This window comes from Rhizobium sp. PK7-22 (assembly GCF_056530405.1).
The window spans coordinates 392,088-448,031 of the sequence record NZ_CP096514.1 but is presented as its reverse complement, the minus strand read 5'-3'; the positions used below and the strand labels follow the sequence as shown (position 1 = coordinate 448,031).

Sequence of the window (55,944 nt, the reverse complement as noted above, 5' to 3'; positions counted from 1 at the left end):
AGCGGGAGCACGGAAAAGGCGAAGGTGATGAGGAAACCGAAGAGTGCTGCGAGTGCCAGCGCACCGGGATAGAAGACGATCCCTCTTGGAACCGGCAGCACGCCGTCCAGGAAGCGGATGGCGATGAAGGGCGCGATGGCGCCGATGATCAGGCCGATCAGAATGCCGACGGCGGCCAGGACCAGGATCTGGATCAGGTAGATCGTCGTGACGACGCCGGCCGGCGCGCCGAGGCATTTGAAGGTGGCGATGGTCGTGCGCTTGGAGTCCAAGAAGGCGCGGACCGCATTGGCGACGCCGACGCCGCCGACGATCAGCGCCGTCAGTCCGACCAGGGTCAGGAACTGGGAAAAGCGTTCGACATTCTCCGTCAACGACGGCGCGGCGCGATCGCTGGTGCGGATCGACCAGCCTGCATTCGGGAACTCCGCCGAAGCGCGGTCCTGCACGGCGTTGCGCTGGCCGGGGTTGTCGAGACGGATCTTGTAGGCGTGCTCCACCAGGCTGCCGGTCTGGACCAGACCCGAGGCGGTCAGCGCTTCGCGGCTCATCAGCAGCCGCGGCGCAAAGCCAAAGCCTTCGGAGGCGGTGTCCGGTTCCGCCTGAACGGTGCCGGTGAGCCGCAGGCGGGCATTGCCGACAAGAAGCTCATCGCCCGGCTGCAGGCCGAGGCGGTCGAGGAGAAGGGGTGCTGCGACGGCGCCGAAGGTGTTGCCGTCGCGCTGCAGCAGCTCTGTGAGCGGCCGGTCCGGCTCCGCCCGGAAGGTGCCGTAGAGCGGATAGGCGTCGTCGACTGCCTTCACCTCCACCAGTCCCTGCTCGGAGCCATCCGCCACACGGGCCATGGACCGCAGACCCGTCGAGACGGAGATCTCGCCGAGGCTTTCGAGGAACTGGAACTCTTGCGCAGAAGCCTCGCGATTGTCGAGTTCGAACCGCAGGTCGCCGGCAAGGATCTCCTGCCCCTGGCCGGCAATGGCGCCTGTGATGGCCTGGGATACAGAGTTGACGCCCGCAATCGCCGCCGTGCCGAGGGCGATACAGGCGAGGAAGATGTAGAAGCCCGAAAATCCTCCGCGCATTTCACGCAGGGCCAGTTTCCACGAGATTGCCAGGCGGGAGCTGAAGGCGCTCATGCCCCGACAGCCTCGGCGGGCAGGACGCTCGAGGAGTCGCCGACGATTTCTCCGGAGCGGACGCGGATCTGGCGCGAGCATCGGCCTGCCAGAGAACTGTCATGGGTGACAAGCAGCATGGTCATGCCGCGTTCGGCCTGCTTGGCAAACAGGAGATCGGCGATCTGGCGGCCGGTTTCCGCATCCAGGTTGCCGGTCGGCTCATCGGCGATCAGCACCAGTGGCGAGGGCGCGAGGGCGCGCGCGATCGCCACCCGCTGCTGCTCTCCGCCCGACAGCTGTCCCGGATAGTGGTTCAGGCGCTCGCCAAGCCCGACGGCGGCGAGTTCCTGGCGGGCGATCTCGAAGGCATTCGCCGTATTTGCCAGCTCGAGCGGCACGGCAACGTTCTCCAAGGCGGTCATGTTGGCGATCAGGTGGAAGGACTGGAAGACGATGCCGATGTTGCGGCCGCGGAAATCCGCCAGCGCATCCTCCGAGAACGCGTGAAGGGGTTCGCCGGCGATGTGGATTTCCCCACCGTCCAGCTGCTCGAGCCCGGCCAGTACCATCAGAAGGGTCGACTTGCCGGAACCGGAGGGGCCGACGATGCCGACGGCCTCACCCTTGTTCACCTGAAGATCAATCTGCTTGAGGACATGCACGGAGGCTGCCGCACTGCCGAGGGTCAGATCGGCCCGCTTCAGCTCGATGATGGTTTCAGTCAAAGGAAAGCTTCCTATATTGGCTTTAAGCAAGAATCGAAGCCGCGCTACGGCAGTGCAACATTTAGGAGCCAGGCCTTGAGATTTAAAGCAATCTTCCTTCACTTCCTCGTCATGGCGGGGCTCTCCGCGTCTCCGGCCGCCTCCCAGCAAGAGGCGGTCGAGCTGGTCGGCTTCGGCGACAGCCTGATGGCCGGTTACCAGTTGGCGCCGACCGAATCCTATACCGCGCAGCTCGAGGCAGCGCTGAAGGCCAAGGGGCGCTCCGTCACCGTCGCGAACGCGGGCGTGTCCGGCGACACCACGTCAGGCGGTCTTTCGCGGGTCGACTGGTCGGTTCCGGATGGCACCGACGGCGTGATCCTGGAACTCGGCGCCAACGACGCGCTTCGTGGTGTGCCGCCAGAACAGACTGAAAAGAACCTCGATGCGATCATCACACGACTGAAGGAACGAGGCATCCCGGTGCTGCTCGCGGGGATGATTGCGCCCCCCAACATGGGCGGCAATTATTCGACGCGCTACAACGAGATCTATCCACGGCTCGCCGAGAAGCATAACCTGCCGCTCTATCCGTTCTTCCTCGATGGGGTAGTGGCCGTCTCTGGCACGCAGCTCGAGGACGGCATGCATCCGAATGCGCGCGGCGTCGCGATCATGGTGGAACGCTCGCTGCCGGCGGTCGAACAGTTCGTCGAGCAGATTCAGTCCAGCGGAAATTAACGCTTGCGAACGGCCGGCGCCCGTGATTCGCTATGCCTGATCGCAAGAGATTCGAGGAGGTTCGCAATGCCGAGACTTTTCACCGCCCTCGAAATCCCGCGCAATGTCGCCATGAGTCTGTCCCTCCTGCGGGGAGGGCTCCCCGGCGCGCGGTGGATTGACGTGGAAAACTACCACATCACGCTGCGGTTCATCGGTGATGTGGACGGGCGCACCGCCGACGAGATCGTCGATCGTCTCGACCGGGTAGACCGGCCGGAGTTTCAGGTCAGTCTGAACGGGATAGGGTCATTCGGATCGAAGAAGCCGCACTCCGTCTGGGCGGGTGTTTCCCCTTCGCAGGAGATGACCGCGCTTCAGGCGGAGATGGAGCGGATCTGCCAGCGTGTCGGCCTGCCGCCGGATCCCCGCAAGTTCATGCCGCATGTCTCGCTCGCCCGGCTGAAGGCCTGTCGCCTCGACGATGTGGTTCGTTACCTGGCGGGGCGCGGCGACTTTCACACGCTGCCGTTCAAGGTTTCGCGTTTCGTGCTGATGTCCTCGAAGGACTCGGTCGGGGGCGGACCCTATCTCACCGAGGAAGGCTTCCCGCTGAACGAGGTCCGCACCGGCACCAACCGCTCTTCCGTCGAACCGATGAAGAGCTTCGTGTGACGGACAAGCCCGCAGCCTACGACCGTCTTTCGACCGCCGATGTCGAACAAGGTCTCTCGGAGCTGGCGGGCTGGGCTCTGCGTGACGATCACATGGCGATCACAAGGACGTTCAAGTTTCGCAATTTCGCCGAGGCCTTCGGCTTCATGACAGAATGTGCGCTGGTGGCGGAGCGGATGAACCACCACCCGGAATGGTTCAACGTCTATTCGCGCGTCGAGGTGGTGCTCACCACGCATCACGTGTCGGGGCTGACGTCTCTGGATCTCAAGCTGGCGAAAGCCATGGATCGTGCCGCCGCACGGCGGGGCGATTGAAGTCTCTGGGCATCTGCCCCACATTCACCGACGACGTGAATGGACGAGGACTGTCTATGGAAGACGTGAAGATCGGCGAGATCCTGCTGCCGGGGGACGAGGAAACACAGGACAGGCGCGAAAAGCAGGTGCGGGCCCGGTTCTGGCCGAAGCTCAAGCGGGTCGCCGGATATGTGCCCTTCAGCCGAGACCTCGTCGCGGCCTATTATTGCGCTCTCGATCCGAAGACGCCAACCCGGGTGCGCGGGGTGCTGCTGGCAGCTCTCGCCTATTTCATCCTCCCGTTCGACCTGCTTCCGGACGTCTTTGCCGTCGTCGGCTTCACCGATGACATGGCGGTGTTCGCCGCGGCTCTAAGGATGATCCAGGGCCACATCGGCGACCGTCACTACCAGGCGGCCGACAAGGCACTGGCAGGTGACGAAGAGCCTGCGCCCGCGAGATAGGCCGAGACAGTCGCTTCCTGGTTTGATCGGACCTGCCCTTGCAAGGCGTCGCGCCCCCGCATGGGGACAAACTCTTGCCCTAATCCTTGTGTCTGTGACTGCCGGAGCAGTTCCCTTGGCTACAGTCAGTCGGTCGAGGCATAGGGGATGACGGGTGATGATCTCATATGCCTACCGTTGACGGTTTGGTAACCGCAATTAAGTCAAATTAAACCGAATCGTGATGATGCCTGACCAGGCTTGCCTTATCGGCGCAATCGAAGAAGCGGCAGGAGACCATGTCTGTAAAAACCGTAGCAACCGCATTGGCCCTCGTGCTGGCAACCGCCGGCATTGCATCGGCGCAATCGCCCACCCGTATCCAGCAGTTCAAGGCATGGGGTGCCTATTCCTACAATTCGTCGGGCAGCACCGTCTGCTATGTGCTGTCGGTCCCGACCGCCAAGGAGCCGGCGAGCGTCGATCACGGCGACATCTTCTTCATCGTGTCGCAGCGTCCGGGCCAGAACATTTCCTACGAGCCGCAGGCGATGATGGGCTATCCGCTGCAGGCAAGCTCGAAGGTCAACGTCACCATCGACGGCAAGACCTTCGTGATGTTCACGAAGGACAAGGCTGCCTGGGTTGAGAACGCGGCTGAAGAGCCCGCTCTCGTCGCGGCCATGAAGGGCGGCACCGCGATGACGGTGAGTGCCACGTCAGGTCGCGGCACGGCCACCTCCTATTCCTACTCGCTCTCGGGCATCTCGGCGGCGCTCAAGCAGATCGAAACCTGCAAGTAGCCGCCCCATAGTCACGCCTTCCGCAAAGGGCCGGTCCGCAGACCGGCCCTTTGCGCGTCTTGAAGACTGGTGACGCCGTCCCGATTTGATGGTATGTGCCGCGCCAAAGTTGATCGTTCGGCCTTTGCCGACGCGAAGTGCTCAAGCCACAAACATGCCCGACCAGCCGCCGCCCGCGATGGCGCATGCGTTTGAACAGGACAAGATGATGTCAGTTTCCGAAGCCGTTCTCGATCCTGCGGTCAAAGCCCCGCTTGTCGCAAGACCCGAGCTTGCCGGCACAAAGCCGTCGCTGATCGGACTGACGCGCGAGGAGATGGGTGCAGCGCTCCGGGAACAGGGCGTGCCGGAAAAGCAGGTGCGCATGCGCGTCAGCCAGCTCTGGCACTGGCTCTACATCCGCGGCGTCTCCGATTTCGACGCGATGACCAATGTCGCCAAGGACATGCGGGAAATGCTGAAGAGGCATTTCACGATCGCCCGTCCGGAGGTGGTGGAGGAGCAGGTTTCCGCTGACGGCACCCGCAAGTGGCTGTTGCGGTTTCCGCCGCGCGGCGCCGGTCGCCCGGTCGAAATCGAGACCGTCTACATTCCAGAGGAAGGCCGCGGGACGCTCTGCATCTCCAGCCAGGTCGGCTGTTCGCTCACCTGTTCCTTCTGCCACACGGGCACGCAGAAGCTGGTGCGCAACCTGACGGCCGAGGAAATCCTGGCGCAGCTGCTGCTGGCCCGCGATCGTCTCGGCGACTTTCCGGACCTCGATGTGCCGCAGGGGTCGATGATCCCGTCGAGCGACCGCAAGGTGACCAACATCGTGATGATGGGCATGGGCGAGCCGCTCTACAATTTCGAGGCGGTCAAGACGGCGCTGCTGATTGCCACCGACGGCGACGGGCTGTCGCTCTCCAAGCGCCGCGTGACGCTGTCGACCTCCGGCGTCGTTCCGGAAATCTACCGGACGGGCGAGGAGATCGGCGTGATGCTGGCGATCTCGCTGCACGCGGTGCGTGACGAACTGCGCGACATGCTGGTGCCGATCAACAAGAAATACCCGCTGAAGGAGCTGATGGAAGCCTGCCGCGCCTATCCGAGCCTCTCGAACGCGCGCCGCATCACCTTCGAATACGTGATGCTGAAGGATGTGAACGACAGCCTCGAAGATGCCAAGGAACTGGTGAAGCTCCTGAAGGGCGTGCCGGCCAAGATCAACCTGATCCCCTTCAATCCCTGGCCGGGCACGAACTACCAGTGCTCCGACTGGGCGACGATCGAGCGGTTCGCCGACTTCGTCAACCAGGCGGGCTTTGCCTCGCCGATCCGCACGCCGCGTGGTCGCGACATCCTGGCGGCCTGTGGGCAGCTGAAGTCGGAATCGGAGCGGATGCGCAAGACCGAACGCATGGCCTTCGAGGCGATGATGATCGCCGGCCACGGCGAAGACGACGACTGATCCCGTGACGACGCCGTTCGAGAGCCTGAAGGCGCGCAATGCCACCGACTGGCAGGCCTATCGCGAGCATCGTTTCGTGCGGGACCTGGCAGCGGGCACGCTGCCGGAGGCGGCCTTCCAGCACTACCTGAAGCAGGACTATCTGTTCCTCGTGCAGTTCGCCCGGGCATGGGGGCTTGCGGTCTACAAGAGCCGCGACCTCTCCGAGATCCGGCAGGGGCTCGACAGCCTCAAGGCGATCGTCGACGTCGAGATCGGCCTGCATGTGAACTACTGCGCTTCCTGGGGCATTGATGAGGCGGCGCTCTCGAAGCTGACGGCGTCGCGGGCGACGCTTGCCTATACCCGCTATGTTCTTGACGCCGGCATGAGCGGCGATCTGCTCGACCTGCATGTGGCGCTGGCACCCTGCATCATCGGCTATGGCGAGATTGCCAACTGGATCCTGCGTCAGCCGTTCACCCGGCACGACGGCAACCTCTATGCGGAGTGGATCGCGATGTATGGCGGCGACGAATACCAGGCGCTGGTCGCCTCCGAGCTCGAATGGCTGAACCGGCGGCTCGCGGGCGTCGACGCGCAGCGCATGGACCAGTTGTCGATGGTTTTTGGCGATGCCACCCGCCTGGAGGCGGACTTCTGGCAGATGGGTCTCGATCTCGCCTGAACGGAACTAGGCTTCAGCGCGACTGGGTGAGGAAGATCTTCATCGCAAAGACCGAGAATACGCCCGCGAAGGTGTAGTCGATGCCGCGCAAGACCTTCGGGTTTGCCTGCAGCCAGCCCGCCAGGCGGTCGGCCAGCAGGATGACGATGACGTTGACCGGCGAACACACCACGATGAAGTAGACGCCGAGGAAAATCAGCTTTTCGGTGACGGCCGGGTCGCCCGCCGTCACGAACTGCGGCAGGAAGGTCATGAAGAAGATGATGACCTTGGGGTTGAGCAGGTTGACCCAGAGCCCCGTCGACATGTTGGCCAGCGCTGAGCTCTTCGCGCCCTCGACCCTTTCGATGGAGAGGTTGGACCCGAAGCGGATGGCCTGGATGGCGAGCCACAGAAGATAGGCGGCGCCACCAGTTTTCAGGATGAAGAAGGCGGTGGGCGAGGCGGTGATCAGCGCCGAAATTCCGAACGCCACGAGCAGCGTGTGGATCAGGATGCCGGTGGATGTGCCGACGACGACATAAAGCGCCTGGCCGCGCCCCTGCGCCAGCGCCCGGCTGATCGAGAGCGTCATGTCGGGGCCGGGCGTTACGGCGAGCAGCAGGCTGGCCGCCGTGAATGCGAGAAGCGTGGGCAGGTTCGGCAGGAGGTCCATGGATCCCTCAACAGGCTGGTCTGGCCCGCATTCTTATCCGGCTTTTCTGCCCCTGCCAATCAGCCGCGGCTGGCGATGAAGGCCTTGGACGCTTCCGCGTGATCCGGGTGCCAGCGCGACAGGGGCGGCCGGTTCTCGACCACGTCGCCTGCTGCCCACAGGATACGCCGTTCGTCGGTGGCGCGATCGACCTCATTGTCGGGGCAGAGGATGTAGAAGTCGCCGCGGGCGATGCCGTCCAGCATGAAGTCGACCGTCTGTTCCGGGGTCCAGGCGCCGTCCGGCTTTTCCACCCGTCCGCGCGCGGTCAGTCCGGTGAAGACGAAGCCCGGGATCAGAAGGTGGGCGGTGACGGCGCAGTTCGACGTGCTGCGCAGTTCATGCTGCAGCGCTTCGGTGAAGGCCTTCACGCCGGCCTTGGAGACGTTGTAGGCGGGGTCTCCCGGCGGCGTGGTGATGCCCTGTTTGGAGCCGGTGTTGATGATCAGCGAAGGCTCGCCATGGGCCATCATGCCGGGCCCGAAGATGCGGCTGCCGTTGATCACGCCCATCAGATTGACGCCCAGCACCCTGTCCCAGTTCGCCTGCGGTCCGAAGAGTGCGCTGCCCGGCTGGATGCCGGCATTGTTCATCAGGACATGCACGCGGCCGTATTTCTGCAGGACGGCGCGCTCCAGGGATTCCAGCTGGTCCGGCTGCGAGACGTCGGTGCCGATCGGCGTGACGTCCGCTTCGCCACCTTCGGCGATTGCAGCAACCTCACGGCAGGCGTCTGCCAGGGCATCGCCCTCCAGGTCGGCCAGCACGATGGAGAGGCCAAGCGCGGCAAAGCGCTTGGCGGCTGCGAGGCCAATTCCGGACGCCGCACCGGTGATGACGGCGACATTGCCTTTGATCAGGGCAGGATGAATATCGGCCATGCTAGGCTCCTTTGGTCGCTAGGGGGCAAGCCATCAATGTGGTGCTGCATCCGGGAGCGTCAACACTGGGACTGCGGTACATCTTGCACCTCTTGGCAAACTCGCTAAAAGTGCCGGCATTCCAAGCTTGTGGCACCAGCCCATCATCATTGCGGACGGACGAAACCAACATGGTACTTCCCAAAGACGTGAAGAAAGTCGTTCTCGCCTATTCCGGCGGACTCGATACCTCGATCATTCTCAAGTGGCTGCAGACGGAACTCGGCGCCGAAGTCGTGACCTTCACGGCCGACCTCGGCCAGGGCGAGGAGCTCGAGCCGGCGCGCAAGAAGGCGGAGATGATGGGGATCAAGGAGATCTTCATCGAGGACGTGCGCGAGGAGTTTGTCCGCGATTTCGTGTTCCCGATGTTCCGCGCCAATGCCGTCTACGAGGGCGTCTACCTGCTCGGCACCTCGATCGCCCGTCCGCTGATTTCCAAGCACCTTATCGATATCGCCAAGAAGACCGGCGCCGATGCCATCGCCCATGGCGCGACCGGCAAGGGCAACGACCAGGTCCGCTTCGAGCTTTCCGCCTATGCGCTGAACCCGGACATCAAGATCATCGCACCCTGGCGCGACTGGTCGTTCAAGAGCCGCACGGATCTCCTGAACTTCGCCGAACAGCACCAGATCCCTGTCGCCAAGGACAAAAAGGGCGAGGCTCCCTTCTCGGTCGATGCAAACCTGCTGCACTCCTCGTCCGAGGGCAAGGTGCTGGAAGATCCGTCTGTCGAGGCCCCGGAATATGTGCATATGCGCACAATCTCGCCGGAAGCGGCTCCCGACAAGGCAACCGTCATCAAGGTCGGCTTCGAAAAGGGCGATGCCGTCTCCATCAACGGCGTGCGCATGAGCCCGGCCACGCTGCTGGCGGCTCTCAACGACTACGGCCGTGACAATGGCATCGGCCGTCTCGATCTCGTCGAGAACCGCTTCGTCGGCATGAAGTCGCGCGGCGTCTACGAGACGCCGGGCGGCACGATCCTCTTGTCGGCGCATCGGGCCATCGAGTCGATCACGCTCGACCGCGGCGCGGCCCATCTCAAGGACGAGCTGATGCCGCGGTACGCGGAGTTGATCTATTACGGCTTCTGGTTCTCGCCGGAGCGCGAGATGCTGCAGGCCGCCATCGACCGCAGCCAGGAGCATGTCGAGGGCGAAGTGACGCTGAAGCTCTACAAGGGCAATGTCATGGTCATCGGCCGCGAGTCGCCGAAGTCGCTCTATTCGGACCAGCTGGTCACCTTCGAGGACGACCAGGGGGCCTACGATCAGAAGGATGCGGCCGGCTTCATCAAGCTCAACGCGCTGCGTCTGCGCACGCTGGCCAAGCGCAATCTGAAGGGTTGAGCCTTTCGGACTACTGACCCGACGAGCCCGCCGTCGCACGCCGCGACGGTGGGCTTTTTCATGTCCGGCGCTTGCGGACGTTGAGAAAACCAAAATAGGCCAGAATCGCTATGAGGTTCATCAGCGGTATCACGGTGCCAAAGGCCATCAGCGGGTCGCCGATGAGGGCTGCGGCAACGCCACCGAGGAAGCCCGCGCCCATCTGGATGAAACCGAGAAGGGCTGCCGCCGATCCGGCGATCCTGGGATGGGGCGCCAACCCCGCTGTCGTGATATCGGGAATGACAAAGGCCATGCCGAAGGCGCAGAACGCCACCGGTACCATGATGGACAGGAAGCTAGGCTCGACCAGGTGGACCGAGAGAGCGATCATCGTGCCGCCGAGACCTGCGAGGGTCAGCCCGGTGCGCAGGGCGCCGTTCTCGCCGAGGCGTTTTGCCAAGAACCGTAGACTGACGGAGCCCAGAAAGAAGAAGCCCGATTGCATCAGCATGCCGAGGCCGAACTGGCCGGGGGTCAGCCCCACCTTGTTGATCAGCACGAAGGGCAGCATGGTCGCCTGCGCATAGAGCGCGCCAACCGTGCCGGCCAGCACGAGGGCGGAGAGGAGTACCTGCGGGTCGGCGATCAGCGTTCGGTAGGAGCCAATCAGGCGTGACGGGCGGATGAGGGCACGATCGGGGATCGTGGTTTCCTTCATCAGCAGGCCGACCACAATGCAACTGACCAGCCCGAAGCCGACCATCAGGAAAAACACCGCCTGCCAGTTGAAGAACGTCAGGGCGAGGCCGCCCAGCGTCGGGCCTGCTGCCGGGCCGATGGCCAACATGATGCCAATCATGTTGAGGATGCGAGAGGCTTCAGCGCCGGTAAACTGGTCGCGCACGATGGCACGCGACACGGTGATGCCGACGGAGGCGCCAATGCCCTGGATCAGGCGGCCGGCCAGCAGCCAGTCGACCGTCGGGGCGAAGGCGGCCACCAGGCTGCCGATCAGGTAGATCATCAGGAAGCCGAGGGTCGCCTTGCGGCGGCCGAAGGCGTCCGATGTCGGGCCGGACAACAGCTGGGTGACGGCAAAGCCACCGAAATAGACCGAGAGGCTGAGCTTGATGGCCGCATCCGTGGTGCCGAAGGCGCGGACCAGTTCCGGCATGGCAGGCGTGTAAATGGCCATGGAAACAGGGCCGAGCGCCGCCAGAAGGGCGCCCAGCAGCGAGGTGCGGCGCGCGGACATGGTCGGGATGGGGAGCTGATGATCGGCTTTCATTCTTCGCCATGGAGGGCAAAGTCGAACCTTGCCGAATAAGCTGCATTGCATCCGGCCTGCTCAGCAGCGGACGGCCGGGGTTGGGGAAGACTTACGCCCTTTCCTCTCGCAGGCAAGGCTTTGCACGAAGACTTTGTGCCGCGGGCGAATTACCGTGTGCTTTATGGCTTGGCTGGTTGCATGGATCGGCTAACGTCCCAGATAGAGATGGTACCGCCTCCTTCCCATCGCCAGATGGCGACAGAACAAAGGGTTTCGCATGCCGCAGCTTCACATCAATCCCGCGCTCATCGACTGGAACGGACATCAGGGGCTCCCGCGCTTTGATCTGGTGAAGGACGAGGATTTCGCCGCCGCCTTCGATGCGGCGATGGAGAAGCACGACGCAGAGATCGACGCCATTGCCGACAACCCCGAAGCGCCGACGATGGAAAACACCATCGTCGCACTGGAGATTGCCGGTGACGAGCTGTCACGCATCTCGGCCCTGTTCTGGAACAAGGCGGGCGCCCATACCAACGACGTGATCCAGGCGCTGGAGCGGGATATTGCGCCGAAGATGTCGCGCCATTATTCGCGGTTCTCCATGAACGAGGTGTTGTTCAAGCGCATCGACGATCTCTGGGCGGCGCGCGAAACCCTTGAGCTTTCCGTCGAGGAGGGGCGGGTCCTCGAACGGCACTGGAAGGGCTTTGTCCGCAGCGGGTCGAAGCTTGCCAAGCCGGATCAGGAAAGACTGGCAGCCATCAGCGAACGGCTGGCGAGCCTTGGCGCAAAATTCGGCCAGAACGTGCTTGCGGACGAGAAGGCCTGGGATCTGGTCCTGACGGACGAGGCCGATCTGGCCGGACTGCCGCCCTTCCTGCGCGAGGCCATGGTTTCGGCCGCCCGGGATCGTGGGCACGAGGCCGGCTATGCCGTGACCCTCTCGCGGTCGATCATCGAGCCGTTCCTGACGTTCTCCGAGCGGCGTGACCTGCGGGAGCAGGCCTTCCGCGCCTGGACCGCGCGCGGCGCCAACGGCGGCGAGACGGACAATCTCGCCATCGTTCGGGAAACCCTGGAACTGCGCGCAGAGCGGGCAGGTCTGCTCGGCTACGACAGTTTTGCCGCCTTCAAGCTCGACAACACCATGGCCAAGACGCCGGAAGCGGTGAACGGCCTGCTGATGGCGGTCTGGGAAAAGGCGCGGAGCCGGGCCCTGGAGGAGGAGAAGAGCCTGGCCGGGCTGATCGCCGAGGAAGGCGGCAATCACGATGTCATGCCATGGGACTGGCGCCACTATGCCGAGAAGCTGCGGCACCGGACCTTCAATTTTTCCGAGTCGGAGCTGAAGCCCTACCTGCAGCTGGAGAAGATCATCGAAGCCTGCTTCGATGTCGCCAACCGGGTGTTCGGCATCCGCGCAGTCGAAGTGAAGGATGTGCCGGCCTATCATCCGGACGTGCGGGTTTTCGAGATCCATGACGAAGACGGAACGCTGAAGGCGCTGTTCCTCGGCGACTATTTTGCGCGGTCGTCGAAGCGTTCCGGCGCCTGGATGAGTTCGTTCCAGTCGCAGCACAGGCTGACGCTCAAGAACGGCGCGAAGGGCGAGATCCCGATCATCTACAACGTCTGCAACTTCGCAAAGCCTTCGGCCGGCAAGCCGGCGCTGCTGTCGATCGACGATGCCCGCACGCTCTTCCACGAGTTCGGGCACGCCCTGCACGGCATGCTGTCGGATGTCACCTATCCCTCGGTGGCCGGAACCGGCGTGGCACGTGACTTCGTAGAGCTGCCCTCGCAGCTCTATGAGCACTGGCTGACGGTTCCCGAGATCCTCCAGAAATACGCAGTCCACGTCGATACCGGCGCGCCGATGCCGAAGGAACTGCTCGACAAGGTGCTCGCTGCCCGCACGTTCAACGCGGGGTTTGCAACGGTCGAGTTCACCTCCTCGGCGCTCGTCGACATGGCCTTCCACACGCGGGCCAGTGTCGAAGAGCCCATGAAGGTACAGGCGGACGTGCTGGAACGCATCGGCATGCCGCAGTCCATCGTCATGCGTCACGCAACGCCGCATTTCCAGCATGTGTTCTCCGGTGACGGATATTCGGCCGGCTATTATTCCTACATGTGGTCGGAGGTTCTCGACGCCGACGCCTTCGCAGCCTTCGAGGAAGCCGGCGACGCCTTCGACCCGGTGACGGCGCGCAAGCTCAAGAACAACATCTATTCGGTGGGCGGCTCGATCGATCCCGAAGAGGCCTACAAGGCTTTCCGGGGGAAACTGCCTGATCCGAAGGCGATGTTGAGGAAGAAGGGCCTGGCCATGCTCGAGGAGCTTTCCGGCAGCGACGCATGAGTCGCGCATAGCTGTCATTCAGCAAGCCTGCGCGGTCCCTCTTTCGCAAATGCGAAAAATAGGCTAAGAGCGCGCCAACGAAATTTGGCGCCTCCTCCCGTTTTCGCGCCCAAGGCCAGAGATCCAACTTATGAAAATTCGCAACATCGCGATTATCGCGCACGTTGACCATGGAAAAACGACCCTCGTCGATGAGCTGCTGAAGCAGTCCGGCTCCTTCCGCGAGAACCAGCGTGTCGCTGAGCGCGTGATGGACAGCAACGACCTCGAGAAGGAACGCGGCATCACCATTCTGGCGAAGGCAACTTCGGTCGAGTGGAAGAACACCCGCATCAACATCGTAGACACTCCCGGCCACGCCGACTTCGGCGGTGAGGTCGAGCGCATCCTGTCGATGGTGGACGGCGCGATCGTTCTCGTCGATTCCTCCGAAGGCCCCATGCCGCAGACGAAGTTCGTGGTCTCCAAGGCTCTCAAGGTCGGCCTTCGCCCGATCGTGGCGATCAACAAGATCGACCGTCCCGACGGCCGCCACGAGGAAGTCATCAACGAAGTCTTCGACCTCTTCGCAAGCCTTGATGCCACCGACGAGCAGCTCGACTTCCCGATCCTCTACGGTTCGGGTCGTGATGGCTGGATGAACGTCAACCCGGAAGGTCCGAAGGACCAGGGTCTTGCGCCGCTGCTCGACCTGGTGATGCAGCATGTGCCCGAGCCGAGCGTCGGCGACGCGGACGGTGCCTTCCGCATGATCGGCACGCTGCTCGAAGCCAACCCCTTCCTTGGCCGCGTCATCACCGGCCGCATCCACTCCGGCTCGATCAAGCCGAACCAGTCCGTCAAGGTTCTGGGCCAGGATGGCAGGGTGGTCGAAACCGGCCGCATCTCCAAGATCCTCGCATTCCGCGGCATCGAGCGCACTGCGATCGACGAAGCTCATGCGGGTGACATCGTGGCGATCGCGGGCCTGTCGAAGGGTACCGTGGCCGACACCTTCTGCGATCCTTCGGTCAGCGAGCCGCTGTCGGCCCAGCCGATCGATCCGCCGACCGTCACCATGTCCTTCCTCGTCAACGACAGCCCGCTCGCCGGCACCGAAGGCGACAAGGTCACGAGCCGCGTCATCCGCGACCGCCTGTTCAAGGAAGCCGAAGGCAATGTCGCGCTGAAGATCGAGGAATCGGAAGGCAAGGACTCGTTCTACGTTTCCGGTCGCGGCGAATTGCAACTGGCCGTCCTGATCGAGACCATGCGTCGCGAAGGTTTCGAGATTGCCGTCTCGCGTCCGCGCGTCGTGATGCACAAGGACGACAACGGGACGCTGATGGAGCCGATCGAAGAAGTCGTGATCGACGTCGACGAAGAGCATTCCGGCGTCGTCGTGCAGAAGATGTCCGAGCGCAAGGCCGAGATGACGGAACTGCGTCCGTCCGGCGGCAATCGCGTTCGTCTGGTGTTCTACGCGCCGACCCGCGGCCTGATCGGCTACCAGTCCGAACTTCTGACCGATACCCGCGGCACGGCGATCATGAACCGCCTGTTCCACGACTACCAGCCGTTCAAGGGCGAAATCAGCGGCCGCAACAACGGCGTTCTCTTGTCCAACCAGTCCGGCGAAGCGGTTGCCTATGCCATGTTCAACCTGGAAGATCGCGGCCCGATGATCATCGAGCCGGGCGAGAAGGTCTATGCGGGCATGATCGTCGGCATCCACTCGCGCGAGAACGATCTGGAAGTGAATGTCCTGAAGGGCAAGCAGCTGACCAACATCCGTTCTGCGGGCAAGGATGAAGCCGTGAGGCTGACGCCGCCGATCCGCATGACGCTCGACCGGGCACTGTCCTGGATCCAGGACGACGAGCTCATGGAAGTCACGCCAAAGTCGATCCGGCTGCGCAAGACCTACCTGGATGCGAACGATCGCAAGCGATTCGGTAAGGCAAAGGCTGCCATCTAAGCGAACGGCAAGATCAAAAAAACCCGGCCATGTGCCGGGTTTTTCTTTTGTGTCTTTAACTGAGGCAGACTTGTAGGAGCGGTTAAAAAGGCGTTAACGTAGATCCGAGAGCGATTGTTCCAAGTCTGGGGACAGCCGTTCCGATGATGTATCATGTTCTCGTTAAGCCCGATGAATGGGTTCAGAGTGACGTTATGAAAACGTTGTCTATCGATGTGCGGCGCGCGGAGCCGCAGGATGCGCGTGCTGTGTCCGAGACCCACCGGTTGTCGTGGAACCAGGCCTATGCCGGGCTCATCCCGCACAAGCCGCTGACGCATATGATCGAACGCCGCGGGGAAGCCTGGTGGCGCAAGGCGAGCCGTGGCCCCGCAACCCTTCTGGTGCTCGATGTCGCGGGCACCATTGCGGGCTATGCGACGATCGGGCTCAACCGAGCCAAGGCATTGCCCTATGACGGCGAGATCTACGAGATCTATCTGCGCCCCGAATTCCAGGGAATTGGCCTCGGCCGTCGCCTGTTCGGAGAGAGCCGGCGTCTGTTGAAGTCGCTGGGCTGCCAAGGGCTGGTCGTCTGGTGCCTCGAAGACAGCGAGCACGCATCCCGCTTCTTCCGTCGACATGGTGGCCTCGACATGGTCGAGGGCGTCGAAGATTTCGGCGGAACCCCGCTGCGCAAGATCGGCTTCGTCTGGCCGCGCCTGGCGTAAGCATCAGCTTGTCTGCATGTTCTGCGTCTTCGGCGACGAAAGGCGTGTTGCCTCGCAGCATTTTTCCCAGTATCGAAACCCATCCTCAAACCTCACCCCGGGAACCAGAATGCGTATCGATGCGATCTCCATAGGGAAGAACCCACCTGAAGACATCAATGTGATCGTCGAGGTCGCCGTTGGTGGCCACCCGATCAAGTATGAGATGGACAAGGAGGCCGGCGCGCTGGTCGTCGACCGTTTCCTGTACACGCCGATGACCTATCCCGGGAACTACGGCTTCGTCCCGCACACGCTGTCGGAAGACGGCGATCCGATCGACGTGCTGATCTGCAATACACGCCCGCTGGTGCCTGGCTGCGTCATCAACGTCCGCCCGATCGGCGTGATGGTGATGGAAGACGACGGCGGCAAGGACGAGAAGATCCTGGCCGTGCCGGTTCCGAAACTGACCCAGCGCTACGACAAGATCAAGAACTACACCGACATGCCCGAGATCACGCTGAAGCAGATCGAGCACTTCTTCGAGCACTACAAGGATCTGGAGCCCGGCAAATGGGTGAAGATCGGCGGCTGGCAGGACGTCGACGTCGCCAAGACGCTGATCGTCGAAGCCATCGAGCGCTACAAGGCCAGCAAGTAATCAGCCGGCGCCAAGCGCCAGAAGTCTTGCACTGACATCCTCCGGGTCGCCCTCGATCCGGAGGATTTTTTTGCGTGCCGTTTCGCCGCTGATGATGGTGATCGCGCTCTTCGGGTGACGCAGGGATTTCGCGAGGAGCGCCATCAAGGCCTGGTTGGCCTTGCCCGCTTCGGCGATAGCGGTGACGCGCGCCTTCAGGACGCATTCGCCATCGGCCAGCGTCGCGAAGCCCTCTATTCCATCCCGTGACGCACCCGGCGTCAGCCGGACGGTCAGGCGGACATGATCCGAATGGCAGCTATAGGGGACTTCACGCAAAGAGCGGGTAGATGCTGTTCCAGAGAAGCGACCGCAGGAAGAAGATGAGCAGCAACACGATGATCGGCGAGATGTCGATGCCGCCGAGGTTCGGCATGATGCGTCGGATCGGCCGGAGCACAGGCTCGGTGACGTTGTAGAGAAAGCTGCCAATCGCGCCGACGAACTGATTGCTCGAATTGATAACGTTGAAGGCATAGAGCCAGGAGAAAATGGCGCTGGCGATCAGCACCCAAGTGTAAAGGTTCAGGGCCATGTCAATCGTCTGGAACAGCGCGAGCATTCAGGTCTCCATTTGTTGTTGACAGACATGTAGACATTGGGGAACTAACGAGCAAGTGCCGTGCCGGTGCGCGATCCGAATCATGTTGAACGTGGGTCGCGGTTGTGTCCGGCGTGTTGAAAGTCCCCCGCTGATGTCCATCCTTCCTGCCGATGATCGGTTTGCGGCTTTCCGGCACGCATCCTACGCCCGCTTCTTCACCTCGCGCTTTCTCGCCGCCTTCGCCATCCAGATCATCAGCGTCTCCGTCGGCTGGCAGATGTATGACGAGACGGGCAGCGCGCTCTATCTCGGGCTGATCGGCCTCTTCCAGTTCCTGCCCTCGCTGCTGCTCATCCTCGTGACCGGTTCCGTCGCCGACCGTTACAATCGCCGCGTGATCGTGGCGATCTGCCTTGGAGTCGGTGCCGTCTGCGCAGCCGCCCTGCTGATGCTGACGATCGCTGACCTGTTCATGCCGTGGCTGGTGTTTGCCATCCTGACGGTGTTCGGCATCGAGCGTGCCTTCATGGGGCCTGCCGTCCAGTCGCTCGCTCCGAACCTTGTTCCAGAGCGCGATCTTGCCAATGCGATCGCCTGGAACTCCTCCTCGTGGCAGACCGCCTCGATCGTCGGGCCGGTCTTCGGCGGCTTGCTCTACGGCCTTAGTGCCGTGGCCGCCTATTCGGTGGCACTGACCTTTCTGGGTCTCGCCGGCGTGCTCATCCTGATGATCCCCAAGCCGGCGCAGCACACCGGCACGCGAACGGTGAGCTGGAGCGAGATCCTGGCGGGCTTCCGCTTCATCGGCCAGGAGAAGGTGGTGCTCGGCGCGATCTCGCTGGATCTCTTCGCCGTCCTGCTCGGCGGCGCCGTGGCGCTGATGCCGATCTTTGCACGCGACATCCTGGTGTTGGGTCCCTGGGGGCTCGGTCTTCTGCGCGCGGCGCCCGGGATCGGAGCGGTGACGGTTGCGCTCTGCCTGGCCTTCTACCCGATCCGGCACCACGCCGGTGCGTTCATGTTCGTCGGGGTGGCCCTGTTCGGGGCCGGCACCATCGTCTTCGGTCTTTCGGAAACCGTATGGCTGTCGGTCGTCGCGTTGATGCTGATGGGCGCATCGGACATGATCTCGGTGTTCGTGCGAGAGACGCTGATCGCGCTCTGGACGCCGGACGAGGTGCGAGGCCGCGTCAACGCCGTCAACATGGTGTTCGTGGGTGCCTCCAACGAACTCGGCGAATTTCGTGCCGGCACGATGGCCTCGGTCTTCGGGGCGGTGCCCGCGGTCGTGATCGGCGGAGCGGGAACGCTGGCTGTTGCCGCGCTGTGGGCGATGCGTTTCCCGCAGCTGCGCAAGATCGACAGCCTGGACGCGCCCGATCGGTAACGCGATCAGGCGCTTTTGCGCCGGCTCATGTCCGCTGCGGCACGCTGGGTTTCATCCTCGCGTTCGAAGACGAGCGACAGGAAGCTCGAGAGCCAGTGTCGCAGGGGAGCATCGAAGATCATCCTGCCTTCCAGATGCTCGCTGCCCTTCTGCGCATTCGGCATGATGAAACGATGTTCGCCGCGGACCACCCAGCGCTGCATCATCGCCCGCGTCAGCTCGGCGTGGAACTGCACGCCCCAGGCGTTGTCTCCGTAACGGATGGCCTGGTTCGGGTAGATGTCGCCCTCGGCAAGGCGCTGCGCACCGTGGGGCAGGCTGAAGCCCTCGCGGTGGAAGTGATAGACCATCTTCGGCCAATGCGGCATCAGCAGTCGGCCGTGTTCGGTAGGGCGGAGCGGATACCAGCCGATCTCCGTAAGTTCATCCTTCGCAGGCCCGACGGTGCCGCCAAGGTGACGCACCATCATCTGGGCACCGAGGCAGATGCCCAGGAAGGGCTTGTTCTCCTTCAACGGAATGGCGATCCAATCCGTCTCAGCCTTGACGAAAGGATCGGGATCATTGGCACTCATCGGCCCGCCGAAGATCACGACGCCGGAATGATGAGCCAGGGTCACGGGAAGCGAATCACCCAGAACAGGCCGGCGGATGTCGAGCGGATAGCCCATCTCCACCAGCATCTGCCCGACGCGGCCGGGAGAGGAGGTTTCCTGATGGAGCACGATCAGAACCGGGAGTTTGTTCGCGCCCTGGGACGGTGTCATTTGCATCCTTTGCCTTTCTACTCGCCTTCCACGTCTCCTCCCGGTTGACGTGCGGCTGCCTGCTGACGCTGAAGAACCCGGTCGCGCGCGGAAACGCCGAGAAGATCGGCGATCCGCCAGATCACGTGATCCTCCATCTCGCTGCGCTCGCCGTCGGCATGCACGAGATCCCACAGGATCCCCAGCAGTTCGACGCGTTCTTCCTCGTCGAGATGGCGCTTAAGATCCGAGGTGAATCGATAATAGTCAACTGCCTCGTGTCCGGCCTCGCGTCCGGCCTCGATGAGCGCGGCAAGTTGCTCGCCATCCAGCTGATAGCGTTCCCGCAGCAGCGCGCGGAGCATGTCTTGCTCGTCCGCCGAGACATTGCCGTCCGCCTCCATCACCTGGAAGCAGAGAGCGGCGAAGGCAACCCGCGGGTCGCCGGGTGCATACCCGTCCTCCGGCTGACGGGATGCGAGGTTCTGGATGAAGGTCTGAACCCGTTCAAACAACATGCGTGTGGTCCTGTCAGAAGAGGCGAAGGCGATTGGGAAGTTCTTGCGACGCGCTCGGATCCTTCACCCCTGGATCGTCCGGAGGGCGGTGGAAGAACGGCTCGTCATCGCTCTCGTCCACGCCCTTTGCGGCCTCTGCCGGCGCAGGTTTAGGCTTTTCTGGAGAGCTGTCTGCTGCGATCACCATTGGCGGCTTGGCCTGCTGAGGGCGATCCTTGGACGCCTCCGGCTTCTCCGGTTCCTTGTTGTCCAGCGTGCCGACATCCTTTGTCCCGGCTTCCGATGTCTTGACGTCCGATGGGCCGGCAGGCGCGTCGATCGTGTCCACTGCGGTCTGGTCGCGCTCCTGCATCGTCTCGGGGGAGATGACGGGTGCGGGTGACGGGCTCACGGGCGGTAGCTCGGCGATGGCCTTCGCGCCCAGGCTGCCGTCTTCGATCGGTCCCTCAAGCTGTCCGAAGGGCACCTTCCACTCGAAGGCATCGATACGGCCAGTGACCGGGGAGATGGCGATCCAGTGATCGGAGACGATGCCGTCGGCAACCCAGGCAGGGTCCCGCGGCGCACGCAGCGCCTGTGCCATCCAGTGGCGGATGCGGCCCTGGTCGTTGGTGTCGGCTTCCTCGATGTCGGCCAGCAGCAGGTAAACGCTTTCGCGCGGTTCCATGCGGGCGGCGGCCTCGGCCTTGGCGCGCGCCTTCTCGAGTTCCCGCGCATCCAGGGCGGCTTCCGCAACGGCGATCAGCGACTCGACATTGTTGGGGCGCAGCGCCTCCAGCTTCTCGGCGCGCTTCAGGCGGTCGACCGCGCTATCGCCGCTGCGGGCGCGCACGTAGGCCCGGGCGATGTCCGGATGCGGCGACAGCTTCCAGACGCTGTCGAGAACGGATGCGGCGCGGCGGCTGTTGTCCTCGCGGAGATAGGCCTTGGCGGCGATCACCGCGGCGGGGACGAGATCCTTGGAAAGCTTCAGGGCGGCGAGCGCATCGTCGCGCGCGCCCTTCGGATCGCCCTCCAGCCGTTCGCCGGCCTTGGCCGTCAGCAGAACCGCCTTCCAGCGCTCGGCCTGCTTCTTCTCGATGACGTTGGCGATCTTCTGCTGGTCCAGGAGGCGGATGGCGTCGTCCCAGCGGCCGGCGCGGCAGCGATATTCCAGCGTCGCCTGTGCGGCCCAGGGCAGATAGGGCGCATGTTCAGCGGCGCGTTCGGCGTATTGACGGGCTGCCTCATCGGCGCCGAGCCGGCGCGCTTCCACGTAGAGGCCGCGCAGTCCGAGCTCGCGGGTTTCCGGATCCTCGGCCATGCGTTCGAACTTCAGGCGCGCATCGTCGTGTCGGCCCTCGATCAGGGCGGCCTGGGCTTCGAGGAGGTGCAGCAGCGGTTCCTGGTCGGCGCGCAGCAGTGACTGGGCCCGAAGGCTCATCTTGCGCGCCAGAAGCGCATTGCCGGCTCCTGCCGCAATCAGGCCCGTCGAAAGAGCCTGGTAGCCACGATCCCGCTTGCGGGCCCGAAAGTGCCTGCGGATGAAATGCGGCGAGGTCCAGATCACCTGGAACAGCCACCACAGCACCATGATCGCAATGATCACGGCCGCGACGGCTGTCGCGGCCACCATGAGGCTCGTCTCGATCAGGTAATCCTGCCAGGCGATGGTGATCAAGCCCGGACGGTCGGCGAGCCAGGCAAAGCTCCATCCGAGAGCAAGGACGACGAGGATGAACGCAAACAATCTGATCATTCTACGTCTTTCAGTTGGAGCTTCTGGTTTCACTGACGGCACGCGTGAGCGTGTCACCAAGCAAGGAGTCGATGGCAATCCGGGCATCAAGCGCCTGCTTGAAATCCTGCGATACCGCCTTCGCCTCCTGGGGCAGATTTTCCCACTCGGAGGCTGCGGCCTGAAGGTTTTCGTTCTGCAGCGCATTTTCCATTCGGGACACGATGGCTTCCGCAGTTTCACCCTCGGCGTCGCCCGTCCGACGGACCTTGACCACCGACATGGCGCTCGACATCAGCCGGCCTGCAATGCCCTGATCCTCGTCCGGCTGCTGGGCGGCCTCGAGAATGTCGTCAGACAGGGCCGAAAACTGCTCGACGAGCTGCGAACGCGTGGGCACACCCTGTTCGCTGAACGATTCCAGCTGGGCCACCGCCGGATCCTCCGGCGCGACGCTGGCAAATGTCTGCAGCTCGCTTTCAAAAGAACTTCCCCGGTCCACGGCGGCCTTCAAAGCGGCGGCAGCGATCGCCCGGGCGGCGGCCTCCTCGGCTCCCGGCTCGTTCAGCTCCGTCTCGGCGGCCTCCAGCCGCTGTTGCAGCTGGTCGAGGCGGCCCGAGGTTTCGCTCGATGCGCCTTCCGCGGATGTCCGCAGCGCTGCGAGCTCCTGCTCCAGGGTGGAAAGGCGTGCGGTCAGCTCTTCGTCGGGGCCATCGGACGCGGCTGCAATCGCTGACTCGACGGCCTGAAGCCTCGTGTCGATCTCGGGATTGGCTGCGGGTGCCTGCCTCAGCGTCTCGACCTGCTGGCGAAGCGATGCAATCTCGTTCGTGACGTCGCCATCCGGCGATGCAGCAGGAAGGTAGCCGGCGTACTGCATGCTCCCCGCCAGCGCGAGGGCGACGATGCCGCCGAAGATGCCGGCGGCGACCAGGGTGGAGGTCGCGGTCCCCTTGCCTGCAGGTTGTGTCCGCGAGGATGGCGGCACGGCAGATGCGGTCGTCTCGGCGCTCCGGTATGAGGGGGCCGCCTTCGGATAAGCTTCGTCCGATCCGGATGATCTTTCAGGACGCGCCGGATTGCTGCCTGTCGTTTCCGGGCCCGGCTCGGGCGTCTTTTCGTTCTTCGGGCCGTTCTTCGGGGCGGCGTCCTGCTTGGGGGGTGTCGCCAACACCGATCCCGCCGTTTGATCCGTGTCGCTGCTGTGAACGGGTGCGGCGACCGTTTGCGGCTTCGCTTCGGTCGCTGCGGTCGTCCCCGGGTCCGATCCGGTCGTCGTGTCGCCTACCGGGAGGGATGTGGAGGTAACGCCCTGTTCGGCAGGCTTATCCGTCGAGGACGCCGTGTCGTCGGAATCATTGCTGCGAACGGGCTCGGCGACCACATCCGGCTTGGAGGCCGTGCCATCGATCGTCACGGGCTCTTTGTTGGACTTCGTGCGGCGGGGCGGTTTATCCGTGACCATCGAGACCTCGTTCCTGCATCATTACAGGGGGAAGTTAGGGGGCAAGGCCAAGTATGGGAAGAGGTGACTGAAATTTGAGGTCCGGAAACGACTAAAGAAGGGCCAGCAGGCTGTCTTCGTCCGGCTTGTCTGCGATCGCGAGATTGCCCTTCAGAGCATTCGGCACGGCTTGCGCGACGTTGTCGCTCAGGCAGAGAATGCGGCTTCTGGACAGGACGACCAAGCTGCCCTCGGACAGCGGCAGTTGGAAGAACCGCTGCGCCGTTGCCCTCGAGTAGAGCAGGACGACATCCACGGGCGGTTGTTCGAGTGCCGAGGATAGCGCGGATTGCGGGATGGGAACCGGTCTCATCGTGTAGCTGACAACCGTGGCGACCGGAATGCTTGCCGCCTCCAAGTCTTCTTCGAATACAGGCGAGCGGGGTTGGCCTGCGAGGTAGAGGAGCGGGTGCCGAGATGTCAGCTGGCGAAGCTGCGGCTGGAAGCATTCGACCATGCTGGCGCCGGTTCCCTCCGCCGCCTGAACGGATGCGAAGCCGATGGCGCGGAGGGCATCGGCCGTCGCGTGTCCTACGGCGAGGACGGTGTCCTGAAGGTAAGGGTGAAGGTCATCGCCGAGGGTCTGCAGAACTCTTGCCGTCTCCGCACTGGTGACGGCAACGGCCGCATGGGGCTGACGGAGGGCATCCAGAGCCGCGTCCGGATGATGTTCCGCCGCCATCAGCGGCAGGAGCACGGCTTGATGGCCAAGCGCTGCAATCTTCGCTGCCGTTCGCCGCGAGGCCTCCTCGGGTCGCGTGACGAGGACGCGCACCGGCTTCAGTTCCAGGTTTCGAAGAAGCCGGGACCTGCGGCCGTGCGGACCGTTTCTCCCGCCTGTCTGCCGAGACTTTCGGCCTCGGAGCGATGCCCCTCCAGCTCCACCGCATATTCCTGACGACCGTCCGGTGTCAGGATGAGGCCCGAGAATCGCAGGTGGTCGCCGTCGCAGAGCGCATAGCCTGCAATCGGCGTGCGGCAGGAACCGTCCAGCGCCGCGAGAAAAGCGCGCTCGCAGCTGACGGCATCATAGGTCGGACGGTCGTTGATGGCCTCAAGGAAATCGGCCACCCGGCTGTCGCCGGTCCGGCTCTCGATGCAGATCGCACCCTGGGCGGGCGCCGGCGGAAACTCGGTGGGATCGAGAAGTTCGGTGACCACCTCTTCTCTCGCCAGACGCTTCAGGCCGGCGAAGGCCAGAAGCGTGGCATCGACATGGCCCTCGTTCAGCTTGCGCAGGCGGGTGCCGACGGAACCGCGGAAAATCGTCACCTGGATGTCGGGACGAATACGACGGACCAGGGCCTGCCGGCGCAGCGAGGCCGTGCCGACGGTGGCGCCATCGGGCAGAGCTGTCAGGCTTGCGGCCGTCCGGCCGATCAGCGCATCGCGGATGTCTTCGCGCGGAAGATAGGCGGACAGGCACAAACCGTCCGGCAGCGCGGTCGGCATGTCCTTGGAGGAGTGCACGGCGAAATCAAGCTCGCCGGACATCAGTTGCTCCTCCAGCTCCAGCGTGAACAGGCCCTTGCCGCCGATCTCGCTCAGCGGACGGTCCACGATCCGGTCGCCGGTGGTCGACAGGATGACGATCTCGAACATCTCCTCGGGAAGATCATGCGCTGCCATCAACCGGGCGCGTGTTTCTGCGGCCTGCGCCAGGGCCAGGGGGCTGCCGCGCGTGCCGATCCGGAAAGGTTTCGTTTGCATCCGTATTCGTCCGTTGTTAACCGGAAGCCTTGGTAACCGGCTTTATTCAGCCCCGCAATCAACGATCGGCCCATGGCGACCTTTCTTCGCATCCTCGGTATCGAAACAAGCTGCGACGAAACGGCGGCGTCCGTCGTCGTGCGGCATGCGGACGGTCGTGGCGAAATTCTTTCGGACGTGGTGCTGTCGCAACTGGAGGAACACAGTGCCTTCGGTGGCGTGGTGCCTGAGATTGCGGCGCGGGCCCACGTGGAGGCGCTCGACGGACTGATCGAAGAGGCGCTCGAGCGGGCCGACGTCTCGCTCGCCGAGATCGATGCTGTCGCCGCCACCTCCGGACCGGGGCTGATCGGCGGACTGCTCGTCGGGCTGATGACGGGAAAGGCCATCGCACGTGCGGCGGGCAAGCCGCTCTATGCCGTAAACCATCTCGAAGGCCATGCGCTGACGGCGCGGCTGACGGACGGGTTGCCGTTCCCCTATCTGATGCTCCTCGTTTCCGGCGGGCATACGCAGCTGGTGCTGGTGAATGGCGTGGGCGAATACGAGCGCTGGGGGACGACGATCGACGACGCGCTCGGCGAAGCCTTCGACAAGACCGCAAAGCTGCTCGGGCTCCCCTATCCGGGCGGGCCGGCGGTCGAGAGGGCGGCGCTCAATGGCGATGCGGATCGCTTCAAGCTGCCGCGGCCGCTGGTCGGCGAGGCAAGGCTGGATTTCTCCTTTTCCGGCCTGAAGACGGCCGTGCGGCAGGCGGCGACGGACATCGCGCCGCTCAACGACCAGGACGTGGCCGACATCTGCGCCTCCTTCCAGAAGGCCATTTCCGGCACGCTGAAGGATCGGATCGGCCGGGGCCTTGCGCGGTTTCGCGAGCAGTTTTCAGGATTGGACACGGAAGCCGCCCTGGTCGTGGCCGGAGGTGTTGCCGCCAATCAGGAGATCCGCCGCACCCTGCAGGCGCTTTGCCTGGAATATGGATTTCGGTTTGTGGCGCCGCCCATGCGCCTGTGCACCGACAATGCGGCGATGATCGCCTGGGCCGGGCTGGAGCGGATGGCAGCAGAGCTTCCTGCGGACGCGCTCGACGTCCAGCCGCGCTCCCGCTGGCCCCTCGACAGCAATGCCCAAACCTTGCTTGGATCAGGCAAGCGCGGAGCCAAGGCATGAGTGCGACAGCAACCATCGTCGTCATCGGGGCCGGGGCCTTCGGCACGGCCTTGGCCACGATAATGGCGCGTGAGAGCAGATCGACCGTGACCCTGATCGGTCGCAACACGGGATTGATGAGCGACCTGCGCGACCTGCGCACGCATGATGCGGCGCTTCCGGGCGTGCCGCTCGCGGATGCGCTGCAGTTTTCCGCCGAACCGGATGCAATCTCCGAGGCCGCGATCGTGCTGTTCGCGATGCCGTCGCAATCGCATGCGGATGCCGCAAGATATTACGGTGCCTATCTGACCGAGGATGCGACGGTGGTGACCTGCGCCAAGGGTCTCGATCGGACGTCCGGTGCGGTTCTCACAGAGGTTCTGGAGCGGGAGCTGCGCGGTAGACCGGCGGCGGCCCTTAGTGGACCCGGCTTTGCCGCAGACATCGCGCGCGGCCTGCCGACGGCAATGACGATTGCAGCGAGCGAGGGCGCCTTGGCGGAACGGCTGGCGCATACCCTCTCGACGCCGACGTTCCGGCTCTACCCATCGACCGATCGTGTCGGAGTGCAACTGGGTGGGGCCCTGAAAAATGTCCTGGCGATCGCCTGCGGCATCGTTGATGGCGCGGGACTGGGAGAATCGGCGAGAGCTGCGCTGATCTCGCGCGGACTTGCGGAAATGTCACGGCTCGCAGAGCGCATGGGCGGCCGTCCGGAGACCGTGCGGGGGCTCTCCGGTCTCGGCGACCTGGTGCTGACCGGAACCAGCCACCAGTCGCGCAACCTGCGCTATGGCATCGCGCTCGGCAAACAGGTGCCGGAAGGCGCCGGCAGCGAGCTTGTGGAAGGCGCCTTCGCCGCCTCGACCGCCGCCGGGCTTGGCCGCACGCATGGGATAGACCTGCCGATCACCAATGCCGTCGCCGACATCATTGCGGGTATGCTCGACGTTTCCGCAGCTGTGGAACGGCTGATGACCCGCCCGATCACCACCGAATAAGACAGACCACGGAGAAATCTCGATGCTTTTTGCCTTCCTGTGCACCGACAAGCCCGGCCACCTCAACGTCCGGATGGACACGAGGCCCGCTCATCTCGAGCACCTCAACAAGCTCAATACGGACGGTACGCTGAAGATGGCTGGTCCATTCCTCGACGACGAGGGCAAGCCGAACGGCAGCCTGGTAATTGTGGAAGCCGAGGACATGGCCGCTGCACGCGCTCTGGCGGAGGCCGATCCCTACTATCAGGCGGGTCTCTTCGAGACGGTCGAGGTGAAGCCCTACAACTGGGTCTTCAACAAGCCGGAGGCTTGAGCGGCGATGGCATACTGGCTGTTCAAGTCCGAGCCCTTCAAGTGGTCCTGGGAGATGCAGAAGGCCAAGGGCGATGCCGGCGAGGAGTGGTCGGGCGTCCGCAACTACCAGGCCCGCAACCACATGCGGGCGATGAAGATCGGCGACAAGGGTTTCTTCTATCACTCCAACGAAGGGCTGGAGATCGTCGGGATCGTAGAGGTCTGTGCGCTCAGCCATCCGGATTCGACGGCGGATGGCGATGCGCGATGGGATTGCGTGGATATCCGTGCCGTCTGCGACCTGCCGAAGCCGATCACGTTGAAGGAGATCAAGGCCAATCCGAAGTTCGAGACGATGTCGCTCGTGACATCGATGCGGCTTTCGGTTCAACCGGTCACGGACGAGGAGTACGTGGAGATCTGCCGCCTCGGCGGGCTGGAAAATCCGCCGCGCTCGCCCGATTGAGGCTGGTGTGAAGACGGATCCCCGCAGCTTCATTCTCGCCAACACCAGCCTTCTTGCGCCGCCGCATGTGCCCGAGGTTCGATTGCATCTCGCCGACGAGGCGCATGATCTGTGGCAGAAGACCGAGGATGAGCTGCAGGAGATCGGCCTCCCGCCGCCGTTCTGGGCCTTCGCCTGGGCCGGAGGACAGGGGCTGGCGCGCTACATCCTCGACCATCCCGAGGTTGTGTCCGGAAGACGGGTGCTCGACTTTGCCACCGGGTCCGGGCTGGTCGCGATTGCGGCGAAATACGCCGGTGCCGCCGACGTGCTGGCGGTGGACGTCGATCCATGGGCTGCCGATGCCGTTGCCCTCAATGCCGCGGCGAACGGTGTGACGGTCGATTTCAGGCGCGTCGACCTGATCGGAACGGCGGTCGATGCCGAGGTGGTGCTTGCCGGCGACGTTTTCTACGACAAGGCCTTCGCACAAGCGCTGCTGCCCTGGTTTCGCCGGCTGGCCGGAGAGGGGCGCCTCGTTCTCGTCGGGGATCCGGGGCGAAGCTATCTGCCGAAGGATTGTCTCGAGCCGCTGGCATCCTATGAAGTGCCGGTGACCCGGGCACTGGAGGACGCCGAGGTCAAGAAGACGACCGTGTGGCGCTTCACCTAATTGGCGGCGCGGATGACGCAGACGCCCGATTCGTAGGAGCAGGGGTCGGAGCGACGGAAGTAGCGGTCATCGACCTTTATGATTGTTGCCTTGGGCGCCGGCTGCAGGCGGTCGGGTTTTCCTTCATTGTGGATGACCCAGACGGAACGGCTGAAGGTGCCGACGCCGCGGACGCGGGTCACCGGTGTGGTATAGCCGATGGACGGGGTGAGTTTGCGGGTATCGGCACGGCCATGCCCGCGGTCCCCGTGCCGGCTCAAGTGATGGCCGCGCAAGTCACGCCCGTGGGAACTGTATCCGCGATAACCATCATGCCAGTCGTTGCCACCGGCTGCCGGTAGCGCCATGGCGGCCAGCAGGGTCGAAGCGAGGGCTCCTGCGAGCACATGTTTCCAGATCATCTTCAGCCTCCGTCGCAAGCGTTAACGCAAGGTTAACACAGTTCGGATACCGAAGTCGCCAAGGCTGTGGGGAAAATCCTGATGGGATCGATCAGCGGGCGCCAACACGGAATCGACGGGTCCGAGCACCAATCGATTAAAATTTAAGATCCGTTTGAAATCGCTTGTCGTAGAGCATATCGGGAACTAAACCACGCTAAATGATGCAATGCACATTTCTTCGGCAAGGTGCATTGGCGGGTGCAATACCCGGAAACGCTTCAACGCCGTGAGGTCCTGATGGCGAACGTGACTAAAAACCGGCCCCTGTCGCCGCATCTGCAGATTTACAAATTCATCCCCACCATGGCCATGTCGATCATGCACCGGATTACCGGTGCAGCGCTCTATTTCGGCACGGTGCTGGTCGCCGCCTGGCTGATCGCAGCCGCTTCCGGCGAAGAGAATTTCAACCAGGCCAACGGGTTGTTCGGGTCGCTGGTCGGCCAGATCATCCTGTTTGCGTACACCTGGGCTCTGCTTCATCATTTGATCGGTGGTATTCGCCACATGATGTGGGACCTCGGCTACGGTTTTGAGAAAGAATTCTCGACCATGCTGGCGAAAGCCAATCTCATTGCTTCGATCGGTCTGACCGTCCTGGTCTGGATTGTTGTGCTATTGGTTCGCTGAGGAGGAACGGCTCATGGATATGCGTACACCCCTTGCGAAAGTCCGCGGCCTTGGCTCTGCAAAAAGCGGAACCGAGCATTTCTGGAAGGTGCGGACCACATCGATCGCGTTGACGCCGCTGCTTCTCTTCTACGTCGGCTTCCTGGTCATGTACGTGGGACGTCCCTATGCCGAAGTGGTGGGCGCGCTCTCCAACCCCTTCATCGCGACGATCAATGCGCTGACGGTGATCGCGAGCGTCATCCACATGCGCCTCGGCATGGAAGAAGTCATCCAGGACTACGTCCACTCGGAGACCATGAAGATGGTCGCCATCATGCTCAACGGCTTCTTCTCAATTCTGATCGGCGGTCTCTGTCTTTTCGCCGTCCTGAAAATCGCATTCGCAGGATAACCCGCCATGGCATCCATCACTCCCATCGCGCAGACCGGCAAGGCCTATACCTTCGTCGACCATTCCTATGACGTGATCGTCGTGGGCGCCGGCGGAGCAGGCCTGCGCGCGACGCTCGGCATGGCCGAGCAAGGCTTCAAGACGGCCTGCATCACCAAGGTCTTCCCGACGCGCTCGCACACCGTTGCGGCCCAGGGCGGTATCGCCGCCTCGCTGCAGAACATGACGCCCGACAGCTGGCAGTGGCATCTCTATGATACGGTCAAGGGCTCCGACTGGCTTGGCGACGTGGATGCCATGCAGTATCTGGCCATGGAAGCGCCCAAGGCGGTCTACGAGCTGGAGCACTACGGCGTGCCGTTCTCGCGCAACGAGGAAGGCAAGATCTACCAGCGTCCGTTCGGCGGCCACATGCAGAACTACGGTGCCGGACCGCCGGTGCAGCGCACCTGCGCTGCCGCAGACCGCACCGGTCATGCCATTCTGCACACGCTGTACGGCCAGTCGCTGAAGCACAATGCGGAATTCTTCATCGAGTATTTCGCCCTCGACCTGATCATGTCGGACGATGGCCAATGCACGGGCGTGGTGGCCTGGAACCTCGACGACGGCACGATCCATCGCTTCACGGCGAAGATGGTGGTACTGGCGACCGGGGGTTACGGCCGCGCCTATTTCTCGGCGACCTCCGCCCATACCTGCACCGGTGACGGCGGCGGCATGATTGCACGCGCTGGCCTGCCGTTGCAGGACATGGAGTTCGTCCAGTTCCACCCGACCGGGATCTACGGCTCCGGCTGCCTGATCACGGAAGGCGCGCGCGGCGAAGGCGGCTATCTCGTCAATTCCGAAGGCGAGCGCTTCATGGAGCGCTACGCACCCTCGGCCAAGGATCTGGCCTCGCGCGACGTGGTCTCCCGTTGCATGACGCTCGAAATCCGCGAAGGCCGTGGCGTCGGCAAGAACAAGGACCACATCTTCCTGCATCTCGACCATCTGGATCCGGCTGTCCTGCACGAGCGGCTTCCGGGGATCTCCGAGAGCGCGAAGATTTTCGCCGGTGTCGACGTGACGCGCGAGCCGATCCCGGTGCTGCCGACCGTTCACTACAACATGGGCGGCATACCGACCAATTTCTGGGGCGAGGTGCTCAACGCCGACAGCGACAATCCGGAACGCATCGCTCCCGGCCTGATGGCCGTCGGCGAAGCGGGCTGCGCATCCGTGCATGGCGCCAACCGTCTCGGCTCCAATTCTCTGATCGACCTTGTCGTCTTCGGCCGTGCCGCGGCCATCCGCGCGGGGCAGGTGATCGACCGGGCGGCGGCGGTGCCGGCGCTCAACACGGCGGCCTGCGACAAGATCATGGAGCGCTTCGACCGCCTGCGGAATGCCAATGGCGGGACGCCGACGGCCGTGCTGCGCGACAAGATGCAGCGCACCATGCAGGAAGACGCTGCCGTCTTCCGCACCCAGGAGTCGCTGGAATCGGGCTGTCGCCGGATGTCGGCCATCTGGGGCGAGCTGAAGGATACGAAGGTCACGGATCGGTCGATGATCTGGAACTCCGATCTTGTCGAGACGCTCGAGCTTGAAAACCTGATGGCGAATGCGATCACCACCGTCTACGGCGCCGAGGCGCGCAAGGAAAGCCGCGGCTCACACGCCCGCGAAGACTATACCGATGGCCCTTTCGGCGGCCGCGACGATGTCAACTGGCGCAAGCACACCCTGGCTTGGCTGAACGACGCCGGCAGCGTGCGCCTGGATTACCGCCCGGTTCACACCGAACTCATCGCCGAAGGCATCGATCCTGCAAAGATCGAGCCCAAGGCGCGCGTGTATTGATCTCGAGAGGATCTGGACATGGTTGAACTCACTCTTCCCAAGAACTCTCAGATGACCGAAGGCAAGGTCTGGCCGAAGCCGGTCGATGCGAAGAACGTTCGAGAATACAGGGTCTATCGCTGGAACCCGGACGACGGCCAGAACCCGCGCATCGACACCTTCTACATCGACATCGACGACTGCGGCCCGATGGTGCTGGACGGTCTCCTGTACATCAAGGACAAGATCGACCCGACGCTGACGCTGCGCCGCTCCTGCCGGGAGGGCATCTGCGGCTCCTGCGCGATGAACATCGACGGCACGAACACGCTGGCCTGCACCAAGGGCATGGAGGACATCGGTGGGACCGTGAAGGTCTATCCGCTGCCGCACATGCCGGTGGTCAAGGATCTCGTGCCGGATCTGACGAACTTCTACGCGCAGCACCGCTCCATCGAGCCCTGGCTGAAGACGGTGTCGCCGCCGCCCGCGAAGGAGTGGAAGCAGAGCCACGAAGACCGCATGAAGCTCGACGGTCTCTATGAGTGCATACTGTGTGCCTGCTGTTCGGCGTCCTGTCCCAGCTACTGGTGGAACGGCGACCGCTATCTCGGTCCGGCCGTCCTGTTGCAGGCCTATCGCTGGCTTATCGACAGCCGCGACGAGGCCAAGGGTGAGCGTCTCGACGATCTGGAAGATCCCTTCCGGCTCTATCGCTGCCACACGATCATGAACTGTGCACAGACCTGCCCGAAGGGCCTGAATCCGGCGAAAGCAATCGCCGAGATCAAGAAGATGATGGTCGAGCGTCGGGTGTAGGCCGGAATTCGGGCGCGACGCCGGTTGATGTTCGCGCCTCCTGTTCCATTTTGCGGGCAAGAGCCTGTGATGCTAAGTCAGGGATGTGCTTGCGGTTGATTCGTTCCCGTCTATGGCGATAATTCTGCCGTGTTTCATCACTAGCACCGGATGCAGCAAAAGATCGGAGTGAAATGATGCAGTTCAGGTATGTCGCCACCGGGTTGATGGTCGCCGTCTCCCTCGCCGGTTGCCAGCGCACCTCCTACAGCCCTTATGACAATCTCCCTTCGCAGCCTGCCCCGCTGCAGGCTCAGCCTGTTCCCCAGGTTCAGTCGAACCAGCTGCCACCGCCGGGTGGCGCAGCGCAGTTTCCGACGGCGCCGATGCAGGAAACGGCATCGCTCGATCCCAATGCCGCGGCTCCGACGACGGCCCTGGATGTGACGAAGGAGCAGATGGTGGGCAACTGGCGCGTTTCGAACGCCGGCAGTTCCTGCGACATGTTCCTGACGTTGACCAACCTCGGAAGCGGTTCGCGCGGCGGCACGCGCGGTTGCGCCGGCGAGTTGACCGCGATGGGGTCCTGGGAAGTGTCCGGCAAGATGGTGCAGTTCAAGGACCGCGCCGGTAACGTCATCGGCCGCGTCTACAAGAGCGCCGACAACCGCTTCGACGGCACCACCAACTCCGGCCAGCCGGTCAGCCTCAGCCGCTAGCGGCCCCAGGGAGCACGTTCCTCCTCGATGGAAGCCATTCCCGACTACACGCACAGCGTCGTAGAAGAGCTGAAGGTCAAGACCGCGGCAGGAAGCCTGACTCCTGACCGCTCCCAGATCGAGGTTGCGGCAAAGCTCGACCGCGTTCTCGGCGACCTTCGAGGAGCGCGTCCGGCCAAGAAGAAAAGCGCACTGGGGTGGCTGTTTTCCAAGGGCAGCGCCCGGCCGAGCAAGGTGCGCGGGCTCTATATCCACGGCAGTGTCGGCCGCGGCAAGACCATGCTCATGGAGATGTTCTTCAAGAAGGCGGCCACCGACAAGAAGCGGCGGGTGCACTTCCACGAGTTCATGGCGGATGTGCATGGCCGGGTGCATGAGCACCGGATGAGGCTGAAGAGCGGCGAGACGAAGCAGGCGGACCCCATTCCGCCCGTGGCCGCCGAGATCTACGCCGAGGCGGAGCTCCTGTGCTTCGACGAATTCTCGGTGACGGACATCACCGACGCCATGATCCTCGCCCGGCTGTTCAACGAACTCTTCTCCCTCGGCTGCGTGCTTGTCGCGACGTCCAACGTCGCGCCGGAGAACCTTTACAAGGATGGACTGAACCGCGGGCTCTTCCTGCCCTTCATCGATCTGCTGCAGCAGTACGTCGAAACGGTATCGCTGGACTCTCCGACCGACTACCGGATGGAGAAGCTCGCAAACCTTCCCGTCTACGTGACGCCTCTCGGTCCTCAGGCCGATGCGGCCATGGAGGCCACCTGGCATCAGGTGACCGATGGCGAACGTGCAATGCCGTCGGAGGTCCCGCGCAAGGGACGCGTGATCAAGGTCCCCAGTGCGGTGGGCCGGGCCGCCCGCTTCCGCTTTGCCGATCTTTGCGAGAGACCACTTGGGGCTGCCGACTACCTGGCGATCGCCGAGCGTTTCGATTCCATCTTCGTCGAGCAGATCCCTCAGCTTGGTCCGGAGAAGCGAAACGAGACCAAACGCTTTATCAATCTTGTCGATACATTGTACGACAACGCCGTGCGGCTTTACGTCTCCGCCGCAACCTCACCGGATGATCTTCTGACTGAGCGGCACGGGACCGAGGGCTTCGAATTCGACCGGACCGTTTCGCGCCTTTTCGAGATGCGCAGTGCTGATTATGCGGCAGTGCACGCGCAACGTCATCCGTGACATGTTGGACAATTCTTACGTTTACGTAAGAATTTCTTTATTTAACCGATTGAAAATACTGGCTTTCAAAGAACCGATTGCTATTTCGAGCCGGTTCGGCTAAGGGCATGTGAACATTGGCGGCCGGCTCGCATGTCTGGCTGCGGACAATGATCTGGAGAGGAAGCTTTTCGATGGCGCGGAAGAAGATCGCACTTATTGGTTCTGGCATGATCGGTGGAACGCTGGCGCATCTCGCCGGCCTGAAAGAGCTGGGCGACATCGTCCTGTTCGACATCGCCGATGGTATTCCGCAGGGCAAGGGTCTGGATATTGCCCAGTCCTCCCCGGTCGAAGGCTTCAACGCCAAGCTGACCGGCGCCAGTGACTATTCTGCCATCGAAGGCGCCGATGTCTGCATCGTCACCGCCGGCGTTGCCCGCAAGCCGGGCATGAGCCGCGACGATCTTCTCGGCATCAACCTCAAGGTCATGGAACAGGTCGGCGCCGGCATCAAGAAGTATGCCCCGGACGCCTTCGTCATCTGCATCACCAACCCGCTCGACGCGATGGTCTGGGCGCTGCAGAAGTTCTCCGGCCTGCCGAAGAACATGGTCGTCGGCATGGCCGGCGTGCTGGACTCTTCCCGCTTCCGCCTGTTTCTTTCCGAAGAATTCAACGTCTCGGTCCAGGACGTCACCGCCTTTGTTCTTGGCGGTCACGGCGACACCATGGTGCCGCTTGCCCGTTACTCGACCGTCGGCGGCATTCCGCTGACCGACCTCGTGAAGATGGGTTGGATCACCAAGGAGCGCCTGGAAGAAATCATCCAGCGCACCCGTGACGGTGGCGCCGAGATCGTCGGCCTGCTGAAGACCGGCTCGGCCTATTATGCGCCTGCCGCCGCGGCGATCGAAATGGCCGACTCCTTCCTCAAGGACAAGAAGCGCGTGCTGCCCTGCGCTGCTTATCTTTCGGGCCAGTACGGCGTGAAGGACATGTATGTCGGCGTTCCGACAGTCATCGGCGCCGGCGGCGTCGAGCGCATCATCGAGGTCGAATTCAACAAGAGCGAGGAAGAGGCCTTCCAGAAGTCCGTCGGCGCGGTCGCCGGTCTTTGCGAAGCCTGCATCAACATCGCTCCCGCGCTGAAGTAATCGCGCCAGCTACATCCAAGGAAACGCTGATGAATATTCACGAATATCAGGCCAAGGCTCTGCTCAAGGGCTTCGGCGCTCCGGTTGCCGAAGGTGTGGCCATCCTCAAGGTCGAGGAAGCCGAAGCGGCTGCCAAGTCGCTGCCAGGTCCCCTCTATGTGGTCAAGAGCCAGATCCATGCGGGTGGCCGCGGCAAGGGCAAGTTCAAGGAACTCGGCCCCGATGCCAAGGGCGGCGTACGCCTTGCCAAGTCGATCGAGGAAGTGGTGTCCCACGCCCGCGACATGCTCGGCAACACGCTGGTGACGGCGCAGACCGGCGATGCCGGCAAGCAGGTCAACCGCCTCTACATCGAAGACGGCGCCGACATCGACCGCGAGCTCTACTGCTCGATCCTGGTCGACCGGTCGGTGGGTCAGGTCGCCTTCGTCGTTTCGACAGAGGGTGGCATGGACATCGAAGCCGTTGCCCACGACACGCCCGAGAAGATCCACACGATCGCCATCGAACCGGAAGCCGGCGTCACGGATGCCGACGTTGCGGCAATCTCGAAGGCTCTCGAACTCACGGGTGCCGCCGCTGAAGACGCCAAGGCCCTGTTTCCTGCGCTCTACAAGGCGTTTGTCGAAAAGGACATGGCGCTGCTCGAGGTCAACCCGCTGATCGTCATGACCGACGGCCACCTGCGCGTTCTCGACGCCAAGATGTCGTTCGACGGCAATGCCCTGTTCCGCCACGACGACGTCCGCGCGCTGCGCGACGAGACCGAAGAAGACGCCAAGGAAATCGAAGCCTCCAAGTGGGACCTCGCCTATGTCGCCCTCGACGGCAACATCGGCTGCATGGTCAATGGCGCAGGCCTTGCCATGGCGACGATGGACATCATCAAGCTCTACGGCAAGGAGCCGGCAAACTTCTGCGACGTCGGCGGTGGCGCCGGCAAGGAGAAGGTCGCGGCTGCCTTCAAGATCATCACGGCCGATCCGAAGGTCGAGGGGATCCTCGTCAACATCTTCGGCGGCATCATGAAGTGCGATGTGATCGCCGAGGGTGTCGTCGCCGCGGTGCAGGAAGTGGGCCTCAAGGTTCCGCTGGTCGTGCGCCTCGAAGGCACCAATGTCGAGCTTGGCAAGAAGATCCTCAACGAATCGGGCCTGGCCATCACCGCAGCCGACGACTTGGACGATGCCGCCAAGAAGATCGTCGCGGCGATCAACGCCTAATCTGAAGGACCGGAAACAATGTCAATTCTTGTAAACAAGAACACCAAGGTCCTGGTTCAGGGCCTGACCGGCAAGACCGGCACCTTCCACACCGAACAGGCGCTGGCCTACTACGGCACGCAGATGGTCGGCGGCATCCACCCGAAGAAGGGTGGCGAAACCTGGACCGGCTCGAAGGGCGAAAGCCTGCCAATCTTTGCGACCGTGGCCGAAGCCAAGGAAGCAACCGGCGCCGATGCATCCGTGATCTACGTTCCGCCGGCAGGCGCCGCCGACGCGATCATCGAGGCGATCGACGCCGAGATCCCGTTCATCACCTGCATCACCGAAGGCATCCCGGTCATGGACATGGTTCGCGTCAAGGCTCGCCTCGACCGGTCCAAGTCGCGCCTGCTCGGCCCGAACTGCCCGGGCGTCCTCACCCCGGAAGAATGCAAGATCGGCATCATGCCGGGCTCGATCTTCCGCAAGGGTTCGGTCGGTATCGTCTCGCGCTCCGGCACGCTCACCTATGAAGCCGTGTTCCAGACGTCCAACGAAGGCCTCGGCCAGACCACGGCTGTCGGCATCGGCGGCGATCCGGTCAAGGGCACGGAATTCATCGACATCCTGGAGATGTTCCTCGCCGACGAGGCCACCCAGTCGATCATCATGATCGGCGAGATCGGTGGTTCTGCGGAAGAAGACGCGGCTCAGTTCCTGATCGACGAAGCCAAGAAGGGCCGCAAGAAGCCGATGGCAGGCTTCATCGCCGGTCGTACGGCGCCCAAGGGTCGCACCATGGGCCACGCCGGCGCTGTCGTTTCCGGCGGCAAGGGCGATGCGGAATCGAAGATCTCGGCCATGGAAGCGGCCGGCATCAAGGTGTCGCCTTCTCCGGCCCGTCTCGGCACGACGCTGGTTGAAGTCCTCAAGGGCTAAGGCCACATAGGCATCAAGGCCGCCCGGCTTGCGCCGGTCGGCCACACAATCGGCAAGGCGGTGCGGAACAGGTGTCGTCCTTGCGGGTTCAGCGTCAACGGCGCGGACCATGGCCGTCTCAGGCGGCTTCAGAGACAAGACCATCAAAGCGACGGCCGACGCTCATCTTTTGGCCCTCAGTTTCGTCGGGAGGCGGGCGCGGCGTCCGCAAGAAAATCATGGCACGGCAAGAAGCCAACGAGCAGTTCCTCATCACCTCCTTCCTCGACGGCGCGAATGCCTCCTATATAGAGCAGCTGTATGCCCGGTATGAGGACGATCCGAATTCGGTCGGCCCGGAATGGCAGTCCTTCTTCAAGGCGCTCGCCGACAGTCCGGACGATGTGAAGAAGGCCGCCAAGGGTGCATCCTGGCAGCGCAAGAACTGGCCGATCGATGCCGGAGGCGATCTCGTCTCGGCGCTCGACGGCAACTGGCCGGTCGTTGAAAAGGCGATCGAAGGCAAGGTCAAGGCGAAGGCAGAGGCCGCAGCGGTTGCCACGGGAGCGACGGTCAACGAGGCCGACGTGCTGCAGGCGACGCGCGATTCCGTCCGCGCCATCATGATGATCCGCGCCTACCGCATGCGGGGCCACCTGCACGCCAAGCTCGATCCGCTCGGTCTTGCCATTCCGGTGGAGGACTACAACGAGCTGTCGCCCAGCGCCTACGGTTTCACCGAGGCCGACTACGACCGCAAGATCTTTATCGACAACGTGCTCGGGCTCGAGTTCGCGACCATTCGCGAAATGATCGACATCCTGGAGCGCACCTATTGCTCGACGATGGGTGTCGAGTTCATGCATATTTCAGACCCGGAAGAAAAAGCCTGGGTTCAGGAACGCATCGAAGGCCCGCACAAGGGCGTGGAGTTCACTCCGAACGGCAAGAAGGCCATCCTGCAGAAGCTGGTTGAGGCTGAAGGCTACGAGCAGTTCCTCGACGTCCGGTTCAAGGGCACGAAGCGCTTCGGCCTCGACGGCGGTGAATCGCTGATCCCCGCACTCGAGCAGATCATCAAGCGCGGTGGCCAGGACGGCCTCGAGGAAATCGTTCTCGGCATGGCCCACCGCGGCCGCCTGAATGTGCTGACCAACGTTATGGGCAAGCCGCATCGCGCCGTGTTCCACGAGTTCAAGGGTGGCTCGTTCAAGCCGGACGACGTCGAAGGCTCTGGCGACGTCAAGTATCACCTCGGCGCGTCTTCGGACCGCGAGTTCGACGGCAACAAGGTCCACCTTTCGCTGACGGCAAACCCGTCGCACCTTGAGATCGTCAATCCTGTGGTCATGGGCAAGGCGCGCGCCAAGCAGGACATGCTTGCCAAGACCGCCGACAAGGATGGTATCGTTCCGCTGGCCGAACGCTCCAAGGTGCTGCCGCTGCTCCTGCACGGCGATGCGGCCTTCGCCGGCCAGGGCGTCGTAGCCGAAATCCTCGGTCTCTCCGGCCTGCGCGGCCATCGCGTCGCCGGAACGATGCACGTCATCATCAACAACCAGATCGGATTCACCACCAATCCGGCCTTCTCCCGCTCATCGCCGTATCCGTCGGACGTGGCAAAGATGATCGAGGCGCCGATCTTCCACGTCAACGGCGACGATCCTGAAGCCGTCACCTACGCCGCCAAGATCGCCACCGAATACCGGATGAAGTTCCACAAGCCGGTCGTCCTGGACATCTTCTGCTACCGCCGCTTCGGCCACAACGAGGGCGACGAGCCGGCGTTCACGCAGCCGAAGATGTACAAGGTCATCCGCGGCCACAAGACCGTGGCGCAGATCTACGCCGATCGCCTGATCGCCGAAGGCCTGATCAGCGATGGCGAATTCGAGAAGATGAAGGCGGACTGGCGCGCGCACCTCGAGCAGGAGTTCGAGGCGGGCCAGAGCTACAAGCCCAACAAGGCCGACTGGCTGGACGGCGTCTGGTCCGGTCTGCGCTCCGCCGACAATGCCGACGAGCAGCGCCGCGGCAAGACCGCCATGCCGATGAAGCAGCTGAAGGAGATCGGTCGCAAGCTTTCGACCATTCCGGAAGGCTTCAACGCGCACCGGACGATCAAGCGCTTCATGGACAACCGGGCGCAGATGATCGAGACCGGCGAGGGGATCGACTGGGCGATGGGCGAGGCACTGGCCTTCGGATCGCTGACCGTCGAGGGCACGAAGATCCGCCTGTCCGGCCAGGATGTCGAACGCGGCACCTTCTCGCAGCGCCATTCGGTTCTCTACGATCAGGAGACGGAGGAGCGCTTCGTTCCGCTTGCCAACCTGTCGCCGACGCAGGCCCGCTACGAGGTCATCAATTCGATGCTCTCGGAAGAGGCGGTGCTCGGCTTCGAATACGGCTATTCGCTGGCGCGTCCGAATGCGCTGACCCTGTGGGAAGCCCAGTTCGGCGACTTCGCCAACGGCGCGCAGGTGGTCTTCGACCAGTTCATCTCGTCGGGCGAGCGCAAGTGGCTGCGCATGTCCGGCCTCGTCTGCCTGCTGCCGCACGGCTACGAGGGGCAGGGACCAGAGCATTCCTCGGCACGCCTGGAGCGTTGGCTGCAGATGTGCGCGGAAGACAACATGCAGGTCGCCTACTGCACGACGCCGGCCAACTACTTCCATATCCTGCGCCGCCAGATGAAGCGCGATTTCCGCAAGCCGCTCATCCTGATGACGCCGAAGTCGCTGCTGCGCCACAAGCGTGCCACCTCGGCGCTCGCAGAGTTTGCAGGCGAATCCTCCTTCCACCGCCTGCTGTGGGATGATGCGGAGGTCATCAAGGATGGCCCGATCAAGCTGCAGAAGGACGCCAAGATCCGTCGGGTCGTGATGTGTTCGGGCAAGGTCTACTACGACCTTCTGGAAGAGCGCGAGAAGCGCGGCATCGACGACGTCTACCTGCTGCGCATCGAGCAGCTGTATCCGTTCCCGGCGAAGGCGCTGATCAACGAGCTGTCGCGCTTCCGCAATGCGGAGATGGTCTGGTGCCAGGAAGAGCCCAAGAACATGGGCAGCTGGTCCTTCATCGATCCGTACCTGGAGTGGGTGCTTGCCCATATCGACGCCAAGTACCAGCGCGTCCGCTACACCGGTCGCCCGGCTGCGGCCTCGCCTGCCACAGGCCTGATGTCGAAGCACCTGGCACAGCTTGAAGCATTCCTTGAAGACGCGCTCGGCGGCTGATCCTCAGCCGCCTTCGCGACACCCAATAACGGCATCCTAGAGAAAACGGAAACAGACCATGGCCACCGAAATCCGCGTCCCGACCCTCGGGGAATCCGTCAGCGAAGCCACCGTCGGCACCTGGTTCAAGAAAGTCGGCGACATCATCAAGGCCGACGAGCCGCTCGTCGAGCTGGAAACCGACAAGGTCACGGTCGAAGTTCCGGCACCGGCTTCCGGCGTCCTGACCGAAATCGTTGCACAGAACGGCGAGACTGTCGGTCTCGACGCACTTCTCGGACAGATTTCCGAAGGTGGCGCAGGGGCAGCTCCCGCTGCTCCCGCAAAGGCTGAAGAGCCGGCCAAGGCTTCCGAACCCGCTCCGGCCAAGGCTGCAGAGCCGGCAGCCGCTGCCAAGTCCGCTCCTTCCGACATGCCGGCGGCTCCTGCCGCTGCCAAGATGCTCTCGGAAAACAATCTTTCGGCCGAGCAGGTCGATGGTTCGGGCAAGCGCGGCCAGGTCCTGAAGGGCGATGTCATAGCAGCCGTAACCAAGGGCATTTCCGCACCGGCGGCCCAGGCCCAGGCCGAGGCTCCGAAGGCTGCCCGCGCACCATCCAGCACGGACGATGCGTCCCGCGAAGAGCGTGTGAAGATGACGCGCCTGCGCCAGACCATCGCGCGCCGTCTGAAGGATGCCCAGAACTCGGCTGCCATGCTGACCACCTACAACGAGGTGGACATGAAGGCGGTGATGGATCTGCGCAACCGCTACAAGGATATCTTCGAGAAGAAGCACGGCGTGAAGCTCGGCTTCATGGGCTTCTTCACCAAGGCCGTCACTCATGCGCTGAAGGAACTGCCGGCGGTCAACGCCGAAATCGACGGTACCGACATCATCTACAAGAACTACTGCCACGTCGGCGTCGCCGTCGGCACGGACAAGGGTCTTGTCGTGCCGGTCGTGCGCGACGCGGACCAGATGTCGATTGCCGAGATCGAGAAGGAAATCGGTCGCCTGGGCCGGGCAGCACGCGACGGCCAGCTCAGCATGGCCGACATGCAGGGCGGCACGTTCACCATCTCCAACGGCGGCGTCTACGGTTCGCTGATGTCCTCGCCGATCCTCAATGCACCGCAGTCGGGTATCCTCGGCATGCACAAGATCCAGGAACGCCCGGTCGCCATCGGCGGACAGGTGGTCATCCGTCCGATGATGTATCTGGCACTGTCCTATGACCACCGGATCGTCGACGGCAAGGAAGCCGTCACCTTCCTGGTGCGGGTCAAGGAAAGCCTGGAAGATCCTGAACGTCTGGTTCTCGACCTCTAAGCAAGGAAAAGCAGCATGGACATCGCTTCGGCAGATGCCACGTATCTCCTGACGCTGCTCACCCTCAGCGTGGTCCTGCTGCTCGTCCACATCGGGCTGCAGGGCATGCTGGCGACCAAGGAACTGGGGTCCGCTTGGAACGCGGGGCCCAGGGACGAAGGCAGGGCGCCGAAGGGTGCCCTGGCCGGCCGGGCGGAGCGGGCTTCCCTGAACTTTCGGGAAACCTATCCAGCCTTTGTCGGGCTGCTGCTTGCACTGTCGTTCACCGGCGATGCGTCCGGGTTCGGGCTCGTCGGCGGCACCGTGTGGCTGGTGGCCAGGATCGCCTATGTTCCGCTCTACCTTGCCGGAATACCCTACATCCGCTCGCTCGTCTGGCTTGTCAGCATCCTCGGGCTGCTGATGATGATGTTTGCCCTGTTCGCCTGATCGACGCGGCGTTTCACTAAAAAGGAATCTGAAATGGCATATGATCTCGTCGTCATCGGAAGCGGCCCCGGCGGATATGTCTGCGCCATCAAGGCGGCACAGCTCGGGCTCAAGGTCGCGGTCGTCGAGAAGCGTTCGACCTACGGCGGCACCTGCCTGAACATCGGTTGCATTCCCTCCAAGGCGCTGCTGCATGCCTCCGAGATGTTCAGCCATGCCGCCCACGGGATGGATGAACTCGGCGTCGAGATCGCGGCGCCGAAGCTCAACCTCGAGAAGATGATGGCGCACAAGGATGCGACCGTGAAGTCCAACGTCGAGGGCGTGTCGTTCCTGTTCAAGAAGAACAAGATCGACGGCTTCCAGGGCACCGGCAAGATCGTCTCGGCCGGAAAGGTCTCTGTGACGGGCGAGGACGGCAAGACGCAGGAACTCGAGACGAAGAACATCGTCATCGCCACCGGTTCGGACATTGCCGGCATTCCGGGTGTCGCCGTCGACATCGACGAGAAGGTAATCGTGTCGTCCACCGGCGGCATCGCGCTCGACAAGGTGCCGGAGCACATGATCGTCGTCGGCGGCGGTGTGATCGGCCTCGAACTCGGCTCGGTGTGGCTGCGCCTCGGCGCCAAGGTGACCGTCATCGAATATCTCGACACCATCCTCGGCGGCATGGACGGCGATGTGTCCAAGCAGTTCCAGCGGATGCTGGCAAAGCAGGGCATGGCCTTCAACCTCGGCGCCAAGGTGACCGGTGTCGAGAAGACAGGCACCGGCGCGAAGGTGACTTTCGAAGCCGTCAAGGGCGGCGAGGCGCAGACACTGGATGCGGATGTCGTGCTCGTGTCCACCGGACGCAAGCCGTTTACGGCCGGGCTTGGCCTGGAAGAGGCAGGCGTGGTGCTGGACAACCGCGGCCGCGTCGAGATCGACGGTCACTACAAGACGAATGTCGACGGCATCTACGCGATCGGAGACGTGGTGAAGGGTCCGATGCTGGCGCACAAGGCGGAAGACGAGGGTGTGGCGCTTGCCGAAATCCTCGCCGGCCAGCATGGCCACGTAAACTACGACGTCATTCCAAGCGTCGTCTACACGCAGCCGGAAGTCGCCTCCGTCGGCAAGACGGAGGAGGAGCTGAAGGCCGCTGGCGTCGCATACAAGGTCGGTAAATTCCCGTTCACCGCCAACGGCCGCGCGCGCGCCATGCTGGCGACGGATGGCTTCGTGAAGATCCTCGCGGACAAGGAAACCGACCGCGTTCTGGGCGGCCACATCATTGCTCTCGGCGCGGGCGAGATGATCCACGAGATTGCCGTGCTGATGGAGTTCGGCGGCTCTTCGGAAGACCTTGGTCGCACCTGCCATGCGCATCCGACCATGTCGGAAGCGGTGAAGGAGTCGGCTCTCGCCACCTTCTTCAAGCCGATCCACATGTAAAAACGCAAATCCAGAATTACATCTTCTTCATCTTCAAGGCCGCAGCTTGTCTAACGCGCTGCGGCCTTTATCGTCTGGAAGCAATTGCCGCTCAGTGATTGACGAAAGGCAAGTAAATGGCTTCCGATCCTGTTTCCTATTCAGTCTCCCAGCGCATCCTGCATTGGCTGGTCGTCGCTCTCGTCTTCTTCAACCTGCTGCTTCCCGATGGAATGCAGGATTGGAGCCTAGCGTTCAGCCAAGCTGGCACGGCGACGGCCGAGCAGGTGGCAAGCGCCAATCTCCACGCCTATGCCGGCATCGCGATCCTGATCCTGACGCTCTGTCGGATCGGTCTGAGGCTGACGATGAAGGCCGCGGCACTGCCGGCCGAAGAGCCGCCGCTCTTTCGTCTGGCGGCGAAGATCGCGCATGGTGCTCTCTATTTCATCACCATTGCCCTACCGTTCAGCGGCATGGCTGCGTATTACTTCGGCATCAAACAGGCGGGCGCGGTCCATGGAGGGCCGCTGAAGCTGCTTCTGTGGCTGGTCATCGTGGCCCATGTGCTGGGCGTCCTGGTGCACCAGTTCTACTGGAAGACCAATATCCTGCGGCGGATGACGGTCGGCTGAGCCAGGCTCAGGGTGCTGGAGTAACCGTAAAGCCCTGCTCGCGGAGCAGGGCGACAAGGCCCTCCTCGCCCGGCAGATGCAGGGCGCCGACGGCCATGAACACACCGCCTTCGGCCAGCATCGGCGCTGCCCGTTCGGCCATGCGCTTGTTGCGGTCGGAGATGACGGCGCTTTCAAAGGCCGCATAGGCGCTTTCGTCATCGCCCGATTCCGCTGGGGTCAGCGCCTTCAGTGCCGGGATCGTAAGGCCGGTTTCTCCGGAGAGATAGAGCTGCGTCATGGTCTCCACGACGTCGTCCATGCGGTCACCGAGCTTCACGGTCTCCACCAGTGCCTCGAGGTGGAATTCGATCGGCATCTTCGTCATCGCTTCAAGCTGCTCCTGAAGCGTCTCAAGCCCCTTCACCGGCTTTCCGGCGGCGACCGCGTCAAGCGCGATCTGCTTGTCGAGGAAGACGGCACGTTCGGCCTTGCGCGCCGTTTCGCAGGCGGAACTGGCGACGAAGGCCGCCAGCATCCAGGGTTTCATCCGGGAGACGGCGGAGAGAGAAAGGCCGCGGCTTTTCAGACCTGCCTGGAGCACAGCGAGATCATCGGCCGCCAGCAGGATTTCGATCGACCGGCCATCGGTGAACATGGTGAGCTCCGGCTTGCCCAGAATGGCAGCCATCGCCTTTTTCTCGTCGAGGATCTCGTCCGATTCGATCACGATCGTCCGGGCGCCGGCCTGTGCTTCTGCCGCGCCGGGAGGCATCTTCAGGACGCGCGGGTCGGTGACATGCATGGTGCCGAGCAAGTACGATGGCTGGCTCCCCGAGCGTTCGATCTTCCAGAACAGGCCCTGGCCGTTGACAATCTGCCGGCCTTCGTCGAGCACTTCGACGTAGCGTTCGGGATCATCCTTCCGAAGCGTCTCGAGCAGGTTTTCGCCGCGGCACTCGGTTTCTGCCCGGGCAGGAGACAGCGTGCCCAGCACCATCATGAGAGACGCCAGCAGAAGAAGATGGAGCCCGGCCATCAGCCACAGCGAGACAGACGGCAGCCAGCGCGGCAGGCTGCGGGAGATACGGGAAGAGCCGGGGTTCATCATGTCATCCGTCCGAAATTTCCGCGCACCCTAATTGCGTCGGCTCCACAACAGATTAACGCATATGTTTAACGTCTAATAAAGCCCTGCTCAGGCCCGGGGATGGGCGCGGTCGTAGACATCGAGCAGCCGGGCGCTGTCAACGCCTGTGTAGATCTGTGTGGTGGAGAGGCTGGCATGGCCGAGAAGCTCCTGGATCGTTCGCAGATCGCCGCCGCCCGAAAGGAGATGGGTGGCAAACGAGTGGCGCAGGGCATGCGGCGTTGCTGTCTCCGGCAGGCCGAAGGCGCCCCGCAGCTTCTGCATGCCGCGCTGGATGATGGCCGGCTGCAGCGGCCCGCCGCGCGCGCCGCGAAACATGGGGGCATCGGAAGCCAAGACATAGGGGCACAGTGTCCTGTAGGTCTCCACCGCCTCTATGACGAGCGGCAGCAGGGGCACGATGCGGGTCTTGCCGCCCTTGCCGGTCACCCGCAGCACCGTATTGCCCGGTTGAACATCCGCGGGGCGAAGGCCCAGCGCCTCAGAGATGCGCAGACCGCAGCCGTAGAGCAGCGTCAGGACAGCAGCATCCCGGGCGGCGATCCAGGGCTCTTCATTGAGCTGGGTTTCGGCCGCGACCACTGCGACGGCCTGTTGGTCGGTCAACGGCTTCGGCAGCGACTTCGGCTGCCTCGGCGCCCGAATGGCCCCGGCGGCGGCCGCATTCACAAGGCCCTGGCGCTCCAGGTAGCGCAGAAAAGAACGCAGACCGGCCAGATGGCGTCCGAGCGAGCGGACGCCTGCACCCTGGCGTCGGCGGAAGGCGAGGAAGGCCCGCAGATCCGCCGTCCGCAGCGTATGGATGTCGGCGATTCGGGCCGGTCCACCCAGGTGTTCGGTCAGGAACGACAGGAATTGCCGGCTGTCCCGTTCATAGGCGTCCAGGGTGTTTGGCGACAGGCGGCGCTCGTCGCATAGGCTTTCCAGCCACTCCCGGCGCTTGTCGAGCAGGTCCGGTGCGGCGATCGTCAGAAGTTCGTTCAATTTCGCGCCTATTGAATTGCTCAGGTATCCGACACAGATTGCAGGGGGCGGCGTTACAATTTGCTAAAGATGCAACGTTGTCATTGTTCGATCATACGGGACTGCGATATAGCCCCTATCCTGTCTGCAGGAGTTTGTATGGCGCGCCGCGATTCTCTGTCCCCTCTGGGGCAATTCGCCGAAGCAGTTTCTCTGGTTTCCCAAGGAAAGCCTGGTCATATCGTTGATACGCTCATCACCGAGCGTGGACAGCGGATCGTCAGGCATCCGCTCTGGCCGGTCATGCGACCGTTTCTCTACACCCTGTTGCGCTACGACAGGGCGATCGAATTCGCCAATGACATTGCCGCTATGTCGGGTTTCCAGTCGTTTGAATACCTCAGCGAGACCCTAAAGCTCGATGTGCGGGTGACGAATGCCGAGCGCATTCCGGAATCCGGCGGCTTCATCCTGGTCAGCAATCATCCGACCGGGATTGCGGATGGCGTTGCCGTCTTCGACCTCCTCAAGGAACGCCGTCCCGACCTGATGATCTTTGCCAACCGCGATGCCGTCCGGGTCAATCCGCGTTTTGCAGAAATGATCATCCCGGTGGAATGGCGCGAGGAGCACAAGAGCAAGCTGAAGACACGCGAAACTCTCGTGCTGACCAACAGCACGGTGGACGACGGCAAGGTGATGGTGCTGTTCCCTTCAGGCCGCATTGCATATTGGGCCGATGGACAGCTAAACGAGCGGCCGTGGAAGACCTCAGCGGTGGGGCTTGCCAAGAAATACAATCTGCCGATCCTGCCGATCCATATGAAGGCGCGCAACTCCGGTCTTTTCTATTGGTTCGCCAAGTGGTCGACGGAACTGCGTGACATGACGGTGTTCTACGAGCTTCTGAACAAGAAGGGCAATCGCTTCGATATCACCATCGGCCAGATGATTCGGCCGGATCAGCTGGACGGCGATCTTGCGGATGTCACGAAGGCCATCGAAACGCATACCGTCTCTAAGCTTGGAGCGGATGGAGACGCCGTCTTCGAGCCCATCAAGTCTTCGGGGATCTGATACCCACCGCAAGGGTTCCCTTTTGTTCCGCTTCGGGGCAATGTCCCGCCGGATGTCCACAGAATCGACCAATCTCTTCGGCGCGCTTTTCGAAACGCCGCCAGCCCGACAGGTGGTGCCGGTTCTCGTGCCGTTGCCGGCGCCGGGTCCCTATAGCTATGCGGTGCCGGAGGGGATGCACGTCGAGCCCGGCTCGATCATCCAGGTGCCGCTCGGTCCGCGCCAGGTGATCGGTGTCGTCTGGGACAGCCAGGCCGACGACAAGCTGGACCCGAAGAAGCTTCGCCCCATTACGCAGGTGTTCGATTGCCCGCCGCTGTCGGCCGACATGCGTCGTTTCATCGAATGGGTAGCCGGCTACACGCTTTCGCCGCCCGGACTGGTGGCACGGATGGCCATCCGGGCGCCTGCCGCACTGGAGCCCGAGCCGATGGTCGAGGGCATCCGCTATGTCGGCGGCCAGCCGGAGCGGATGACGCCGGCACGGGCGCGGGTTCTGGATCTTGTCGCTGAGGAAGACATTTCCTGGACGCGGGCAGGGCTGGCACATGCCGCCGGCGTCTCCACGAGCGTCATCGACGGCCTGACGCGGCGCGGGCTGTTCGAGACCGTGTTCATGCCGCCGCCGCCGGTGGTGGCGCGGCCGGATCCCGACTATGCCCTCGCACGCATCGAGGGGCCGCAGACGGATGCTGCGGCGGAAATCGTCGCGCTCGTGCGCAAGGGTGGCTTCTCGTCCTCGCTGATCGACGGGGTGACGGGCTCCGGCAAGACCGAAGTCTATTTCGAGGCGATTGCCGAAACGCTGCGGCAGGGCAGGCAGGTGCTGATCCTGCTGCCCGAGATCGCGCTGACGTCAAGCTTCCTCGAGCGGTTCCAGGACCGCTTCGGTACCAAGCCAGGCGAATGGCATTCGGACCTTTCACCGCGGACACGCGAAAGAGTGTGGCGCGGCATCGTCACCGGTGAGGTGCAGGTGGTTGCCGGCGCCCGGTCGGCGCTCTTTCTTCCCTTCGAGAACCTTGGCCTGATCGTCGTCGACGAGGAGCACGACCCCGCCTACAAGCAGGAGGACCGGGTGTTCTACAATGCCCGAGACATGGCGGTCGTGCGGGCGAGGATCGGCGACTTCCCGATCGTGCTGGTCTCGGCGACCCCTTCCGTCGAAAGCAAGGTGAACGCCCAGGCCGGCCGCTATCATCTGGTGCATCTGCCGACACGCTTCGGCGATGCCGCCATGCCCGACCTGCATCTGATCGACATGCGACGGCATGCGCCCCAGAGAGGTGGCTTCCTGTCGCCGGTGCTGCTCAGGGCGATCGGCAAGACGCTTGAAAACGGCCACCAGTCGCTGCTCTTCCTGAACCGCCGTGGCTATGCGCCGCTGACGCTGTGCCGCGTGTGCGGTCACCGCTTCCAGTGTCCGCAGTGCTCCAGCTGGCTCGTCGAGCACCGCTTCCGCAACCAGATCCAGTGTCATCAATGCGGCTACCACGAGCCGACGCCGGAGGCCTGCCCTGAATGCGGCACGCTCGACCATCTCGTCGCCTGCGGGCCGGGGGTGGAGCGGATTGCGGAGGAGGTCGAGAAACATTTCCCCGACGCTCGCACCATCGTCATGTCCTCCGATCTGCTCGGCGGCGTGAAGCGCCTGCGGCTGGAACTCGACGCTATTGCGCGCGGCGATGCCGACATCGTGATCGGGACGCAACTGGTGGCGAAGGGACACAACTTCCCGCTGATGACGCTGGTGGGGATCATCGATGCGGACATTGGGCTCGCCAATGGCGATCCGCGCGCGGCGGAGCGGACCTTCCAGCTCCTCAGCCAGGTGACGGGGAGGGCCGGAAGAACGGGCCTCAAGAGCCATGGCCTGCTGCAGACCTACCAGCCGCAGCACCCGGTGATGCAGGCGATCGTCTCGGGCGATCCCACAGCCTTCTACGAACGGGAGATTTCCGAGCGGGAGAAGGCGATCCTGCCGCCGTTCGGGCGGCTGGCGTCGATCATTGTCTCGGCGGAAGGTCGGGCGGATGCAGAACTGCACGCACGGGGCATGCGGGCCGCCGCGCCGCATATCTCCGGCATATCGGTTCTGGGGCCAGCTGAGGCGCCCCTGGCGCTGGTGCGGGGGCGACACCGGTTCCGGCTACTGATTCACGGGCGCCGCAATTCCGACATGCAGGCCTTTCTCCAGGTGATGATGGACAAGGGGCCGAAGATAAGGGGGTCGGTGCATGTGCAGATCGACGTCGATCCGCAGAGCTTCCTTTGAGAATCATGAGCCGGCTGCTATGGGGCATTCTCCTTTTTCGCATTCCAGGAGAGAATGGTGGAACTCTACTTTCCGAGCGAACTCCCGGAGCAACTGGCGTTCCTCTCCGCGGCAGTGGTGGCCTTTGTCGGCCTGCTGACGCTGCTTTTTCCCGCACCCATGCTCCGGGCTGCCGGCTTCACCACAGGTGAAGTTGGCGCTGAGGGATTTGGTGCCGCGCGCTCCTCGGGCGGTCTGCAGCTTGGGCTCGGCCTTGCGGCCTTGGCTCTCGCACAGGACTTCACGTACCTGATGCTCGGCAGCGCGCTGGCGATGGGGGCTTTCGGGCGCCTGCTGTCGCTGCTGCTGGACCGCGGCTGGACCGGGCGCAATGTGCTGGCCGTGGTGCTGCAGATTGCGCTGGCGAGCCTGCCGCTTGGCTACGTATTCGGTTATTTTTGAGCCCCCCGTACCAAAGATTGACGGCCGGCACATCATAAATTGGGCTCAGAGCCTTGGAGCTGCGGCTTTTTAGCCTATCTGCCGTGTTGCGAGTCCATAGCTCCTATGCTAGACGAACCGCGAACGTGTGAAAGGGTCAGCGAGAAAGCTGGCTGTTTTCAATCAAATAGCAAATAATTTCAGGAGCTTGTCCGTCTCCCTCTCGGAGGTCTGGCGCCTGACAAAAACTCAGGGAAACTGTGCCCGTGGCTGACACGTCCCAGCTGATTTCCGGTGTAGCGGAACGATACGCATCGTCGCTGTTCGAACTCGCTCTCGAGTCGAACTCGATCGACGCCGTCAGCGCAGATCTCGCTCGCTTCGAAGCCATGATGAGCGACAGCGCCGATCTGAAGCGCCTCGTCGTCAGCCCGGTATTTTCGGCCGACGAGCAGAAGCGCGCGATCTCGGCTGTAGCCGACCGGGCAGGTATCACCGGCGTCGTCGGCAATTTCCTGAAGGTGGTTGCCGGCAACCGGCGCCTCTTTGCGCTGCCGGGCATGATCCGGGGCTTTCGACAAATTGCCGCTGCCCATCGCGGCGAAGTTACGGCCGAAGTGACGTCCGCTCACGCGTTGACGCCGGCCCAGGAAAACGAACTCAAGTCGGCGCTGAAGGGCGTCACTGGCAAGGATGTGGTCATCGCCGTGACGGTCGATCCCACGCTTCTTGGCGGCCTGATCGTCAAGGTCGGATCGCGCCAGATCGACACCTCCCTTCGCACCAAACTTTCCACCCTTAAGCTTGCACTGAAAGAGGTTGGCTGATGGATATCCGCGCCGCGGAAATTTCCGCAATTCTGAAAGATCAAATCAAGAACTTCGGCCAGGAGGCTGAGGTTTCCGAAGTCGGCCAGGTTCTCTCGGTGGGTGACGGTATCGCTCGCGTCTACGGTCTGGACAACATCCAGGCCGGCGAGATGGTCGAGTTCCCTGGCGGCGTGCGCGGCATGGCGATGAACCTCGAAGCCGACAACGTCGGCGTGGTCATCTTCGGCTCCGAGCGCGAAATCAAGGAAGGCGACACCGTCAAGCGGACGGGTGCCATCGTTGAAGTGCCGGTCGGTCCGGAGCTGCTTGGTCGCGTCGTCGACGCTCTCGGCAATCCGATCGACGGCAAGGGCCCGATCGCCACGACCCGCCGTTCGCGCGTCGACATCAAGGCGCCCGGCATCATCCCGCGCAAGTCGGTTCACGAGCCGATGTCGACCGGCCTCAAGGCCATCGACGCGCTGATCCCGGTCGGCCGCGGCCAGCGCGAGCTCGTCATCGGCGACCGCCAGACCGGCAAGACCGCCATCATTCTCGATACCTTCCTCAACCAGAAGCCGATCCACGACAACGGCCCGGATGCGGAAAAGCTCTATTGCGTCTATGTCGCCATCGGTCAGAAGCGTTCGACCGTCGCGCAGTTCGTGAAGGTGCTCGAAGAGCGCGGCGCTCTGCCGTATTCGATCATTGTTGCTGCGACCGCCTCCGATCCGGCGCCGATGCAGTATCTGGCACCATTCGCCGGCTGCGCCATGGGTGAATACTTCCGCGACAACGGCCAGCACGCCCTGATCGCCTATGACGATCTGTCCAAGCAGGCCGTAGCTTACCGTCAGATGTCGCTTCTGCTGCGCCGTCCGCCGGGCCGCGAAGCCTATCCGGGCGACGTCTTCTATCTGCACTCGCGTCTTCTCGAGCGCGCAGCCAAGCTCTCCGACGAGCGTGGCGCCGGTTCGCTGACGGCACTGCCGGTCATCGAAACCCAGGGTAACGACGTTTCGGCGTTCATCCCGACCAACGTGATCTCGATCACCGATGGCCAGATCTTCCTCGAGACGGACCTCTTCTACCAGGGCATTCGTCCTGCCGTGAACGTCGGTCTGTCGGTTTCCCGCGTCGGCTCCGCCGCGCAGGTCAAGGCGATGAAGCAGGTGGCCGGTTCGATCAAGGGCGAGCTTGCGCAGTACCGCGAAATGGCGGCCTTCGCCCAGTTCGGCTCCGACCTCGACGCGTCGACGCAGCGCCTGCTGAACCGTGGTGCGCGCCTGACGGAACTCCTGAAGCAGCCGCAGTTCTCGCCGCTCAAGACGGAAGAGCAGGTTGCGGTGATCTTTGCGGGCGTCAACGGCTACCTGGACAAGATCCCGGTCGGCGATGTCGGCAAGTTCGAGCAGGGCCTGCTCAACTACCTTCGCTCCGAAGGCAAGGACGTCCTCGATGCGATCCGCACCGAGAAGGCCCTGTCGGACGATATCAAGGCAAAGCTCAAGGCGGCCATCGACAGCTTCGCCAAGTCTTTCGCCTGAGAAGAGATCTAGCCCTAAGGACCGAGAACGGATGCCTTCACTAAAGGATCTGAAAAACCGGATCGCCTCCGTCAAGGCGACGCAGAAGATCACCAAGGCGATGAAGATGGTCGCCGCGGCGAAGCTGCGCCGTGCGCAGGAGGCGGCCGAGGCCGCTCGTCCCTACGCCGAGCGGATGAACAAGGTGCTGGCCAACGTCAGTGCCGCCTCGGAAGGCGGCGCGGAAGCGCCTCTGCTGCTGACGGGCACCGGTCGCGACCAGGTTCACCTTCTCGTCGTGGCAACGGGTGAACGCGGCCTTGCCGGCGGCTTCAACTCCTCGATCATCCGGCTGGCGCGCGACCATGCGCTCAAGCTGCTTTCGCAGGGCAAGACGGTGAAGATCCTGACCGTCGGTCGCAAGGGTAACGACATCCTGCGGCGGACGTTCAAGGAGAACATCGTCGACTACATCACCTTCCGCGAGGTCAAGCAGTTGAGCTTCGTGAACGCCGACGAAGTGGCGGGCAAGGTTCTTCACCTCTTCAACAAGGGTGAGTTCGACGTCGCAACCATCTTTTACGCGCGCTTCCAGTCGGTGATTTCCCAGGTGGCGACAGCCCAGCAGATCATCCCGGCGACGTTCGAGAAGACGGAAGCTGCGACGGGTGCGGCCGCTCTCTACGAATACGAGCCAAGCGAAGAAGAAATCCTCGAGGACCTGTTGCCGCGCAATGTCGCCGTGCAGATCTTCCGGGCGCTGCTCGAAAACAACGCATCCTTCTATGGCGCTCAGATGTCCGCGATGGACAGCGCGACGCGCAATGCCGGTGATATGATCAACAGGCTGACCTTGTCCTACAATCGTCAGCGTCAGGCCCAGATCACCAAGGAACTCATTGAAATCATTTCGGGCGCGGAAGCGCTCTGAGATAAGGAAAGAGGGTAAGAATTATGGCTATTGCAGCTACCCTGGAAGCCGGCGTTTCGGTCGGCAAGGTGACGCAGGTGATCGGCGCCGTTGTCGACGTGACATTCGATGGCGAACTGCCGGCGATTCTCAACGCGCTTGAAACCGACAACAATGGCAACCGTCTGGTTCTCGAAGTTGCGCAGCACCTTGGTGAAAACCAGGTCCGTACCATCGCGATGGATGCTACCGAAGGCCTCGTTCGCGGCCAGCGCGTCACGAACACCGGTTCTCCGATCTCGGTGCCGGTCGGCATGGAGACGCTCGGTCGCATCATGAACGTCATCGGCGAGCCGGTTGACGAAGCAGGTCCCCTGAACACCGAATACAAGCGCTCCATTCACCAGGAAGCTCCGGCCTACGTCGACCAGTCGACGGATGCACAGATCCTCGTGACCGGCATCAAGGTCGTCGACCTCCTGGCGCCTTACGCGCGCGGCGGCAAGATCGGCCTTTTCGGCGGCGCCGGCGTCGGCAAGACGGTTCTGATCATGGAGCTGATCAACAACGTCGCCAAGGCGCATGGTGGTTACTCGGTGTTTGCCGGCGTGGGTGAACGCACCCGCGAAGGCAACGATCTCTACCACGAGATGATCGAATCCGGCGTTAACAAGCACGGCGGCGGCGAAGGCTCCAAGGCCGCGCTCGTCTATGGCCAGATGAACGAGCCTCCAGGCGCCCGCGCTCGCGTGGCTCTGACTGGTCTGACGATCGCCGAAGACTTCCGCGACAAGGGTCAGGACGTGTTGTTCTTCGTCGACAACATCTTCCGCTTCACCCAGGCCGGTTCCGAAGTGTCCGCTCTGCTCGGCCGTATCCCTTCGGCCGTGGGCTATCAGCCGACGCTCGCCACCGACATGGGCCAGATGCAGGAACGCATCACCACGACGACCAAGGGTTCGATCACCTCGGTCCAGGCCATCTACGTTCCCGCCGACGATTTGACCGACCCGGCACCAGCCACCTCGTTCGCCCACCTGGACGCAACGACGGTTCTGTCGCGTTCGATCGCCGAAAAGGGCATCTACCCGGCCGTTGACCCGCTCGACTCCACGTCGCGCATGCTCGACCCGATGGTTGTCGGACAGGAACACTACGACATCGCCCGCAAGGTGCAGACGACGCTGCAGCGCTACAAGTCGCTCCAGGACATCATCGCCATCCTCGGGATGGACGAGCTGTCGGAAGAGGACAAGCTGACGGTTGCCCGCGCCCGCAAGATCGAGCGCTTCCTGAGCCAGCCGTTCTTCGTTGCCGAAATCTTCACCGGCGCGCCGGGCAAGCTCGTGGCTCTCGAAGACACGATCAAGGGGTTCAAGGGCCTCGTCAACGGCGAGTACGACCATCTGCCGGAAGCGGCCTTCTACATGGTCGGCTCGATCGAAGAAGCCATGGAAAAGGCGAAGAAGCTCGCTGCTGCCGCCTAAGCTGACGAAACGCAGGTGCGCCACTTCGGTGGCGCGCCATTGCATGCAACACGTGAAGAAGTGAACCGCCATGGCTGACGCCTTCAATTTTGAACTCGTTTCTCCAGAGCGCCTTCTCGTTTCCGAAAAGGTCACTGAAGTGGTGATCCCGGCGACGCTGGGCGAGATGACGGTGATGGCCCATCACGCACCGACCATGACGACGATCAAGCCGGGTGTCGTCTCGGTGAAGCTCGCCGGTGGCGAGGTGACCAAATATGTGGTGTTCGGCGGGTTTGCCGATATCCTGCCAACGGGCTGCACGCTGCTGGCCGAATCTGCCGTCAAGCTTTCGGATGTGACGCGCGAAACGCTGCAGGCGCGCATTGACGCGGCACGCAAGGATGCGGATTCAGCACTCGATCACGCACACAAGACGAAGATCGAGGAATACATGGCGGCGCTCACCAATCTGAATGGCGCGATCCTGCCTGCTTGATTCCACCATAGTGACACCTGGAAAGCGGCCAATGGCCGCTTTTTTTGTTGCTTATAGGCGCCGCGCTTGCTGT

56 protein-coding genes (1 of these 56 cut by a window edge) are annotated in these 55,944 nt (G+C 63.0%); 40 read left to right on the top strand and 16 right to left on the bottom strand.

Going from position 1 to position 55,944, the window contains the following annotated elements; translation table 11 throughout:
• On the bottom strand, window positions 1-1,136 hold the 5' portion of the coding sequence (locus M1E10_RS06970) for an ABC transporter permease (RefSeq protein WP_499175645.1). Its footprint begins 1,408 nt before the window's first position; 1,136 of the gene's 2,544 nt are visible here — the first part of the coding sequence; the start codon lies at window positions 1,134-1,136; its stop codon lies off the left edge, out of view.
• Window positions 1,133-1,843, bottom strand: coding sequence for an ABC transporter ATP-binding protein (locus M1E10_RS06965; protein WP_499175644.1), 711 nt, complete (start codon window positions 1,841-1,843; stop codon window positions 1,133-1,135). The genes M1E10_RS06970 and M1E10_RS06965 overlap by 4 nt, the downstream gene beginning before the upstream one ends.
• Before the next feature lie 75 nt (window positions 1,844-1,918).
• On the opposite strand from M1E10_RS06965, the gene M1E10_RS06960 reads away from it, so the two are divergent.
• The 7 genes from M1E10_RS06960 (at window position 1,919) to tenA (ending at window position 6,879) form a co-directional block, all read left to right on the top strand.
• Window positions 1,919-2,563, top strand: coding sequence for an arylesterase (locus tag M1E10_RS06960; RefSeq protein ID WP_499175643.1), 645 nt, complete (start codon window positions 1,919-1,921; stop codon window positions 2,561-2,563).
• A gap of 66 nt (window positions 2,564-2,629) precedes the next feature.
• Window positions 2,630-3,217 carry a 2'-5' RNA ligase family protein gene (thpR, locus tag M1E10_RS06955; protein ID WP_499175642.1) on the top strand — a complete coding sequence of 196 codons (588 nt, stop codon included), beginning with the start codon at window positions 2,630-2,632 and terminating at the stop codon, window positions 3,215-3,217.
• Window positions 3,214-3,534, top strand: coding sequence for a 4a-hydroxytetrahydrobiopterin dehydratase (locus M1E10_RS06950; RefSeq protein ID WP_499175641.1), 321 nt, complete (start codon window positions 3,214-3,216; stop codon window positions 3,532-3,534). The genes thpR and M1E10_RS06950 overlap by 4 nt, the downstream gene beginning before the upstream one ends.
• A 56-nt stretch (window positions 3,535-3,590) precedes the next feature.
• Entirely contained in the window at window positions 3,591-3,980 is a 390-nt protein-coding gene (locus tag M1E10_RS06945; RefSeq protein WP_499175640.1) for a YkvA family protein, read from the top strand.
• 278 nt (window positions 3,981-4,258) lie between these two features.
• Window positions 4,259-4,762 carry an invasion associated locus B family protein gene (locus tag M1E10_RS06940; protein WP_499175639.1) on the top strand — a complete coding sequence of 168 codons (504 nt, stop codon included), beginning with the start codon at window positions 4,259-4,261 and terminating at the stop codon, window positions 4,760-4,762.
• 208 nt (window positions 4,763-4,970) lie between these two features.
• A complete protein-coding gene (rlmN, locus tag M1E10_RS06935) occupies window positions 4,971-6,212 on the top strand; it encodes a 23S rRNA (adenine(2503)-C(2))-methyltransferase RlmN (RefSeq protein WP_499175638.1) in 1,242 nt (413 codons plus the stop codon).
• Between the two features lie 4 nt (window positions 6,213-6,216).
• Window positions 6,217-6,879, top strand: coding sequence for a TenA family protein (tenA, locus tag M1E10_RS06930; protein ID WP_499175637.1), 663 nt, complete (start codon window positions 6,217-6,219; stop codon window positions 6,877-6,879).
• Window positions 6,880-6,892: 13 nt separating this feature from the next.
• Here tenA and M1E10_RS06925 read toward each other — a convergent pair whose 3' ends face one another.
• Window positions 6,893-7,534, bottom strand: a complete 642-nt coding sequence (locus M1E10_RS06925; protein ID WP_499175636.1) for a LysE family translocator — start codon at window positions 7,532-7,534, stop codon at window positions 6,893-6,895.
• A 59-nt stretch (window positions 7,535-7,593) separates the two neighbouring features.
• Window positions 7,594-8,454 carry an SDR family oxidoreductase gene (locus tag M1E10_RS06920; protein ID WP_499175635.1) on the bottom strand — a complete coding sequence of 287 codons (861 nt, stop codon included), beginning with the start codon at window positions 8,452-8,454 and terminating at the stop codon, window positions 7,594-7,596.
• Window positions 8,455-8,624: 170 nt separating this feature from the next.
• Between M1E10_RS06920 and M1E10_RS06915 the strand changes: the two genes are divergently transcribed.
• A complete protein-coding gene (locus M1E10_RS06915) occupies window positions 8,625-9,848 on the top strand; it encodes an argininosuccinate synthase (protein WP_499175634.1) in 1,224 nt (407 codons plus the stop codon).
• A gap of 58 nt (window positions 9,849-9,906) precedes the next feature.
• Here the strand turns inward: M1E10_RS06915 and M1E10_RS06910 are convergent, their stop codons facing one another.
• Window positions 9,907-11,118, bottom strand: a complete 1,212-nt coding sequence (locus tag M1E10_RS06910; protein WP_499175633.1) for a multidrug effflux MFS transporter — start codon at window positions 11,116-11,118, stop codon at window positions 9,907-9,909.
• A 259-nt stretch (window positions 11,119-11,377) separates the two neighbouring features.
• Between M1E10_RS06910 and M1E10_RS06905 the strand changes: the two genes are divergently transcribed.
• The 4 genes from M1E10_RS06905 to ppa all read left to right on the top strand — a co-directional run bounded on the left by M1E10_RS06905 (window position 11,378) and on the right by ppa (window position 16,775).
• Window positions 11,378-13,465, top strand: coding sequence for a M3 family metallopeptidase (locus M1E10_RS06905; protein ID WP_499175632.1), 2,088 nt, complete (start codon window positions 11,378-11,380; stop codon window positions 13,463-13,465).
• Between the two features lie 130 nt (window positions 13,466-13,595).
• Window positions 13,596-15,422 (top strand): GTP-binding protein TypA/BipA, encoded by a 1,827-nt coding sequence (typA, locus tag M1E10_RS06900; RefSeq protein ID WP_499175631.1) that lies wholly within the window; start codon window positions 13,596-13,598, stop codon window positions 15,420-15,422.
• Window positions 15,423-15,616: 194 nt separating this feature from the next.
• The gene (locus M1E10_RS06895; RefSeq protein ID WP_499175630.1) at window positions 15,617-16,132 is read left to right on the top strand and encodes a GNAT family N-acetyltransferase; all 516 of its coding nucleotides are present in this window, start codon (window positions 15,617-15,619) and stop codon (window positions 16,130-16,132) included.
• Between the two features lie 109 nt (window positions 16,133-16,241).
• A complete protein-coding gene (gene ppa, locus M1E10_RS06890; protein ID WP_037164784.1) occupies window positions 16,242-16,775 on the top strand; it encodes an inorganic diphosphatase in 534 nt (177 codons plus the stop codon).
• Here the strand turns inward: ppa and M1E10_RS06885 are convergent, their stop codons facing one another.
• Window positions 16,776-17,093, bottom strand: coding sequence for a DUF167 domain-containing protein (locus M1E10_RS06885; RefSeq protein WP_499175629.1), 318 nt, complete (start codon window positions 17,091-17,093; stop codon window positions 16,776-16,778).
• Window positions 17,086-17,376 (bottom strand): YggT family protein, encoded by a 291-nt coding sequence (locus tag M1E10_RS06880; RefSeq protein ID WP_499175628.1) that lies wholly within the window; start codon window positions 17,374-17,376, stop codon window positions 17,086-17,088. The genes M1E10_RS06885 and M1E10_RS06880 overlap by 8 nt, the downstream gene beginning before the upstream one ends.
• Before the next feature lie 133 nt (window positions 17,377-17,509).
• Here M1E10_RS06880 and M1E10_RS06875 point away from each other — a divergent pair, with 133 nt between their 5' ends.
• Window positions 17,510-18,745 (top strand): MFS transporter, encoded by a 1,236-nt coding sequence (locus M1E10_RS06875; RefSeq protein WP_499175627.1) that lies wholly within the window; start codon window positions 17,510-17,512, stop codon window positions 18,743-18,745.
• Window positions 18,746-18,750: 5 nt separating this feature from the next.
• Here M1E10_RS06875 and M1E10_RS06870 read toward each other — a convergent pair whose 3' ends face one another.
• The 6 genes from M1E10_RS06870 to hemC all read right to left on the bottom strand — a co-directional run bounded on the left by M1E10_RS06870 (window position 18,751) and on the right by hemC (window position 24,940).
• Complete coding sequence (locus M1E10_RS06870) at window positions 18,751-19,512, bottom strand: glutamine amidotransferase (protein WP_499175626.1); 762 nt, start codon at window positions 19,510-19,512, stop codon at window positions 18,751-18,753.
• A 17-nt stretch (window positions 19,513-19,529) separates the two neighbouring features.
• Window positions 19,530-20,006 (bottom strand): tellurite resistance TerB family protein, encoded by a 477-nt coding sequence (locus tag M1E10_RS06865; protein WP_499177107.1) that lies wholly within the window; start codon window positions 20,004-20,006, stop codon window positions 19,530-19,532.
• 16 nt (window positions 20,007-20,022) lie between these two features.
• Window positions 20,023-21,747, bottom strand: coding sequence for a heme biosynthesis protein HemY (locus M1E10_RS06860; protein ID WP_499175625.1), 1,725 nt, complete (start codon window positions 21,745-21,747; stop codon window positions 20,023-20,025).
• 10 nt (window positions 21,748-21,757) lie between these two features.
• Window positions 21,758-23,191, bottom strand: a complete 1,434-nt coding sequence (locus tag M1E10_RS06855; RefSeq protein WP_499175624.1) for a COG4223 family protein — start codon at window positions 23,189-23,191, stop codon at window positions 21,758-21,760.
• Between the two features lie 91 nt (window positions 23,192-23,282).
• A complete protein-coding gene (locus M1E10_RS06850; RefSeq protein WP_499175623.1) occupies window positions 23,283-24,005 on the bottom strand; it encodes a uroporphyrinogen-III synthase in 723 nt (240 codons plus the stop codon).
• 5 nt (window positions 24,006-24,010) lie between these two features.
• On the bottom strand, window positions 24,011-24,940 hold the full coding sequence (hemC, locus tag M1E10_RS06845; protein ID WP_499175622.1) for a hydroxymethylbilane synthase: 930 nt from the start codon (window positions 24,938-24,940) through the stop codon (window positions 24,011-24,013).
• A gap of 72 nt (window positions 24,941-25,012) precedes the next feature.
• On the opposite strand from hemC, the gene tsaD reads away from it, so the two are divergent.
• Genes tsaD through M1E10_RS06820 form a run of 5 tightly spaced genes read left to right on the top strand, consistent with a single transcriptional unit; the run spans window position 25,013 to window position 28,508 of the window.
• The gene (gene tsaD / locus M1E10_RS06840; RefSeq protein ID WP_499175621.1) at window positions 25,013-26,110 is read left to right on the top strand and encodes a tRNA (adenosine(37)-N6)-threonylcarbamoyltransferase complex transferase subunit TsaD; all 1,098 of its coding nucleotides are present in this window, start codon (window positions 25,013-25,015) and stop codon (window positions 26,108-26,110) included.
• Window positions 26,107-27,093: an NAD(P)H-dependent glycerol-3-phosphate dehydrogenase gene (locus M1E10_RS06835; protein ID WP_499175620.1), complete on the top strand. Its 987-nt coding sequence runs from the start codon at window positions 26,107-26,109 to the stop codon at window positions 27,091-27,093. The genes tsaD and M1E10_RS06835 overlap by 4 nt, the downstream gene beginning before the upstream one ends.
• A 22-nt stretch (window positions 27,094-27,115) precedes the next feature.
• Window positions 27,116-27,409: a YciI family protein gene (locus M1E10_RS06830; RefSeq protein ID WP_499175619.1), complete on the top strand. Its 294-nt coding sequence runs from the start codon at window positions 27,116-27,118 to the stop codon at window positions 27,407-27,409.
• A 6-nt stretch (window positions 27,410-27,415) separates the two neighbouring features.
• Window positions 27,416-27,856: an EVE domain-containing protein gene (locus M1E10_RS06825; RefSeq protein ID WP_499175618.1), complete on the top strand. Its 441-nt coding sequence runs from the start codon at window positions 27,416-27,418 to the stop codon at window positions 27,854-27,856.
• A gap of 7 nt (window positions 27,857-27,863) precedes the next feature.
• Window positions 27,864-28,508, top strand: a complete 645-nt coding sequence (locus M1E10_RS06820; protein ID WP_499175617.1) for a class I SAM-dependent methyltransferase — start codon at window positions 27,864-27,866, stop codon at window positions 28,506-28,508.
• Here the strand turns inward: M1E10_RS06820 and M1E10_RS06815 are convergent.
• The gene (locus M1E10_RS06815; protein WP_499175616.1) at window positions 28,505-28,909 is read right to left on the bottom strand and encodes a hypothetical protein; all 405 of its coding nucleotides are present in this window, start codon (window positions 28,907-28,909) and stop codon (window positions 28,505-28,507) included. The two genes, M1E10_RS06820 and M1E10_RS06815, sit on opposite strands and share 4 nt — an antisense overlap.
• A 279-nt stretch (window positions 28,910-29,188) precedes the next feature.
• Here M1E10_RS06815 and sdhC point away from each other — a divergent pair, with 279 nt between their 5' ends.
• The 14 genes from sdhC (at window position 29,189) to M1E10_RS06745 (ending at window position 44,797) form a co-directional block, all read left to right on the top strand.
• Window positions 29,189-29,581 carry a succinate dehydrogenase, cytochrome b556 subunit gene (sdhC, locus tag M1E10_RS06810; protein ID WP_499177106.1) on the top strand — a complete coding sequence of 131 codons (393 nt, stop codon included), beginning with the start codon at window positions 29,189-29,191 and terminating at the stop codon, window positions 29,579-29,581.
• Between the two features lie 13 nt (window positions 29,582-29,594).
• The gene (sdhD, locus tag M1E10_RS06805) at window positions 29,595-29,975 is read left to right on the top strand and encodes a succinate dehydrogenase, hydrophobic membrane anchor protein (RefSeq protein WP_029617458.1); all 381 of its coding nucleotides are present in this window, start codon (window positions 29,595-29,597) and stop codon (window positions 29,973-29,975) included.
• 6 nt (window positions 29,976-29,981) lie between these two features.
• Window positions 29,982-31,823, top strand: a complete 1,842-nt coding sequence (gene sdhA / locus M1E10_RS06800; protein ID WP_499175615.1) for a succinate dehydrogenase flavoprotein subunit — start codon at window positions 29,982-29,984, stop codon at window positions 31,821-31,823.
• Between the two features lie 18 nt (window positions 31,824-31,841).
• Window positions 31,842-32,621 (top strand): succinate dehydrogenase iron-sulfur subunit, encoded by a 780-nt coding sequence (locus tag M1E10_RS06795; RefSeq protein ID WP_499175614.1) that lies wholly within the window; start codon window positions 31,842-31,844, stop codon window positions 32,619-32,621.
• A 176-nt stretch (window positions 32,622-32,797) separates the two neighbouring features.
• Window positions 32,798-33,319 carry a protease inhibitor Inh/omp19 family protein gene (locus tag M1E10_RS06790; protein ID WP_499175613.1) on the top strand — a complete coding sequence of 174 codons (522 nt, stop codon included), beginning with the start codon at window positions 32,798-32,800 and terminating at the stop codon, window positions 33,317-33,319.
• 27 nt (window positions 33,320-33,346) lie between these two features.
• Window positions 33,347-34,504, top strand: coding sequence for an AFG1/ZapE family ATPase (gene zapE / locus M1E10_RS06785; RefSeq protein ID WP_499175612.1), 1,158 nt, complete (start codon window positions 33,347-33,349; stop codon window positions 34,502-34,504).
• 173 nt (window positions 34,505-34,677) lie between these two features.
• A complete protein-coding gene (mdh, locus tag M1E10_RS06780; RefSeq protein ID WP_499175611.1) occupies window positions 34,678-35,640 on the top strand; it encodes a malate dehydrogenase in 963 nt (320 codons plus the stop codon).
• 29 nt (window positions 35,641-35,669) lie between these two features.
• On the top strand, window positions 35,670-36,863 hold the full coding sequence (sucC, locus tag M1E10_RS06775) for a succinate--CoA ligase subunit beta (RefSeq protein WP_499175610.1): 1,194 nt from the start codon (window positions 35,670-35,672) through the stop codon (window positions 36,861-36,863).
• Window positions 36,864-36,881: 18 nt separating this feature from the next.
• The gene (gene sucD, locus M1E10_RS06770; RefSeq protein ID WP_499175609.1) at window positions 36,882-37,784 is read left to right on the top strand and encodes a succinate--CoA ligase subunit alpha; all 903 of its coding nucleotides are present in this window, start codon (window positions 36,882-36,884) and stop codon (window positions 37,782-37,784) included.
• Between the two features lie 218 nt (window positions 37,785-38,002).
• Complete coding sequence (locus M1E10_RS06765) at window positions 38,003-41,002, top strand: 2-oxoglutarate dehydrogenase family protein (RefSeq protein ID WP_499175608.1); 3,000 nt, start codon at window positions 38,003-38,005, stop codon at window positions 41,000-41,002.
• 58 nt (window positions 41,003-41,060) lie between these two features.
• The gene (odhB, locus tag M1E10_RS06760) at window positions 41,061-42,314 is read left to right on the top strand and encodes a 2-oxoglutarate dehydrogenase complex dihydrolipoyllysine-residue succinyltransferase (protein ID WP_499175607.1); all 1,254 of its coding nucleotides are present in this window, start codon (window positions 41,061-41,063) and stop codon (window positions 42,312-42,314) included.
• A gap of 15 nt (window positions 42,315-42,329) precedes the next feature.
• Window positions 42,330-42,743, top strand: a complete 414-nt coding sequence (locus M1E10_RS06755) for an MAPEG family protein (protein WP_499175606.1) — start codon at window positions 42,330-42,332, stop codon at window positions 42,741-42,743.
• A gap of 33 nt (window positions 42,744-42,776) precedes the next feature.
• Entirely contained in the window at window positions 42,777-44,183 is a 1,407-nt protein-coding gene (lpdA, locus tag M1E10_RS06750; protein ID WP_499175605.1) for a dihydrolipoyl dehydrogenase, read from the top strand.
• Window positions 44,184-44,299: 116 nt separating this feature from the next.
• Window positions 44,300-44,797 carry a cytochrome b gene (locus M1E10_RS06745; RefSeq protein ID WP_499175604.1) on the top strand — a complete coding sequence of 166 codons (498 nt, stop codon included), beginning with the start codon at window positions 44,300-44,302 and terminating at the stop codon, window positions 44,795-44,797.
• 7 nt (window positions 44,798-44,804) lie between these two features.
• On the opposite strand, the gene M1E10_RS06740 is transcribed toward M1E10_RS06745, so the two are convergent.
• Entirely contained in the window at window positions 44,805-45,884 is a 1,080-nt protein-coding gene (locus M1E10_RS06740; RefSeq protein WP_499177105.1) for a TraB/GumN family protein, read from the bottom strand.
• A gap of 90 nt (window positions 45,885-45,974) precedes the next feature.
• Window positions 45,975-46,910 (bottom strand): tyrosine recombinase XerC, encoded by a 936-nt coding sequence (locus M1E10_RS06735; RefSeq protein WP_499175602.1) that lies wholly within the window; start codon window positions 46,908-46,910, stop codon window positions 45,975-45,977.
• Window positions 46,911-47,048: 138 nt separating this feature from the next.
• Here M1E10_RS06735 and M1E10_RS06730 point away from each other — a divergent pair, with 138 nt between their 5' ends.
• The 8 genes from M1E10_RS06730 (at window position 47,049) to M1E10_RS06695 (ending at window position 55,871) form a co-directional block, all read left to right on the top strand.
• A complete protein-coding gene (locus M1E10_RS06730) occupies window positions 47,049-47,966 on the top strand; it encodes a GNAT family N-acetyltransferase (protein ID WP_499175601.1) in 918 nt (305 codons plus the stop codon).
• A 52-nt stretch (window positions 47,967-48,018) separates the two neighbouring features.
• The gene (locus M1E10_RS06725; RefSeq protein ID WP_499175600.1) at window positions 48,019-50,241 is read left to right on the top strand and encodes a primosomal protein N'; all 2,223 of its coding nucleotides are present in this window, start codon (window positions 48,019-48,021) and stop codon (window positions 50,239-50,241) included.
• 54 nt (window positions 50,242-50,295) lie between these two features.
• Window positions 50,296-50,682 (top strand): AGROH133_08824 family phage infection protein, encoded by a 387-nt coding sequence (locus tag M1E10_RS06720; RefSeq protein WP_499175599.1) that lies wholly within the window; start codon window positions 50,296-50,298, stop codon window positions 50,680-50,682.
• Between the two features lie 239 nt (window positions 50,683-50,921).
• Window positions 50,922-51,488 (top strand): FoF1 ATP synthase subunit delta, encoded by a 567-nt coding sequence (locus tag M1E10_RS06715; RefSeq protein ID WP_499175598.1) that lies wholly within the window; start codon window positions 50,922-50,924, stop codon window positions 51,486-51,488.
• Window positions 51,488-53,017, top strand: a complete 1,530-nt coding sequence (gene atpA / locus M1E10_RS06710) for a F0F1 ATP synthase subunit alpha (RefSeq protein WP_029617439.1) — start codon at window positions 51,488-51,490, stop codon at window positions 53,015-53,017. The genes M1E10_RS06715 and atpA overlap by 1 nt, the downstream gene beginning before the upstream one ends.
• 31 nt (window positions 53,018-53,048) lie before the next feature.
• Complete coding sequence (locus tag M1E10_RS06705; RefSeq protein ID WP_029617438.1) at window positions 53,049-53,927, top strand: F0F1 ATP synthase subunit gamma; 879 nt, start codon at window positions 53,049-53,051, stop codon at window positions 53,925-53,927.
• 23 nt (window positions 53,928-53,950) lie between these two features.
• Window positions 53,951-55,393: a F0F1 ATP synthase subunit beta gene (atpD, locus tag M1E10_RS06700; RefSeq protein WP_499175597.1), complete on the top strand. Its 1,443-nt coding sequence runs from the start codon at window positions 53,951-53,953 to the stop codon at window positions 55,391-55,393.
• A gap of 70 nt (window positions 55,394-55,463) precedes the next feature.
• Window positions 55,464-55,871 carry a F0F1 ATP synthase subunit epsilon gene (locus M1E10_RS06695; protein ID WP_499175596.1) on the top strand — a complete coding sequence of 136 codons (408 nt, stop codon included), beginning with the start codon at window positions 55,464-55,466 and terminating at the stop codon, window positions 55,869-55,871.
• Window positions 55,872-55,944 lie beyond the last annotated feature (73 nt).

What these genes read in the sequence shown, in the direction of transcription:
- lpdA (WP_499175605.1), top strand. Translation starts at nt 42,777, where the DNA reads ATGGCATATGATCTCGTCGTCATCGGAAGCGGCCCCGGCGGATATGTC.
- M1E10_RS06765 (WP_499175608.1), top strand. Translation starts at nt 38,003, where the DNA reads ATGGCACGGCAAGAAGCCAACGAGCAGTTCCTCATCACCTCCTTCCTC.
- thpR (WP_499175642.1), top strand. Translation starts at nt 2,630, where the DNA reads ATGCCGAGACTTTTCACCGCCCTCGAAATCCCGCGCAATGTCGCCATG.
- M1E10_RS06755 (WP_499175606.1), top strand. Translation starts at nt 42,330, where the DNA reads ATGGACATCGCTTCGGCAGATGCCACGTATCTCCTGACGCTGCTCACC.
- M1E10_RS06695 (WP_499175596.1), top strand. Translation starts at nt 55,464, where the DNA reads ATGGCTGACGCCTTCAATTTTGAACTCGTTTCTCCAGAGCGCCTTCTC.
- M1E10_RS06870 (WP_499175626.1), bottom strand. Translation starts at nt 19,512, where the DNA reads ATGACACCGTCCCAGGGCGCGAACAAACTCCCGGTTCTGATCGTGCTC.
- M1E10_RS06920 (WP_499175635.1), bottom strand. Translation starts at nt 8,454, where the DNA reads ATGGCCGATATTCATCCTGCCCTGATCAAAGGCAATGTCGCCGTCATC.
- tsaD (WP_499175621.1), top strand. Translation starts at nt 25,013, where the DNA reads ATGGCGACCTTTCTTCGCATCCTCGGTATCGAAACAAGCTGCGACGAA.
- M1E10_RS06910 (WP_499175633.1), bottom strand. Translation starts at nt 11,118, where the DNA reads ATGAAAGCCGATCATCAGCTCCCCATCCCGACCATGTCCGCGCGCCGC.
- M1E10_RS06855 (WP_499175624.1), bottom strand. Translation starts at nt 23,191, where the DNA reads ATGGTCACGGATAAACCGCCCCGCCGCACGAAGTCCAACAAAGAGCCC.
- zapE (WP_499175612.1), top strand. Translation starts at nt 33,347, where the DNA reads ATGGAAGCCATTCCCGACTACACGCACAGCGTCGTAGAAGAGCTGAAG.
- M1E10_RS06925 (WP_499175636.1), bottom strand. Translation starts at nt 7,534, where the DNA reads ATGGACCTCCTGCCGAACCTGCCCACGCTTCTCGCATTCACGGCGGCC.
- M1E10_RS06905 (WP_499175632.1), top strand. Translation starts at nt 11,378, where the DNA reads ATGCCGCAGCTTCACATCAATCCCGCGCTCATCGACTGGAACGGACAT.
- M1E10_RS06725 (WP_499175600.1), top strand. Translation starts at nt 48,019, where the DNA reads ATGTCCACAGAATCGACCAATCTCTTCGGCGCGCTTTTCGAAACGCCG.
- M1E10_RS06915 (WP_499175634.1), top strand. Translation starts at nt 8,625, where the DNA reads ATGGTACTTCCCAAAGACGTGAAGAAAGTCGTTCTCGCCTATTCCGGC.
- M1E10_RS06705 (WP_029617438.1), top strand. Translation starts at nt 53,049, where the DNA reads ATGCCTTCACTAAAGGATCTGAAAAACCGGATCGCCTCCGTCAAGGCG.
- mdh (WP_499175611.1), top strand. Translation starts at nt 34,678, where the DNA reads ATGGCGCGGAAGAAGATCGCACTTATTGGTTCTGGCATGATCGGTGGA.
- M1E10_RS06875 (WP_499175627.1), top strand. Translation starts at nt 17,510, where the DNA reads ATGTCCATCCTTCCTGCCGATGATCGGTTTGCGGCTTTCCGGCACGCA.
- atpD (WP_499175597.1), top strand. Translation starts at nt 53,951, where the DNA reads ATGGCTATTGCAGCTACCCTGGAAGCCGGCGTTTCGGTCGGCAAGGTG.
- hemC (WP_499175622.1), bottom strand. Translation starts at nt 24,940, where the DNA reads ATGCAAACGAAACCTTTCCGGATCGGCACGCGCGGCAGCCCCCTGGCC.
- sdhC (WP_499177106.1), top strand. Translation starts at nt 29,189, where the DNA reads ATGGCGAACGTGACTAAAAACCGGCCCCTGTCGCCGCATCTGCAGATT.
- sdhD (WP_029617458.1), top strand. Translation starts at nt 29,595, where the DNA reads ATGGATATGCGTACACCCCTTGCGAAAGTCCGCGGCCTTGGCTCTGCA.
- sucC (WP_499175610.1), top strand. Translation starts at nt 35,670, where the DNA reads ATGAATATTCACGAATATCAGGCCAAGGCTCTGCTCAAGGGCTTCGGC.
- M1E10_RS06730 (WP_499175601.1), top strand. Translation starts at nt 47,049, where the DNA reads ATGGCGCGCCGCGATTCTCTGTCCCCTCTGGGGCAATTCGCCGAAGCA.
- typA (WP_499175631.1), top strand. Translation starts at nt 13,596, where the DNA reads ATGAAAATTCGCAACATCGCGATTATCGCGCACGTTGACCATGGAAAA.
- M1E10_RS06835 (WP_499175620.1), top strand. Translation starts at nt 26,107, where the DNA reads ATGAGTGCGACAGCAACCATCGTCGTCATCGGGGCCGGGGCCTTCGGC.
- odhB (WP_499175607.1), top strand. Translation starts at nt 41,061, where the DNA reads ATGGCCACCGAAATCCGCGTCCCGACCCTCGGGGAATCCGTCAGCGAA.
- sucD (WP_499175609.1), top strand. Translation starts at nt 36,882, where the DNA reads ATGTCAATTCTTGTAAACAAGAACACCAAGGTCCTGGTTCAGGGCCTG.
- M1E10_RS06940 (WP_499175639.1), top strand. Translation starts at nt 4,259, where the DNA reads ATGTCTGTAAAAACCGTAGCAACCGCATTGGCCCTCGTGCTGGCAACC.
- rlmN (WP_499175638.1), top strand. Translation starts at nt 4,971, where the DNA reads ATGTCAGTTTCCGAAGCCGTTCTCGATCCTGCGGTCAAAGCCCCGCTT.
- M1E10_RS06895 (WP_499175630.1), top strand. Translation starts at nt 15,617, where the DNA reads ATGAAAACGTTGTCTATCGATGTGCGGCGCGCGGAGCCGCAGGATGCG.
- M1E10_RS06815 (WP_499175616.1), bottom strand. Translation starts at nt 28,909, where the DNA reads ATGATCTGGAAACATGTGCTCGCAGGAGCCCTCGCTTCGACCCTGCTG.
- sdhA (WP_499175615.1), top strand. Translation starts at nt 29,982, where the DNA reads ATGGCATCCATCACTCCCATCGCGCAGACCGGCAAGGCCTATACCTTC.
- M1E10_RS06795 (WP_499175614.1), top strand. Translation starts at nt 31,842, where the DNA reads ATGGTTGAACTCACTCTTCCCAAGAACTCTCAGATGACCGAAGGCAAG.
- M1E10_RS06860 (WP_499175625.1), bottom strand. Translation starts at nt 21,747, where the DNA reads ATGATCAGATTGTTTGCGTTCATCCTCGTCGTCCTTGCTCTCGGATGG.
- M1E10_RS06945 (WP_499175640.1), top strand. Translation starts at nt 3,591, where the DNA reads ATGGAAGACGTGAAGATCGGCGAGATCCTGCTGCCGGGGGACGAGGAA.
- M1E10_RS06880 (WP_499175628.1), bottom strand. Translation starts at nt 17,376, where the DNA reads ATGCTCGCGCTGTTCCAGACGATTGACATGGCCCTGAACCTTTACACT.
- M1E10_RS06830 (WP_499175619.1), top strand. Translation starts at nt 27,116, where the DNA reads ATGCTTTTTGCCTTCCTGTGCACCGACAAGCCCGGCCACCTCAACGTC.
- ppa (WP_037164784.1), top strand. Translation starts at nt 16,242, where the DNA reads ATGCGTATCGATGCGATCTCCATAGGGAAGAACCCACCTGAAGACATC.
- M1E10_RS06825 (WP_499175618.1), top strand. Translation starts at nt 27,416, where the DNA reads ATGGCATACTGGCTGTTCAAGTCCGAGCCCTTCAAGTGGTCCTGGGAG.
- M1E10_RS06720 (WP_499175599.1), top strand. Translation starts at nt 50,296, where the DNA reads ATGGTGGAACTCTACTTTCCGAGCGAACTCCCGGAGCAACTGGCGTTC.
- M1E10_RS06745 (WP_499175604.1), top strand. Translation starts at nt 44,300, where the DNA reads ATGGCTTCCGATCCTGTTTCCTATTCAGTCTCCCAGCGCATCCTGCAT.
- M1E10_RS06790 (WP_499175613.1), top strand. Translation starts at nt 32,798, where the DNA reads ATGCAGTTCAGGTATGTCGCCACCGGGTTGATGGTCGCCGTCTCCCTC.
- atpA (WP_029617439.1), top strand. Translation starts at nt 51,488, where the DNA reads ATGGATATCCGCGCCGCGGAAATTTCCGCAATTCTGAAAGATCAAATC.
- M1E10_RS06740 (WP_499177105.1), bottom strand. Translation starts at nt 45,884, where the DNA reads ATGAACCCCGGCTCTTCCCGTATCTCCCGCAGCCTGCCGCGCTGGCTG.